We start from the raw sequence: 57,671 nt of genomic DNA on the forward strand, positions 1-57,671 counted from the left end.
GACACCGGCAAGCGTGCAGATGGCCAGCAAGGCCACACCGTAAATGATCATTGTTGTTTTCCTCACGTTGAATCGAAGTTGTTTTGTTGTTGTTCTTCGAAATGCGGGCAGTCAGTCGCTGGCGTTCACCTCCCGCCGCAACAGGGCATCCAGGGTGTCGGCGCGGGCGCCTTGGCAGGCGATCACCGTACCGGAGTTGAATACACGCCGCGCCAGGCCGCTGAGGACGGTGCCGGGGGGCAGTTCGATCAGCAGCCGTACACCGCGCTCGTAGGCGTTGCACAGCGTGCCGTACCAGTCGACGGTGCGGCACATGTTCAGCGCCAGGTCGCGGCGCAGGGCTTCTGGGTCATGCAGTTGGCGAGCGCTGGTACTGCTCAGGTAACCCAGTTGCGGGCGTTTGAGCGGCACCTCGGCGAATGCAGCCGCCAGTTCGGCGGCAGGCGCATCGAGCAGCGCACAGTGGGACGGCACGCTCATCGCCAGCCGCTTGCACGCGCCGGCACCCAGCGCCAGGGCCTGGCGGGCAAGCGCGGCCATGGCCGTATCGCTGCCGGCGATCACGAACTGGTTGTCGGCATTGATGTTGGCCAGGTACAGCGGCTGCGCCGAGTCTTGAAGCAGTCGTTCGACAGTGCCTTGATCAAGCCCGATGATCGCGGTCATGCCGTAGCCCTCGGGATAAGCCTGTTGCATCAGTTCGCCGCGCAACGCCACTAGCCGCAGGGCATCGGCGAAGGTCAAAGCCCCGGCTATGACTGCCGCTGGGTAAGCGCCGATCGACAGACCGGCAACGTAGTCCGGCGCCGGGCTGCGCTCCAGCAACCAGCGCGCATGGGCGACACCGGCCACCAGCAGACACAGTTGCACCGCACGGGTAGACGCCAGCGACTGCGCCGTGTCGAGCTGCAACACCGGCTGCTGCAGCACGTCGCTGGCCTCCTCCACGCAGGCACGCACCACGGCCGCATCCGGCAATTGCTGGAGCATGCCGGGCCGTTGCGCGCCTTGGCCGGGGAAGGCAAACAAGCTGCTCATGCCGACAGTTCCAATACTGACCACGGGTCGCTGACCAGGCATGCACCGTGGCGGCTTTTGAGCAGCACCCGCTTTGAAGCGCCGGCCCATTCAGCCAACGCGACGGCGCCGAAGGGTGTTTCCAGCTGCAGGTCGATACGGCACGGTGCAGCGCACAACACCTGATACAGCGCTTTCGCATCGACGCGAGTCAAGGCTGCGGGCGTGCGCAAAACCAGGTCCAGATCGCTGCCGTGGTGCAGCACAGCGATCCCCGTCGCCAACTGATAGCCCACCCCTCCGGTCGGCCCCCAAGACAGGCCGAGGCTGTCCATAAGCGGCGTAACAGCGTGCAGTGCCTGCAGCGCAGCCAGCTCTGCCCTGCCCTCGCCGCGCAGCTGTTCAGGGCTGCAACGGCGCTTGATCGAGGCGACGGGCATTTCAGCCGCCAGACGCTCGCCGCGCTGACTGCCACGCACGCCGACCGCCACGCGCCCCGCACCGGCTACGGCGCGGCGCACCACCACCGGCTGACCGGCCAGCAGCATCTGCCGCGCCCACGCGGGGGCGTCTGCAGGCAAATGGTCCGGGGCCATGCCCCACAGCAGGTCGTGTGCGTTCATGCTTTCACCATTGCTCGCGCAGCAGTTGCCGAACCTGGGCAGACATCGCCCGGTTGGGCGCGCCCAGTCGCCCGCGCAGATCAGTACTGCTGCCGATGTCGTCTACAGCGCTTTCCAGCACCGCGCGCACCTTGCCGATATCGGCGGCAGACGGCTGCTCGACCGCGTCCACCTTGACCCGCTCCCAGAGCAGGCCGAGCGAGGCATAGCTGGCGATGTCGTAGGCCATGGGCGGCACTTTCGCAGCCAGAGCCTCCAGCTCCTCGACACTGCGCAAGGTAATCCGCGCAGCTGCCGCCTTGCCCATGGCATGCACCATCACCCCTTGATCATCCAGCGCGATCAAGCGCTGCGCCTGATAGCCGTGGGCGAGAAACGCCCCGGACATGGCCTTGCCCACCAGCAGTCCAATCAGTGCATGCCCTGCCAGGCGCGCCCGGGCATAAGCATCTACCGCGCCAGCCAGCGCTTGATGGATCCCCAGCGACTCTTCACGGCGGCCGTAAGCCTGGCTGGGCACATCGACCACGGCGACCAACACCCGCGGCGTGCCGCCCTGGTCAGCCTTAATCGCCTCATCGACAGCTTTGGCCAGGCCCCAGCCTTCGAGCAGGCCGACCTCGCCATCGCGAGCCCTTGGGAAGGGGTTTTGCGCGTCGGGCACAACCGCGATGAAGCGTGCAGGACGGTTGCCCAACTCGCCGTCGATGACTTTTACCGAGGCGGGATAGCCTGGCAGCTCGCTGCCCTGGGCCAGCGCCCGAATCCACTCAAGACCACGGCTCATTGCAGTTCTCCTTGATACAGCGCCCGCGTCAGCGCAGCGTCGACTTGCGCACAGTCAGTGCCCAGCGTGGCCAACAGCGCGAGGAAGTCAGCGTGGCGACGGCTGCGCGGCAACGCCGGTTCGCCTGCAGCGAGTTGGGCTACCAGCGCCTCACGTACCTGGGCCAGATCATCCGCCACATAGGCGTCCGCCAGGCCGCAGGCGTGGCGTTGCTCGCCGCCGGTCAGGCTCCAGATGAACGGCCGGTCGCGCGAGTCGTATTCCTCGATGCCGGCTTCCTGCTCGATGACCTGCGGCCCATTCAGGCCCAGGCGTGCTTCGCGGGTGACGATCAACCGGCTGCATAGCCCAGCGGCAATCGACATGCCGCCAAAGCAACCGACTGAACCTGCGATCAGGCCGATCACCGGCTGGTACTGGCGCAGCTCGACTATCGCGGCCTGGATCTCGGCGATCGCGGCCAGGCCGAGGTTGGCTTCCTGCAAGCGCACGCCACCGGTTTCCAGCAGCAGCACAGCGGCGGTGGGTATGCCGTTACGGTTGTCTTCGACCGCCAGCTCCAGCGCCCCGGCGATCTTGGCGCCGCCGACTTCGCCCATGCTGCCGCCCTGGAATACGCCTTCGATGGCGGCCACCAGCAACGGCTGGCCATTGAGGCTGCCCTTGGCGATGATCACGCCATCGTCAGCCTGGGGCACGATGCCTTGCTGGGGTAGCCACGGCGACATCATCCGATCAAACGGCCCAAGCAATTCGCGAAAGCTGCCGGCATCGAGCAAGGCGCGGGCGCGCTCGCGGGCGCTGAGTTCAACAAAGCTGCAGGCCTGCAGTAAACGGCCGATGTCAGTCATGCTTGATCTCCTCGAAGCCTTGTTCCAGCCTCAGCCGTACTACGCCAGGCGTGGCGCCGAAGTCGTGGATGTCGATGTTCATGGCGGGCAGGCTGTGCTCGGCGAACAGGCGCTGAAAAAGCTGCTCCCAGCGCGGCGCACTGCCGTTTACCGAGGTCACTACGTTGATGTTCAGTACACCGCTGGTGCCAGGTTCGAGCAGCACTTCGAGGTCGCCTGAGCCGACACAGCCGACCAAGGCTCGGTTGGTTGCCGGCGCGCCGGCCGGAAATCTGAAAGACAAGGTTTCCATGCTCAAAGGCTCCCGAAGTTATCAAGCAGCAGGCAGGCCGCCAGCAGGTCAGCGGCGCCGCCCGGTGAGGCGTTCAGCGCCAGCAGGCGCGTATCCAGTTGGCGCAGCGCACGGCGCCCGGCCAGGGTTGCGCTGCCGCCAGCATCCAGTACGCCACGGGCACCTTGGTGCATGGTCTGCAGGCCTTCGAGGCCGGCGCGCCAGAGCACGCAGGTGTCGTGGAGCTGACTCATGATCGCCAGCAGCGCGTCCAGCCGCGCGTTCTGCTCGCCACTGCCGGCAGCGCGGCTTTTGGCCAACTGCGGCAAGCCGTGGGCGAGTACCGTCGGGAAGCCCAGCTGCGCTTCCTCGCGGGCACCACGCACGCCGAAGCGGCGCTGTACCTGCAGGCCATGACTGTCGTGCTGACGCGGCGCATAGCGGTCATCGATCAGGGCGATGCGCCCTGCCCGTGCGGCAATCGATGCGGCATCGTTGTTGATTGGATCAAGGGCACGGGCAGCGACCAGCAAGCCCAGTGCCCAGATGGCACCACGGTGAGTATTGATGCCGGCAGTAGTGACGCGCATGGCTGTCTCGCCTTCCCGGCCAATGCGGCCGAGGGCTTCGCGCAATGACTGGCCGACCTCTCCGTGGAGCATGGCGGCCTCGGCCATCTCCTTGAAGCATGGCCACAGCGACAGCGCCGAAGCGTGCATCAGGCCAAGGTGCAAATCACTGTGGGCGCCGCTGCCACGGCGGTCGACCAGGGCCGGTTTGGGCGACAGATCGGCTTCGTCGATCAGCGCTTCAACCGCCAGATCGGCCAACTGGTGCGACAACGGCAGTGGTGCGTGGATCTGAATGGATGCAGTCATCACCAGCTCCTGAAGCGTGCGGGCGGGTTGTACAGGCCGCCGGACCAGTCGACCAGCTCGGCGATGCTCTTGGCGGCGAGCAACGTACGGGAGGCCTGATTGCGATGGATACCAAGGTCTTCGGGCAAGGCGATCAGCCCTTCGCGGCGCATGCGTGCGGTGTCTTTAGGGTCGTGGCGCAAGCCGATGCTGGTCACGCCGGCAACCGCCGCGATCATCGCCTGGCGCTCTTCGAGCGTGCGCGCCTTGTACAGATAGGCAATGCCTTCTTCGGTGAGCAGGTGGGTCACGTCGTCGCCGTAAATCATCACCGGCGCCAGCGGCATACCGGCCTTCCTGGCTACCTCGACCGCATCGAGGGTATCGACGAAGGTGGGTTTGCCGCCCTCCTGGAAGGTCTCGACCATCTGCACCACCAGCTTGCGACCGCGTTCGAGCATAGTCACCGGGGTGGTCATGTCGAGCCAGGCCGGCGTTGCATGGCGCCGACCGCGGGGGTCGTGGCCCATGTTCGGCGCGCCGCCAAAGCCGGCCAGGCGGCCACGGGTGACGGTCGAGGAATGGCCGTCGCCGTCAACCTGCAGGGTGGCGCCGATAAACAGGTCGACTGCGTACTGCCCGGCCAGCTGGCACATCATGCGGTTGGAGCGCATCGAGCCATCGCGGCCGGTGAAGAACACGTCCGGGCGCTGGGAGATGTAGTCCTCCATGCCCAATTCAGTGCCAAAGCAATGCACGCTCTGCACCCAGCCGGTTTCGATCGCGGGGATCAATGTCGGGTGCGGGTTCAGTGTCCAGTTGCGGCAGATCTTGCCCTTCAGGCCAAGTGACTCGCCGTAGGTCGGCAGGATCAGCTCGATGGCCGCGGTGTTGAAACCGATGCCATGATTGAGCGACTGCACGTTGTGTTTTTCGTAGATGCCGCGGATCGCCATCATCGCCATCAGCACGTGCACCGGCTTGATGTGGCGTGGGTCGCGGGTGAACAGCGGTTCGATATAGAACGGCTTGTCCGCGACCACCACGAAGTCAACCCAGGACGCCGGGATATCCACCCGCGGCAGGTCGCGCACGTCGTCAACCAACTGATTGACCTGAACGATGACGATGCCATCGCTGAACGCCGTAGGCTCGACCAGCGCCGGAGTGTCTTCGGTGCTGGCGCCGGTGTAGATATTGCCCTCGCGGTCTGCCATGAAGCCGGCAACCAGGGCAACGTTGGGGATCAGGTCGACCAGCAGGCGCGAGTACAGCTCGATGTAGGTGTGAATGGCGCCGACTTCGAGCAGGCCGTCTTCCAGCAACTGGCCGATGCGCAGACTCTGCGGCCCAGCGAAGGAGAAGTCGAGCTTGCGGGCGATGCCGCGCTCGAACAGATCAAGGTGCTCGGCACGGCTGACACTGGGCATGATCATGTGCAGGTCATGCAGGCGAGCGGAGTCGGCCTTGGCCAGCGAGCGCGAGAGAAAATCTGCCTGCTTCTGGTTATTGCCTTCGAGTACCACCCGGTCACCAGGGGCGATCAGGCGCTCAAGGGCTTCGACGATCCGCTCGCTGGGCAACACCACGCCATCGGCAAGGTCTCGCACCTGCTCAAGGCGGCGCTGCTTTTCGCTGCGCCGCCGCGACCATTGCGGTGGGGGGGAGGTTCTTGTTGTCATTCTGCAACTCCACGGGTGCGCTTTCGTGGAGTCATTTAAGGCTGGCAGTTCAGGCCGATCAATCAATGCCCGGGGCTGATCATTACTCTCAGGTTAATGATCACTTAATTTAGAAAGCGCTAATAGCTGAGGGCTGATTTTCGTTACACGTTGATGCGGACAGTGCGCTTCAATCCAAGGGCGTTGCCCCATTCCTTTCAATCTTTTGCCGAGTGAACTCCGATGCAAACACCGCGATTTGTCCTCTCAGCCTTGACCGTCGCCTTCGCCATGCTAGTGGCTGGCACCGCACCCGCTGCCAGCCCAGTCAGCGAGCCGCCCGCCATGACCAAGCCTGCGCATCAGGCATTGACTGTGGATGTGTTCAACCCAGGCGAAGCGGCAATCTTTGCCGTGTCATCGGTACTGGTCGAAGGCAAGCAGGACGCAATCCTGATCGACGCCCAGTTCTCCGCGCAGGAGGCCGCCAAACTGGCAGCCCGGATCAAGGCCTCCGGCAAGCATTTGACGACCATCTACATCAGCCATGGCGACCCTGACTATTACTTCGGGCTAGACACTTTGGTGCGCGCATTCCCTCAGGCAAAAGTTGTCGCCACCGCGCAGACCGTTGCCCATATCAACGCCAGCAAAGACGCGAAACTGAAAATCTGGGCTCCCGAGCTTGGCGCCAATGCGCCGCGGCAGATCGTGGTGCCGCAGCCCCTCAGCGGCGATACCCTGATGCTGGAAGGTCAGCCATTGAAGATCATCGGCCTCGATGGCCCAACGCCAGAGCGCACCTTTGTCTGGATTCCTTCGATCAAGACGGTGGTTGGCGGCATTCCGGTGCAATGGGGTGAGCATGTGTGGATGGCTGATACGCAGAGCGCCGCCTCCCATGAGCACTGGCTGGCGACACTGGAGCAGATCAAGGCACTGGCACCGGCCACGGTGATACCAGGGCATTTCAACGGGACATTCCCTAAGGGCCTGCAAGCTGTTCAGTTCACCGCTGACTACATTCGCGCGTTTGACAAAGAGACTACCAAGGCTGACAACTCCGCTGAGCTGATTGCGGCGATGAAAAAGCGCTATCCGGATTTGGCCGGGGACAGCTCGTTGGAGCTGAGTGCCAAGGTGGCCAAGGGCGAGATGCAGTGGGAGTGATCCGACTCGGCAACCGAGCCGTCGACTTTGCCGTCAGCGGCTTCAGTGCTGATCATTTCAGGAAGCAGCCCTATCATTTTTGCCAGTTGTGAACCTGTCTTGCCCAACATCAATCAAAAAACCACAGCCCTCCTGCCAGCGTTCATTGCGCTGCATTCTCATGTGTTCGGCGCGGATCGCTCTCGATCTTGGCGTCTCAGTGCCCGCTGTCATCGACATAACTACCGCACGCGCCGGTGACAACGCGGGCTGAATGAGCGTTTTGCGCTCATTGGTGCGTTATGAAAGCTACTCTATTCCCGGACACTTCCGTTGATACCCTCATAGCAGATCGCTTACCAGACTGGCTGACCGCGGCTACCGCCGATCAACGTTCTGTTCTGCATCAGGCACTGATCGCGCAACAGCGTGCGCGCGAACAGCTGACGCGTCTTTTCGCCCAGATAGAACCCCTGGACAGCTTCGCCAGCACATCGCTGGACGCAGCGCTGCAAAGGCTCGTGCAGCGCCCAGTGGATGTCCACACGGCCAAGCTCCGCCGGGTGGTACACGTGCGTTACCCATCAGGTGTCAGCACAGTTCCCGATCGTGTGGTCGCCACAACCTCGGAGCAAAGCCTGCTGGCCTGCGCCCTGCACAACTTCGAGCGCCGGGAAACCTCCGAGTCGGCCTGGTTGCCAGAGTCCAGGCTGCAAGATGCAGACGGTACGCTGATCGCGCTGCGACCTCGTGCATTTGCCGGCCTGTGCCGTTCTCTGGATGTGGGCGCGCTTTATCAGCAACATCTCAAGCAGGTGCTGTTTGCAGACGACAGCCGCCGGCGCAGCGTCAACGCCATACTCGAAGAAGCATGGCGCACGAACCTGCTGGCGGCTGCGCAACTGGCGCGCCTCAAAGGCGAGGTTGAGGGGGTGCTGCTTGATGAGATGCTGAACGCTGTATCGGCTCCAGCCGAAAGCGCCGCAGGGACGTTCAGCGAGCTTCGACTGCTGGGGCGGGTGATCACCGGTGTGACGGTGTTCCAGCCGCGCTCGGATGCAACAACCACTGCGCCGCAGAGCCTGATGGTGTGGATCCCTGACGATCCGCATGGGGCCCTGAACGTCTATGGGTCATGGTCGCAAGTGTTCAACACCTTGGGTAGCCGTCTGCGCGATCCAGCCTATCGAACGTTCTTCCAACGGTTCATCAAAGAGCATGACCGGATGCACGTCAGCCAGCAATTGAAAGGTTTGCTGGGCCAAGGCGGTGCCCAGCAGCCGATGCAACTGGACGGGCGCCAGCAGCTTATTACCGGTTCGTTGGCCGAGCACCTGCGTCAGGTGCAGATCGATAAGGTACTGCAGGACGCTCAAGCCTTGGCAGTCCCCAACAGCGCTGTCGATAGCCAGGAACGCGACCGGAGCATGCATTTCTTCAAAGGACTCGGCGTGGACATGCTTGGGCTGGCCGCTTTCTTCGTACCAGAGCTTGGCTTGCCATTGCTTGCGCTGGCTGCGCACCAGGTAGCAAACAACGTATTCGAGGGTTACCAGGAGTGGGAACTGGGCGATCGTGAGGCAGCGCTTAGCCACCTGATGTCTGTAACCCAAAACGTTGCGATGATCGGATTAGGGGCGGCCGCCGGAGCCGCAACAGGCGGGATACTGGCTCGAGAAGCTGCCGTTGATGAGCTGGCACCCGTGCTCACGCCCACAGGTGAGCAGCGCCTGGCACGAGCTGACCTGCCGGGCTACTCGATGGCAGGCACCAGCCTGATGTCGGGCCAGCGAGGTGTTCTGCGGGGCAAGCCACACGTGTCGATCGCGCAGCAGGCTTACCGTTTGGGACAAAGTGAGGAGCGCCCAACCGTGGTGCACCCCGATCGTGCTCAAGCGGCAGCAATAGCCCTGGAGGAAAACGAGGCTGGTGGCGTGCACCACGCCTTGGAGCGACCACATGACTGGCAAGATGCGGGAATGCTGATGAGGAGGCTCGGTTCGAACCTCGGTTTGGCCAGGCATGACTTGGCCAGCTCGCTGCTGCGCAGTGTAGGCATGGATGAAGCGTGCCTACGGCGCCTGCATCTGGAAAACGCCCCTGCCCCTGCCCGGCTCTGTGACGCACTGCAACGGTACGTAGCCCACGAGTCGTTCCCACGCCTGCGCGGGCAAGCATTCGAGGCATACTGGCAGGAGACGCAGCCGGTTCCGAGCGGCCCAGCACAGCCCTTGCACCGCGCCTTTCCTGGCCTGACGATCCGCTCGGGCAGAGCGTTGGTCGCAGCCGCCAGCGACAGCGATCTCACCCAGTTGCTGGAGCAACAGAGGGTGCCACTGGCGCTGGCCGAAAAGGCTCGCTGGGAACTGCGCGACGCACGCCTGGATCGCGCTTGCGCAGGCTTCGAGCAGCCAGTTGCTGTGACGCCTGACACAGAGCAGCTGGCCCTGGGCTTGCTTCACGCCGCATGGCCCTGGCAATCGACGGTGCGAGTGGAGGTGCGCGACACACAGCTCAACGGTGATGTCGCGGCCAGCATTGGCGCTGAACAGCCCACGCAGACCCACTCTCTGATCCGCACCGTACGAGGCTACCTTGCTACCGACAAGGCAGGTTTCGCCAAGCCCGGTTCCCTGGCTGGCGACGATCTGTTCAAGGCCCTGCTGCATGTGCTGGACACGCAGCAACGGGTGGCGCTGGGCGAAGCCTCAGCATCGCCGGCGAAGCTGGCCAGCACCCTTGCAGATCTAGCCTTCGCAGACCGCAACGAGGCGGCACGGCTGCTGGGCATGGCGCCGATCGGCACGCCCCGACCTCCAATGCGTCTGGGTGATGGACGCATCGGCTATGTACTCAGCGGTCGCCCGGAAGGCTCACGACGCGCGCTGCTTCGCGGTTATCAGCAAATCTTCCCGACGTTGACCGACATGGAGATAGAGTTCTACCTGGAGCGCGTTCGCTTGCAGGGTGAGCAACCGTGGGACCACTTGCACAGCCTGCAGCAGCACCTGATCGGACTGGGCGAGAGCCTGGGCGCGTGGCGCCGGGAGGCCACTGTTGCGCCTCTGCCCGAGCGCCGCCGCCTGATCGCTCGACGCATTCGCCAGTGCTGGCGGCGTAAGCGGCCTGACGCGGACGGCGAGTACCGTCTGGTGATAGATAGCGAGCGTATCGATAGTCTGCCGGTGCTGCCGGCGCAGGTGACTTTTGACCATGTCACGCACTTGATTCTGCGCCGCGCGCATTTGACGCACATCACCGAGGGTTTTTTGCAACGGTTCGCCAACCTGCGCACCCTGGACCTCAGTGACAATCTGCTAGGCGGCATTCCAGATGGCCTGCAGGCACTGACCCAGCTCAGCGAGCTGCGCCTGACGCGCAATCAGATCGTGATCGACGATGCAGGCCTGGCCAGGCTGAGTGCATTGTCCAGACTGCGGGTGCTGGACCTGTCGCATAATCCGATCGGGCAGCTGCCGCCATTGGGAAGTCTGCTCAACCTCCAGCGCCTGCATTTGCGCCACTGCGGCCTGAGCGAATTGCCTGTAGAGGTGTACATGCACCCTGCGCTTGAAGACATCGATCTGCGCGACAATCACATACAGGACATGAGCCCGACCCTTGCTCGGACGCACCGCCGACTGGCCGGGTTGAGCCTGCATGACAACCCGTTACCCGAGCCGACCCAGACCGCCTTGCGCAGCACCCTGGGCGAGGCCGGTGCGGGAGCATTGCCTACGCGACGTCATGGGCCTGGCGGACAGGAGTCACTCGAGCGATGGCTGGCCGACTTCAGCGTTGAGGAACGTACCATCCGCTCCGAACAGTGGCTGGCCCTGACGCAACAACCGGGTTGCGATGATCTCATGCGGTTTCTCAACGACCTCGGCCGATCCAGTGATTATGACCTTCAGGGCATCGATTTGCGCAGGCGCATCTGGGCGCTGGTTGAGGTGTGCGTGGAGAATACACAAGTGCGGGAGGCGATTTTTCAGCAAGCAGCAGGCCCGCGGACCTGCGCAGACCAGATGCTGTTGATGCTCAGTTTGTTCGAGGTGCGCGCCTTGGTCGCCACCCGCACGGCCGGGCTGGGCAGCGCAGAGATGAGCCCGGCACTGGTGCAGCTGGGCCGCGAGCTGTACCGGCTTGACGAGGTAGATCGCGTCGCGGCGCAGCACATAAGGGAGCTAAGAACCAGCAACCCCTACGGGCTGATCGATGAAGTGGAAATACACCTGGCGTATCGCGCCGGTCTGGTGCGCCCGCTGGGGCTGCCGGCCCAGGCGCGCTACATGTATCACCGGATATTCTCCGACGTGAACGACGCTCGCCTGCGTGACGCCGCCCGGACCATCCTGCAGGCAGAGACCAACGCCCGTATCGCAGATTCGATGGCGCAGCATGGCTTTTGGATCGATTTTCTGCGTGAGACCTTTGCGGAACAATACGAGGCGCTGAACCAACCCTACCATGACCGCCTCGAAACGCTGCTGCTGCCCGAGGAAGGCGCCAACGAGCAGCAAGTCATTGAAGCGGTGGGCATGCTGGCTGATGAACGCAGCGCCGCCGAGCGCGAGCTGACGCTGACTTTGACGCTGGGATTGCTTACCGAGCACCCCTGGAGGGGCGTCTTGTAGAGTGTCTGGGTAGCCAGGAGTGAGCAGCAGTGAGAATACTCCAATCAGGCGACCGGAGTAGCGACATCGCCTTTTGGCTCGGGCACACCGCGGGGATCCAGGTCTCCTGCTCCAGCGAACGGGAGTGCGGACTTCATGGGCTGATTCCTGGAGCAAAAAGTCTGGCTGCCCATGGATCGGCGTGGTTTGGCCTGGAACGAAAAAAGACGCCGAAGCGTCTTTTTTCAAGGCCTTGCAGAAATGACCTTCCTTCTGCAGACCGATATTTGGAGCGGGAAACGAGACTCGAACTCGCGACCCCGACCTTGGCAAGGTCGTGCTCTACCAACTGAGCTATTCCCGCTTGGTGATGGCGCTATTCTAGCGATCTGCCAAACGCCGTCAAGCCCTTGATTCAAAAAAGTTTTATTTCGGCTCTGAACCTTCACGCAGATGCGGCCAGGCAGCGACCAGGTAATTGATCATGGAGATCAACGTCAGCGCTGCAGCTACCAGCAGCAGACCATAGCCCAGCACAACCCAGAAGCCAAAGACCGGCGGGTTGGCCAGCAAGATCACCAGGGACAGCATCTGCGCCGCAGTCTTCCACTTGCCCAGATTGGACACGGCAACATGTGCCCTCGCCCCCAACTCGGCCATCCACTCACGCAGCGCCGAAACAACGATCTCGCGCCCGATGATCACCGCCGCAGGCAAGGTCAGCCAGAAGTTCGCGTGTACCTGTACCAGCAGCACCAGAGCAACCGCGACCATCAGCTTGTCTGCGACCGGGTCGAGGAAGGCACCGAGCGCAGTGCTCTGCTGCAGACGACGGGCCAGATAGCCGTCCAGCCAGTCGGTGGCAGCGGCGATGGCAAACACCGTACTGGCAGCCATGTAGCTCCAGTGATAGGGCACATAGAACAGCAGAATGAAGATCGGGATGAGCAGGACGCGTAGAACGGTGAGCAGATTTGGAATATTCATCGGTACGACTGGCTGCGAGTTGAACTGGGCATTCTACTCGCTATGCAGGCTGGCATAAATCGACTCGGCAAGCTTTTTACTGATTCCGGGTGCTTTGGCGATCTCGTCGATACTGGCGCGATTGAGCTCCTGCAGTCCGCCGAAATGTTTCAGCAGCTCGCGGCGGCGCTTCGGGCCAACCCCGGCGACGTCTTCCAGGCTGGAGGTGCGTCGGGCCTTGCCGCGCCGGGCACGGTGGCCGGTGATAGCAAAACGGTGCGCTTCGTCGCGGATCTGCTGGATCAAGTGCAGCGCGGCAGAGTCGCCCTTGAGGGTGAACTCGTGGGCTACGTCGTTGAGGTAGAGGGTCTCGAAGCCGGCCTTGCGGGTCACGCCCTTGGCTACGCCGAGCAAGGTCAGGTCGCTGATGCCCAGTTCCTGCATGACGTCGCGGGCCATGTTCAACTGACCTTTGCCGCCGTCGACCAGCAACACATCGGGCAATTTGCCCTCGCCGGCCTGGATCCGGCCATAGCGGCGCATCAGTGCCTGGTGCATGGCGGCATAGTCGTCACCGCCGGTAATGCCTTCGATGTTAAAACGGCGATAGTCGGACTTGATCGGGCCTTCCGGGCCGAACACCACGCAACTGGCTACAGTGGCCTCACCGCTGGAATGGCTGATGTCGTAGCACTCAAGGCGCTGCGGTACTTCATCAAGGCCCAGCACGCTGGCCAGGGCTTCAAAGCGTGCGGCCATGTGTTGCCGGTTGGCCAGCCGGGCGTTCAACGCCTGCTCGGCATTGGTCACGGCCAGTTGTTGCCAACGGGCACGGGTGCCACGCACGCGATGGGTAATAGCTAACTCGCGCCCGCGCAAGGTCTGCACGGCTTCGCTGATAGCGGCGAAGTCTTCGTGGACGACGTTGACGATCAACTCGCCGGGCATCTCGCGTTCGGCATTGCCCAAGTAATACTGGGCGAGGAAGGCCGCCATGACCTCGCTGACCTCCTCTTCGATGCCCACCTGCGGGAAAAAGTTCTTGCTGCCGAGCACCCGCCCGCCGCGCACGCTGATCAGGTGCACACAGGCGCCGCCTGGGTTGATGAAGGCCGCCACCACGTCGACCTCACCGGAGCCACCCTCCATGTACTGCTGGTCCTGCACCCGGCGCAACAAGGCGATCTGATCGCGCAGCTGGGCTGCCTTCTCGAAATTCAAGGTCATCGCCGCCTGTTCCATCTCGGCATTGAGCTCATTGCCCAACTGCTGGCTGCGGCCTTCGAGGAACATCACCGAGTGACGCACGTCCTCGGCATATTCCTCTGGGCTGACCAAGTCCACGCAGGGGCCTTTGCAGCGCTTGATCTGATATTGCAGGCACGGCCGGGTCCGGTTCGCGTAATAGCTGTCTTCGCACTGGCGGACCATGAAACCCTTCTGCAACAGGCTCAGGCTTTCGCGGATGGCACCAGCACTTGGGTACGGGCCGAAATAACGACCCTTGGCCTTCTTCGCCCCGCGATGAATACCCAGGCGTGGGAACTGGCCGTCAGACAGGAATACATATGGGTAAGACTTATCGTCGCGCAACAGGATGTTGTACGGCGGCCGCCACTCCTTGATCAGGTTCTGCTCGAGCAGCAGTGCCTCGGTCTCATTGGCGGTGATGGTGGTTTCGACCTGGGCGATGCGCCCCACCAGGGCGGCAGTCTTGGGCGCCAGCCCGGTCTTGCGGAAATAGCTGGCCAGACGCTTCTTGAGGTTCTTGGCCTTGCCCACATAGAGCAGCCGCGCCTCGGCGTCGAACATACGGTACACACCCGGCCGACCACTGCAGGTCGCCAGGAATGCGCTGGCATCAAAAATTGGGGACATGGAAACTCAGAGGCTTGCGTCGACCATACCGTGGCGTACGGCCAGTAACGTCAATTCGACATCGCTGGTGACCGAAAGTTTTTCGAAGATTCGATAGCGGTAAGTATTGACGGTCTTGGGGGACAGACACAACTTATCGGAGATGATCTGCACTTTCTGGCAGCCGACGATCATCAAAGCGATCTGGATTTCTCGCTCGGACAGCGAGTCGAACGGCGAGCCCTGCGGCTGGAATGACTTCAGCGCCAGCTGCTGGGCGATCTGCGGGCTGATATAGCGCTGGCCGGCAAATGCCAGGCGAATGGCCTGGACCATTTCATCCAGCGCCGCGCCCTTGGTCAAATAGCCAGCGGCGCCGGCCTGCAGCAGACGCGTCGGGAACGGGTCTTCCTCACACACGGTGACTGCCACCACCTTGGTGTCCGGATGGCTACGCAGCAGCTTGCGGGTCGCTTCGAGGCCGCCGATGCCAGGCATCTTGACGTCCATGAGGACAACATCGGGTTTCAGCTCACGGGCCAGCTTGAGGGCTGTCTCACCGGAATCCGCCTCACCCACCACCTGCAAGCCGTCGATATCGGCAAGCATGCGGGTGATGCCGGTACGCACCAGATCGTGATCATCGACCACTAGGACCCTAATCAAGCAGACACCTCGTCAGTGGGGCGATTGGATCCCGCCACCATAACAAAAAATTACAAGGTCGACCTAGCCCTTCGCATCACGATTCCAGGCCTTTTGCTCGATCTGAACTGACTATCTGGTCAGGCTTTAGCTGGCGTCACCCAGCAAGCGCTCGGCGAGGTACCACAGCGCAGCCTGATCACTGGCGGACAGGCTGCGAAACGTACCCAGCAAGCGGGTCTCGTCTTCACTTAGATTGGTTATGGGCGGTGGCGTGCGGACACCACCGAGCACGTATCTGGCGTCAACGCCGCAAGCGACCACCGCGGCAAGGTAGTCAACACGCGGTGTGCGCTCGCCACTCTCGTATTTGCCCTGAGCATTGGGCTCGACGCCCCCGATCTCACCAAATCTGCGCTGGGTAAGTGCCAGACGTTCACGCTCTTCGCGCAGCCTAGGTCCGATTCCTTTCATGAGATGCCTCCTGTGCAGTAAAGGGCGATCGAGCACTTCCAGCACCCGAGGTGTAACCAAGTGCAACTATGCCTAGCACCGCCGCTCGACGCAAGTTGGCACCCGACGCAGTCAGCAAGATGAAAATAATACATAAACGACAGTTTACCGACGCCATTTTGTTGCCAATCAAGCAGCATCGGATTTTTGACGCCGAACTTACATCAAACTTTAAGTCGTTGTTTTAAAACGGTTTTTAAACTTTAACAAGCGACGATTAAAGTATTTTCACAAAGCCGCAGATCAACGCTTGCGGTTCTAACAGCAACCCCTTTAGGATGAAAAAAGACCAAAAAAAACAGCCTGTATTGCCACTTCCTCGCGGCTTGTTTCTGCGCGTCTGCCTAATTGAAAACTTCTTGAACTGAGCATCTCGGCCGGCCTTGCCGTGTCCTGGGAGAGGGATCTATGAACATCAGCATCTTTGGCCTTGGCTATGTGGGCGCAGTGTGCGCGGGCTGCTTGTCGGCGCGCGGTCATCATGTGTTGGGAGTGGACGTCTCCCAGGCGAAAATCGATCTGATCAACCAGGGCAAGTCGCCAATCGTTGAGCCAGGCCTCGAGCAACTGCTGCAAGATGGCGTCAACCAGGGCCGCCTGCGCGGCACCACCGACGTGCAGGCCGCGGTACTCGCCACCGACCTGTCGCTTCTGTGCGTCGGTACGCCGAGCAAGAAGAACGGCGACCTCGACCTGGTCTATATGGAAGCCGTGTGCCGTGAAATCGGCACGGTCCTGCGCGACAAGCAAAGCCGCCACACAGTCGTGGTGCGCAGCACCGTGCTGCCGGGCACCGTCAAGAATGTGGTCATTCCGATCCTTGAGCAGTACTCGGGCAAGAAGGCCGGCACCGATTTCGGCGTTGCCGTCAACCCTGAGTTCCTGCGCGAAAGTACCGCGATCAAGGACTACGACTTCCCGGCCATGACCGTGATCGGCGAGCTCGACACCCAGTCGGGCGACTTGCTGGCTTCGTTGTACCAGGGCCTGGATGCGCCGGTGATCCGCAAGTCGGTGGAAGTCGCCGAGCTGATCAAGTACACCTGCAACGTCTGGCACGCGACCAAGGTCAGCTTCGCCAACGAAATCGGCAACATCGCCAAAGCCTCCGGCGTCGATGGCCGCGAAGTGATGGACGTGGTCTGCCAGGACTACAAGCTCAACCTGTCGCGCTATTACCTGCGCCCAGGCTTTGCGTTCGGCGGCTCGTGCCTGCCCAAGGACGTGCGCGCCCTCACCTACCGCGCCGGCCAGCTGGATGTCGAGCACCCCCTGCTCGCCTCGCTGATGGCCAGCAACCGCAATCAGGTCGATATCGCCTTTGACCTGGTCGAGCGCACCGGCAAACGCAAAGTCGCCCTGCTCGGCCTGGCGTTCAAGGCCGGCAGCGATGACCTGCGCGAAAGCCCGCTGGTAACCCTGGCCGAGAAATTGATCGGCAAGGGCTACGACCTGCGCATCTTCGACGCCAACGTCGAGTACGCACGGGTGTTCGGTGCCAACCGCGACTACATCGAGTCGGTAATCCCGCATGTGTCTTCGTTGCTGCAGAACGACCTTGAGCAAGTGATCGGCGAAGCCGATGTGATCGTCCTGGGCAACAACGACGAGCGCTTTGCCAGTGCCCTGCAGAACAACGAGGGCAAACAGGTCATCGACCTGGTCGGGTTCATGGATGGCGTCAGCGACGAGCAACGCCAAGGCATCTGCTGGTAATCGATGCAGGTCGCACCCCCGGCAGTTCGCCGTGGGTGCGGCCGCAGACAGGAGCACACGCTACATGGAACGAACGCAACAGCGACCTTTCGAGGCCCCAGGTTACCTGCGCGCGGCCGCCAGCTTCTGCGCCTGGGCGTGCCTGGCCGGGCTGATCGCGCTGGCGTCGGAGATGATCGCCCCGGCTTATCTGGACCCGAGCCATCATCTGTTCATCTTTGTTATCGGCACGCTCGGGATGTGGCGCTATGGCAATGCCATCGTGCACTACCTGCGCGGCATGTATTTTCTGCATTGGCGGTTCCCACGCATGCGCCGCGAAGTCGAGCGCCTGGGTGATGCGGCACTGCCTTCGCACATGTTCATGGTGGTGACCAGCTTCCGTATCCCGACCTCGACCACCTTCAAGGTCTACCAGTCGGTGTTTCAGGAAGTGCAGCGGCTGAATGTGCCGTGCACGGTGATTGCTTCGATCGTGGAAAAGGGCGACGAGAATTTCATCAAGGACATCATGCGCAATGAAGTGCGCGACCGCGACGACATCAAGCTGGTGATCGTCCGCGCCCGCGGCACCGGCAAACGTGATGGCCTGGCCCACGCCTTCCGCGCACTGTCGCGGCAGATGCCGATGGAAGATGCGGTGGTCGGCGTGGTCGATGGCGACACCATGATGCTGCCCGGCTGTGTCGAGCGCGCTGTGAAGATGTTTGCCGTGCTGCCCGACGTCGGCGGCCTGACTACCAACGAGTTCTGCGAAGTCGAGGGTAGCCGCCTGATGCGCCAGTGGCACTCGATGCGCTTTGTCCAGCGGCACATCAACATGTGCTCGATGGCCCTGTCGCACCGGGTACTGACCCTGACCGGGCGGCTGTCGTTCTTCCGCGCCAGCGTGATGATCGACCCGGAGTTCATTCGCGACGTCGAAGCAGACTTTCTTCAGCACTGGCGCCTGGGCCGTTTCCAGTTCCTGACCGGCGACGACAAATCCAGCTGGCTGAGCCTGATGCGCGCCGGCTGGGACACCTTCTATGTACCCGACAGCCACACCCTGACCGTCGAGCACCCGCCCAGCGACAGCTTCTGGATCGCCACCCGGCAATTGATGTTCCGCTGGTACGGCAACTCGCTGCGGCAGAACTTCCGCGCCACCGCCCTGCTCGGCCGCGCGCGTCTGGGGTTGTTCACCCTGTACGTGCTGTGGGACCAACGGGTGTCGATGTGGACCTGCCTGATGGGCCTGACCGCCTCGGTGGTGGCTGGCCTGGTGTTCGGCATCCAGTACCTGCTGGTGTACCTGTTCTGGGTATTGATCTCGCGCACTCTGGTGACCGTGCTGTTCGTGTTCGCCAAGCACCCGGTCAGCCCGATGTATCCGTTTGTCCTTTATTACAACCAGATCGTTGGCTCGGTAATGAAGGTCTACGCGATGTTCCATATGGACCAGCAAAGCTGGACCCGGCAGAAAACCACCCTGGCTACCGGCAGTGTCGATTTTGACACCTCGCTAAACCGCTGGTCCTCGAAGGCGATGTTGTTCTCCTCCATCGCCATCTTCTTCGGGGTCATCACCGTACTTCTTGAACTCACGCAACGTTAAAGGAAAGGCGCCTGCACATGAGCATGACCAACAGTCCCGCGGCCCCGGGCAAGACATCGGCCAACATCGTTCATGAAGCGGTTGACGAGCGCCAGTACGTACGCACCCGCATCAACGCCCGCGTGCGCCTTGCCAGCGGTGGTCAGACCGTCATCGAAACCACCCTGCAAGACATCTCGCTGGGCGGTATCGGCCTGCTGCATGAAGGCCCGCTGACCATCGGCGCGCTGTATGACGCATCGATCCAGCTGCGCCTGAATCAGGTCGACCTGTCGATCGATGGCAAGGTCAAGATCGTCTCCCAGCGTGGCAACGAAGTCGGCGCGCAGTTCGTCGACCTCGACGCGCAGAAGCGCGACATCCTGCGCTACATCATCACCGCCTACATGTCCGGCGAGATCGCCGACATCAATGGCCTGTTCAACGTGATGCAGCGGGAAAACTACATCAAGGAACGCAAACACAAGTACGCTTCGCCGCGTTCTGCCGGTGCTCGCCTCAAGGCCATGACCGGCACCTTGCTGTACAGCGCTGCTGGCCTGGCTGCCCTGGCATTCGTTGGCTACAAGGGCTACATGCTGTTCTTCCGCATCCCGGCCCTGCAGGCCCAGGTTGCGACCAACGCGCAGATCATCAGCATGCCCGACAACGGCTATGTGAAGTTCCTGCTGCCGGCCGGCACCACCGAAGTCAAAGCGGGTCAGCCACTGGCCAGCATCTCTACTCAGTTGGCCACCAGCTTCACCAGCCCGGCTGACATGAAGGCGGTTGCCGACCTCTCGCCAGGCGACCTGCAAACCCTGCTCGGCCGCGCCACCATCGAGACCGTGATCAACAGCCCATGCGACTGCCAGGTGTACTTCCCAAACCAGCCACTGGATGGCTATGGCTATAAAGAAGCACCGCTGATGCATCTGCTGCCGAAAGACCAAGGCCTGTTCGTACGCGCCAACGTGCCGTTCGACAAGCTGGCCGACGTCAGCCGCATTCGCTCGGTGGACATGCAGGTGTTTGGCCTGGATGAACACTTCAGCGGCAAGGTGGTCGATGCACGGGTTGACGAGGTTAACCGCAACCTGTCCCTGACCATTGCCCCAGACAGCCCGTTGCCGGCCACGGCCTACCAGAAGGCAGTGTCGGTAGACCTGTTCCTGGGCCTGCCATTTACCGGCCAGAACTGAGTTCATCGAGAGAGCTGACGTCATGACCCTGAAGACGCCTTCGCGCCTGCTGCTGGCCAGCATCGCCCTCGCCTGTGCCAGCGCCGCCAGCGCTGGACAGAGCCTGGAGCAGATCCGCTACGCCTTGTACAAGGACCCGAGCGCCGACGTCACTGCCGACCTGCGCGAGCTGGCCGGCCGCGGTGACCTGGCCAGTGCCCTGCTGCTGGGCGACGTACTGGCCGGGCGGCCGGATGGCAAACCGCAAGAATCGGTGGCGCTGTATCACCAGGCCTTTGCCGATGGCCGCGGGTTGATCCCGGCGCTGGCTTCGCTGGCACGCTTGATCGAGCGCCAGCCAAGCCTGCGCCAGCCCCAACAGCCGTGGATGAAACAGGCACTGGAGCGCTACCCGAGCCGGCTCGACCCGCGCAACGCTAGCACTACGCTTGAGGTGTTTCTGGTCTACCCGGAGCTGGTCGACGTGCCGCAGGCCACCGAGCTGCTCGGCCTGTACGAACAGTCGTGCCTGCTCAACTGCCGGCCGCAGCTGTACAAGGCGGTGCTGGCTGAACGCAAGGGCGATCGCGCCGGCGCCGAGCGCTGGTACCGCGAGGCTGCGCGTTTCGATGTGCGTGCGGTCAACCGTTACTACGCGTTTCTCGGCGAACAACAGGATCCGGCCTTCCGCGCCTTCGCCACCGAGCTTGAGCCGCAGCGCAGCCAGCTGCCGGTAGAAGTCGTGCACGCGATTGCCTCGCTGCTGGACAACATCACCAGCGTGCAACGCGCCGAGCAGGACGCCGACCGCTACGAGCGCGAAGAGGCCAACCCGGCCGCTGCCAAGCTACCGCCAACGCCTGAGCAACTGGCCCGCGACAAGGCTCAGGCCGAGGCGCTGGCGGCGTCGATTGCGCAGGTTCAGCGCTGGCGCGATGACGCCGTCGAGCGCGGGTTTGTGCCGGCGATGGTGTCCAAGGCCAACTACATGATCTCCAACCCGACCGAGCACAACGCCGATGAAACCCAGGCGATGATCGATCTGGTGCAAAAGCGAGACCCGGTCCGCGGCAAAGCCCTGCAGGCGTCGTTCTATATGGTCAACAACTGGCTGACGCTGGACCCGGACAAGGCCCTGGCCCTGATCGAAGAGCTGCGCGCCAGCGGTTACCCAAGCGCCGGCCTGTTGCTGGCCGAGTACTACAGCAAGGGCGTGGCTGATCAGCCCGATCAGGAAAAGGCCATGGCGTTGTTCCAGGCCGAGGCCAACAAGGGTTCATCGGCTGCCTGGTACCGCATGGCCAGCCTGCACACCTTTGGCCGTGCCCTGTGCCATGACCGGGTCAAGGCCTACACCTACGCGCGGATTGCCCTGGACATGGGTGAGCGCAGCGCGCGCAGCCTGGTCCGACGTCTGGAAAGAACCTTGCCCAAGGATGATATCGAGCGTGCCCTGGCCGCACGCAACGACCTGTTGAAGGAGGCCACCCTGTGAAAGCGCATTCCCCCCTGTTCGGCGCCCTGCTTGCCCTGGCCCCAATGTCGGCAGCGTTCGCTGCTGAAGAAGTCACCGGCCCCGAGGCTGACAGCAACGAACCCGTGCGGGTTGCCGCTGCTGATGGCAGCGAGCCGGTGATCACGTCTGAAGTCTTCAACAAGGTGACCGTACAAACTGGCTACGGCCCTGAAGACTCGCAGGTCGACCGTGACCGCGAGATGTTCTACAGCTTGCGCTATGAGCCGTCGTTTGCCTGGTACTCACCTGAGAAACGCTGGGCGAAGTGGATGGTGTACGGTCGCCTGTGGGTCAACTATGACTCGAGCCAGTCGAGCAACCTGACCAACGAATCGACCACTGCCAACGCGCGCGAACAGCCAGAAGGCTGGTACGCCGAAATGCGTGAGCTGTACGTCAAACGCAACCTGATCGGCGATGACCCGCGTTTCTCGGCATCGTTGGGTCGCCAGCGGTTCTCTGACGATTACGGCATCTGGTGGGATGACAGCCTGGAGTCGCTGCGCTTCAACTACAAGGACACGTTCTCTGAAGCGTTCGTCGCAGTTGGCCAGAAGTTCAACAACTACAATACCGACGTCAACTCGCTCGCCGACAGCGAAACGCGCACGACCTATGTCATGGGTGAGTACGCCTATCGCTTGACCCAGAACAATCAGGTCGGTGTGCGCCTGATGCACGAGAACGATCGCAGTGATCGCGACATCGATGACCGTTTCGACTTCAAAGGCATGCGTTATGGGTTGTTCTTCAAGGGCGACAACCTCGTCAACCCGGTGATCAGTGACTATCATCTGGAGCTGGCTGCGCTTGATGGCGAGATGGTTGAGACACGGCAGGCGGGAACGACCAAGCGCAACGACAGCAGAGGTTGGGCCGCGCTAGGTGAAATCGGCCGTCGTTTCGATTTGTTGCCCTGGACTCCTCGCGTAGCGTTGCGCGCCGGTTTGACAGATAAACCGAGTGATGAAAAGGATGGCTTCCGCCTGAACGCCATTCAGTCTGATCGGATCACTCGCCAGGGTTCCTACAGCACGCGGCTGACCAGCTCGTTCGTCGCCCTCGACCTGCAGAACCTGAGCTACTACGGCTTCGCTTTGGAAACCAACCCAACGCCCCGTAGCTCACTGGACCTGCGGGTCACTCAGTTGAATCTGCGTGATGAAGACGGCGTCATGCCAATCCGCGTGGCCAGCGATGCAAGATCGCAACGAAACAACAAAATCGACAATCGCACCAACGGCAGTGGCCGTAACGTCGGGCAAATGCTCGACGTCAACTACTACTGGAAGATGTTCCCGGTCGCCCTCGATGGCAAGCACCTCGATATCAACGCCCTGGTCAGCGCCAGCTACCTCAATGCCGGTAGCGCGCTGGAAACCGGCGATGACTATCAGCTGAGCCTCGGCGTAGTTGTCAGCTACTAAGGACGGACCTTGCCATGATCTTCGCCTCCAATGTGTTCCTGTTCCTGTATCTGCCGCTGTTCCTGGCCGTGTACTTCCTGGCCAGGCCGCAGTGGCGCTCGACCGTGATCGTTGCCGCCAGCTACATCTTCTATGCGTGGTGGCGGCCGGACTTCCTGCTGCTGTTCGTCGCGATCACCTACTGGAACTACTGGTTCGGCCTGCGCATCAAGGATCGCCTGGATGCCGGCGACAAACGCTGGGCGCTGCGCCTGCTGTGGATCGGCGTGATCGGCAACCTGTCGACCCTGGGTTACTTCAAATATGCCAACTTCGGCGCTGAAGTGCTGGCGGTGCTGCTGGCGCCACTGGGTATCAACACCTGGACGCTGGAGAACATCTTCCTGCCGCTGGGCATCTCGTTCTATGTGTTCCACGCACTGAGCTACATCGTCGACATCTACCGCAAGGACGCCACGCCAACCAACCGCTTCATCGACTTTGCCGCCTTTGTGGCGCTGTTCCCGCACCTGGTGGCCGGGCCGATCTTGCGTTACAGCCAATTGGCGCCGCAGTTGCGCGAGCGTACCCACTCTTGGGAACTGTTCTCGCTCGGTGTATGTCGGTTCATGCTCGGCTTCATCATGAAAGTGTTGATTGCCGACCGCCTTGCGCCGATCAACATGCTCTTCGTCGGTGAGGGCACGCTGCAGTTCAGCGATGCCTGGTTTGGCTTGGTGGTGTCGACCCTGCAGCTGTACTTCGACTTCGCCGGTTACAGCCACATGGCGCTGGGCCTGGCGTTGATGATGGGCTTCCGCTTCCCGGAGAACTTCAACCAGCCGTACGTAGCGCAGAGCGTGACCGAGTTCTGGGCGCGCTGGCACATGACCCTGGCGCATTTTTTGCGCGACTACGTGTACATGCCTTTGGTGCGCAAGCGCGTCACCGGCGCCCTGCCCGCGTTGGTCTGGACCATGCTGCTGTCGGGCCTGTGGCACGGCGCGAGTTTCGCCTTCATCTTCTGGGGGCTGTTCTTCGGCTTCGCCATGGTCATCGAGCGCAAGTTCCACCTGGCGACCAAGATCAACACGCCGTACAAGCTCGGCCGCAACCTGCGCACCGCGCTGCTGATCGTGCTGAGCATGCCGCTGTTCTTCACCATGGACCTGCGCCACAGCCTGGACATCTACCAGGCGCTGTTTGGTTTCAACGGCTTCGGCTCGCTGGAGCTGTACGTGCTGGGTGCCTCGAAGATGGCCATGGCGTTTGTCTTGGTGGCGGTGGTGTGGCTGCTGCTGGCCGGGATCAACAACGTGCGTTTCTACGCCGGCAACAAGGACGGCTACTTCATGCGCCATGTAGGCGCACTGCATAGCGTGCTGCTGTGGGGCGGCTTCGTGCTGGCACTGAGCAGCCTGGCGGCGAATTCGTTCTCGCCTTTCCTGTATTTCCAGTTCTAGGAGACTGCCATGTACCCCGTGATGAATTCGGCCAGCAAGGCCAATGGCATTCTCTTCGTGCTGGTGCTGGCGGCGATGTTCGTCTATTCGCTGCCGCCGGTGTTCAGCTTTGCCCGCACCCAGACCGACACCTGGAACCTGTTTGTCGATGGCAAGCTGCTGCGCAAGTTCGAGCAGGTCTACGACAAGCGCTTCTTCCTGCGTGAGCCTTCGGTGGAGCTGTGGGCCGATGCCCAGTTCAAGCTGTTTGGTGAAGGCACCAAAGGCGTGGTCCTGGGCAAGCAGGGCTGGCTCTACACCAACCAGGAATACCGCGTCCCGAACGACCTGCAGGCCAACCTCAACACCCAGCTGGAGCAGATCGCCAAGATCAAGACGCAGCTGGCCGAGCACGGCAAGCAGCTGGTGATCCTGCCGCTGCCGATGAAGCTGGATGTGTATGCCGAGCATGCACAGCACCGCTTCGATCCACGCGTAGTCAGCCTGTACGACGATTTTGTCGGCGAACTGCAAGCGCGTCAGCTCGACGTGGTGCCGCTGCGCGGGGCGTTCCTCAGCAAACTGAACGGCCCGGAGTTGTTCCTCAAGTCCGATACCCACTGGAGCCCGGACGGTGCCCGCCTGGCCGCCTTCGAGCTGGCCCGGCAACGCCCGCAACTGGTCGGCGATCAGGCTTACGTGTCGCACAAGGCCGGCGAGAAAAGCGTCAAGGGCGACCTGATGAACTACATCCAGTTCGACCACAACCGCCTCGCGCCGCAGTTCGGCCCGAACCAGATCGACCTGTACGAGACGCTCAAGGCCGAGCAGAGCAGCGACGATTTGTTTGCCGAGCAGGAGCAGAGCCTGCTGCTGGTTGGCACCAGCTACAGCAAGATCGATGACTGGAACTTTGTCGGCTTCCTCAAGGAAGCGCTCAACCGTGACCTGATCTCGATTGCCGTCGAGGCCCGTGGTCCGTTCGAGTCGATGAGCCAGTTTCTCGCCAGCGATCAGTTGAGCAACCCACAGATCGACACCGTGGTCTGGGAATTCCCCCTGCGCACTTTGCTGGCACATCGCCCGGGCTCGCTCAGCCGTAGCGCCCAGCCGCAGCATTTTTGAAGAATCAAAGGAGTAACTGATGAAACTCACCCACCTGTTTACCGCAATCGCCCTCGCCTTCGGCAGCCACCTGGCGGTCGCCGCCGAAGGCAACGCCGACCTGTACGATGCCGTCGCCCCGGCCGATTCGGCGTTTGTCCGCGTGCTCAACCTGTCGCAGAGCAACATCGACGTCAGCCTCAGCGGCAAGGTCAATCCGCAGAAAGTCGCCGCCGGCCAGCTCAGCGGGTACCGCTTCATCCCCGCCGGCACGCACAAGATCGCCGTCGGCGGCAAGGCCATCGAACCCCAGCTCAAGGCCAATGCCGCCAGCACCGTGGTCTACGACGGCAAGCAGCTCAAGTTGATCGCTGACAAATACGTCAACGAGCCGAAAAAAGCCCAGATCGCCTTCTACAACCTCAGCGACAAGCAAGCTGCGCTGAAGACCGTCGACGGCAAGCACGTGATCGTCGACCCGCTGAGCAACGGCCAGACCGGCAGCCGCATGGTCAACGAAATCAAGATTGGTTTCGCCGCCTACGAGGCCGAGCAGAAGGTCGCCAGCTTCGATGAGCTGTTCCTGAAGAAGGGCCGCTCGTACAGCTACGTGCTGCTGCCCGACAATCGCAGCATGAGCATGGCCAACAGCATCGACCCGACCGAGTAATTTCGCTGCAAGGATGAAATGGCAATGAAGATCCTCAAACCCCTGGGCCTCGGCGCCGCCCTCGCCCTGCTCAGCCAGACCGGCCACGCCGCCACGCCTGCGCAAGGCGCCAAGCCCGGCTGCGAAAACCTGCAGTGCATGGTCTGCCCGGCCTTGAGCGATCCTCAGCAGTATGCCGAGGGGCGCATGAAGCTGATGCGCGAGATCGTCCCTGGTCAGGAGCGCTGGCTGTTCCGCTCGGCGGTCGATCTGACCAACGAGTTCGGCATTCCGGCGCCGATGCGCCCTGAATTTGCCCGCCTGATGAAAACCTTCAATCAGCAGGGCATTCAGGTCGCCATGGCGATCCAGCCGACCCGTGGCCTGATGCACCGCGACCGGTTGATTGGCGAGCATCCTTACGGCTTTGACTACGCCCGCGCCAGCGCCAACCTGGCGGCTTACCTTGGCCAGCTCAAGCAAGGTGGCGCGGTGGTCGCGCCGATGATGCAGCTGGTCCAGCAGCCGCCCAAGGGCGAGTACTTCTTCCGCCGCGACCACCACTGGACACCGGTCGGCGCCGAGGCGACCGCGCGCTTGATGGCAGACGAGATCCGCCGTCAGCCGTTCTACGCCGGCCTGACCAAGAAGCAGTACCGCACCGAGCCTGGCGTGATGGTGCCCAAAGACGGCACCCTCAACCTGGCCATGAGTGCGATCTGCGGCAACAACTACGGTTTCCAGTATGTACGCGGCTACCAGACCATCCCGGTCGAGGCCAGCGCCGAAGCGCTGTTCGACGAGGCGCCGGACCCGGAAGTGATTCTGGTCGGTGACAGTAACGCGGCAGCGCGGGAAGACGAGAGCAAGCAGTTCAACTTCGACGGCTACCTCAAGCAGTACCTCAGCGTCGACGTGCTCAACTACGCCCTGCCCGGCGTTGGCGAGGACGGCTCGCTGCTGGAGTACCTGCTCTCCGATGACTACAAGGCCGACGCGCCGCCGAAGCTGATCGTCTGGGAACTGCCGGCCAACTACCGGCTTGACTCGCCGTTGATGTATCGCCAGCTGATCCCGGCGGTCAAAGGCGGCTGCGAAGCGTCCCGCGAAGTGCTTGGCAACAAGCTGCAGCGCTCGCCGCTGAAGGTCGGCGAACGAATCGAGCTGTTGTCCAACGCTGGCAGTGACCGCCAGGCGCTGAGCGGGTCGAACGGCTTTCTGGATATCCGCCTGAGCGACAAGAACGTCAAGGACTTCTACGTCATCGTCTATTACGACAACGGTGCTCGCGACAAGGTCTGGTTCCGCCGTGAAGCTGCAGTCACCGGTGGCCAGTACTACCTTGAGCTGAGCAAAGATCCGGCCTACGCCGGCGCCAACCTGCTGTCGGTGTTCCTTGAGCCGACCAAGGCCAGCGCTGCGCCTACCGATGTGGAAACCCGTCTATGCCTGTAAACCTGCAACGCGCGACGGCCAGCACTGGCCGCGCGCACGCGCGTCAACTGAGCCTGCTGGCTCTGGCCCTGGCCCTGCTCGCGCCTCAGGTGCAGGCGGCTCAGTCGATCTGGCCTGCGCGCAATACTCCGCAGGCAGCGATGATCGCCGACTACCGTACCCTTGAGTGCAGCAAGGTGCCGCCGCCGCCCTACACCGGCAGCCTGCGCCTGCAAAGCAAATACGACCAGAGCGACGCGAGCAAGTCGACCTTGCGCAGCAGCCCGGATGCCGACAGCGAACGGATCGGCAAGCAGGTCAAGGAGTTCATCGGCGGCCTGATCTATGCCAGCAAGCGCTTTCAGCGGGCGAAAAAACCGCAGGAGGCCAACATGGCCCTGGCCTGCCAGGACCAGTGGCTGGAACAGTGGGCCAGCGCCGGCGCGCTGCTCACCGAGGACGCCAGCAGCACCGGCATGGCGGCACGCAAATGGGCGCTGGCATCGATGGCCGGCGCGGTATTGCTGACCCAGTCGGCCAGCGATGGCAAGTTGCAGCTGACGCCGGTGCAGAAAGACTGGTTCACTCGCCTGGGCGAGCGTGTCATCGCTGAGTACGACCCACGCCGCAGCGCCCGCGGGGTGTACTTCAACAACCACGACTACTGGGCAGCCTGGGCAGTCGCGGCCACCGGCATGCTGGTCGGTCGTGACGATTTCATCCAGTGGGCCGACGGCAACCTGCGCCGCGGACTGGCCCAGGCGGTACGCAACAGCGACGGTAGCTACGCCTATCTGCCGCTGGAAGTCGCACGGGCCAAATTGGCGGCCAGCTACAGCCAGTACGCGCTGGTGCCACTGGTGCTGCTGGCCGAATCGGCCCGCGTCAACGGCCTGCCGTGGACGGCCGAAGACCAGCATACGCTTGATCTGCTGGCCAACTTCGCCGCTCGCAGCGTGCTCGATCCGGATGACCTGCCAGAACTCAAGGGCAAGTCGCAGGCGGACGTAGCGCCGTACAAGCTGGCCTGGCTGATCCCGTACCTGCAACGCAACCCGGGCAATAGCCTGGCGCGCAAGCTGTACGACAGCGAAGACGGCGAGGTAGATAACTACAGTCAGCTCGGCGGCCCGATCCAGCCTGCTTATTCCCATTTGCGTTGAACAAGGACGTGCCCATGGCCCCCTTCGCCCGTTTTTCCCTGACCTGCCTCGCCGCCCTGCTGCTGGCCGGTACTGCCCAGGCTGGCACGCAGACCCTGCCCGTCAAGCAGACGGTCGACGTGCTGCCTGCCGAGCAATATCAGCAACATTTGCAGCAGCTGCGCCAGCAGGTCCGCCTGGCGGTAACCTTTGCCCAGGCCGAACGCGCACGCCCGGCGGGCCGCGCCAGTGTCAGCCTGCAACCGATGTTCTCGGCCCAGGCCGGCAGCTGGCCGTTCGAGCCGTTCGTCAATAATGGGCTGTTCCGGGCCATTGCTGGCTATCAGGCGCATCACCCGCAAGTGGTGACCCTGCGCGGCGGCAGCATCACCCTTGCTCAGTTGCACGATGCCTTGAACGACTCACGCATTCTCAAGCGCTACAAGGACGGGTACTTGCTCAGCTATCCGCTGATGATCGGCGCCGATGCCGGTCTGGTCCTCGAAGGCACCAGCCTGTATCTGTCGAGCTACTCCGGTACCGCGCTGATCAACCAGGGCTGGCTGGGGCTGAACAAGTCCAACCTGGAGAGCATGGCCGGTGACAAGGCGGGCAATACCGACCGCGCCTGGCGTCCGTTCGTGATCGCCTGGGCCGGCAGCCACACCCAGGTGGTTGGCTCGACCTTGAAGCGTCTGGGCTATAACGCCAACCTGTCGCGTGGCCTGACCACGGCGATCAGCACCCAGCAGCCGGCCAGCAGCCGCCCGGCGACGGTGGTGATCCGCGACAGCCAGTTCAGTGAGATGTCCAGTGCGGTCGAGCTGCAGCGCAGCCAGGCAACCATTGAGGGCAGCCGCTTCGAGCAGTCCCAGCAATATGCAATCGATGTCCGTGACAGCCAGGTCAGCGTGCGTGACAACCAGCTGCGCGGCATCGACAACAACAGCGGCGTACGTCTGCGTGGACAAACCCGCGCGCTGGTGGAAAACAACCTGATCCTCGGCGCGGGCAAGGCTGCCATCGAAGTCAGCGAGCAGCAAGGCGCGGTGTTGCTGGCCGGCAACCGCATCGGCGACAGCCGTGGCAATGGCATCCAGCTGCGCAGCCTGGCGCCAACCCCGGCAGCGCCACTGGTGATCGACAACAACTTGCTCGGCAGCAGTGTCGGCAGCGCCATCGACGCCAGCGAAGTCGGCGCACTGGCGCTGCTTGGCAACCACATCACCAATACCCCCGAGTACGCGGTGAGCCTGCGCAACGCCACGCCCATGGCCGGCCCGCTGCTGCTCAGCGGCAACCGTCTGGGCCAGGTCGGCAAGGCCATCCTGCGGGTAGAAGGCATGCGCCAGGTCGAGTTGGGTGGTAACAGCTTCGACGGTAAGCCACTGCTGCAGAACCTGTTGATCGGCGACCTGTTGCCGCTGCAGGGCACCCTGCTCGAGTCGACCGTGCGCCAGGGCAATACCGTGCGCGTCAGCCAGCGTTGAGGATCAGGCGACTGCGCGCTGCATGCGCACGAAGCAGTCGTCTTCGCCCATCTCGACGAAACCCTGGCGCAGGTACAACTGCCGCGCCGGGTTGATCTTGAACACCATCAGCCGCAGCAAGCCCAGCTTGCGCTGCGCGGCCATCGCAGCCAGCGCTTGCAGGGCCCAGGTGCCAACGCCGCGGTTGCGCTGCTCGGGCACCAGGTGCAGTTCGCGAATGAACAGCGCCTGGCGATCCTCACTCAAGCTGCAAAAGCCCAGCACAGTCTCGCCGTCCATGACAAGCCACTGTTCGCGCCAGCCCCAGGCCTGGTCGAAGGCTTCTTCGATCCAGCGCAGGCCGAATGCCTGATAGTACGGCAGCATGGCCTGGCGGGTGAGATCCCGCGCAAAGCTGCGGTAGCTGTCGCTGGCGCGGATCAATTCAAAGGCCATCGAACACCGCCGCGGCACGGGCCTGTCCATCGCCTGCAAGCTGTTCAAGGATCCATTTGCCGGCCATCATCGCTCGCTCCTGTAGCACTCAGTGCGCTCAGCTCGGAATCGTCAAACCGCGCTGTACCGCTGGCCGAGCGAGGAAGTTGTCCAGCACCCGCTGCACGTCCTTGAACTGCTCGAACTGCACCAGTTCGCGTGCGTTGTAGCGGTCGACCAGGTTGCGCACCCAGGGAAAGATGGCAATGTCGGCGATACTGTAGTCGTCGACCATCCAGTCCCGGCCGTGCAGATGCCGATCAAGCACCCCGAGCAGCCGCCGCGATTCATTGACGTAGCGATCACGTGGGCGCTTGTCTTCGAAATCCTTGCCGGCGAAGAAATGGAAAAAGCCTACCTGGCCGAACATCGGCCCGATGCCGCCCATCTGGAACATTAGCCACTGCAGGGTCTGGTAGCGCTGGGCCGGGCTGACGCTGAGCAATTGCCCGCTCTTCTCGGCCAGGTACTGCAGAATCGCGCCTGACTCGAACAGCGCCAGCGGCTGGCCGTCCGGCCCGTTGGGGTCGAGGATGGCCGGGATCTTGTTGTTGGCACTGAGCGAGATGAATTCGGGGCTCAGTTGCTCTTCATGTTCGAAGCTGACCTTGTGCGCTTCATAGGCCAGGCCAATCTCTTCGAGCATGATCGACACCTTGACCCCATTTGGCGTTGGCAGCGAATACAGCTGCAGGCGCTCGGGATGCGCGGCTGGCCATTTGCGGGTGATAGGGAATGCGCTCAGATCGGTCATGGTCGCTAGCCTTTGTGCGTAGGGATGACACTGTAGGGCACAAAGGCCAGCACTGACTATCTCCCGTTGCAGGAGATCGGCTGCATCAGGACGCGGCCGGCGACTGCGCCTGTTAACGCGGTCGCGAACAGCCAGGCCGGCGGCGTATGCCACTGGCTGGCAGTCTTGCAGCGCTGTATGAATCGAGGGGCCGCTGCGCGGCCCTATCGCGACACAAGGCCGCTCCTACAGGGGCCGCGTTGTGTCGGCGATCAAGGGGCTAATCCAAAACGCTCAATCACCCGAAACCAGAATCGAGGAACGCCCCGGCCCACCCCGCCGCCGCGTAACCGCAACCAGCAAGATAAACGCCGTAACCCCAGCAGTCATCAACGTCTCATACCGATAAGCATCACTGAGCAGCATATACCCCAGCACCATCACAATCGTCCCGATCACCAACCAGGTCAGCCACGGGAACAGCCACATTTTCAGTTCCAGCACAGTCCCTAGCCGATCCGCCCGCCCACGCATGCGCAATTGTGAAATCGCAATCACCAGATACACGAGCAAAGCAATCGCCCCGGTAGTGGACAGCAGGAAGCCAAACACCTTCCCCGGGAACACGTAGTTGACCAGACACCCGACAAAGCCCGCCAAGGTCGACAACAGCACCGCTACCGTCGGCACGCCATTACCCGACACACGCCGCACCATAGCAGGCGCCTCCCCCCGCGAAGCCAGCGAGTAGAGCATCCGTGAAGCCGTATACAACCCGGAGTTCATGCAACTGGTAACCGCCACCAGCACCACCAGGTCGACCACCAGTTTCGCCCCCGGCACATTCAGCACCTCGAGCGCCCGCTGGAACGACCCCACCGCCTTCAACGCAGGATCGTTCCACGCTACCAGCGACACCACCAGGAAGATCGACGCGAGATAGAAGATGCCGATGCGGTACACCACTAGGTTGGTTGCCCGGCGAATCTTGTCTTTCGGATTGGCCGTCTCATCCGCTGCAATGGTCACGATCTCGGCGCCAAAGAACGAGAAGATGGTGATCAGCACCCCACCCAGCACCGTGCCGAAGCCGTTCGGCATAAACCCGCCGTTCGCCCACAGCTGGCTCACACCGCGTGTCTCGGCCAATGGCCAGAAACCCAGCACCGCCATCGTGCAAACAACGATGAATGCCACAATGGCGATCACCTTGATCAAGGCGAACCAATACTCGAACTCACCAAAGTTCTTCACGCTGATCAGGTTGGTGCACGACAACACCAACATGATCAGAAATGCAAACAACCATGACGGCACGTCAGGGAAATACGCATGCAGGATGTCTGCCCCGGCAATCGCCTCGACCGGAATGATCAGCACCCAGAACCACCAGTACAGCCAGCCGATGGTAAAGCCAGCCCAAGGCCCGATCGCCTCACTGGCATAGGTCGAGAACGAGCCGCTGTTGGGGTTGGCGATGGCCATCTCACCGAGCATGCGCATCACCAGCAGCACCAGCAAGCCGGTCATGGCGTAGGAGATCAGAATCGCCGGCCCGGCCGTGGCGATTGCGTTGGATGAGCCGATGAACAACCCCGCGCCGATGATCCCGGCGATCGAAATCATCGACACCTGACGCGAGGTCAGACCATGTTGCAAGGACCGCTGTTTCTTGTTTTTTAGCGAAGCCATGGAAAACCCTCGAGTGGGTCGGCCGCCGCTCGGGCGGCTGAACTTGGAGCAGAATTCGTACAATGCAAACGTGCATCTAGTTGCTGTTCTGTACGTACCGAGGCAGGCCTTTTGGTTATCCCGATCTACCCGGCCGCGATCATTGATCCACGTCAGTATTGATCTTTGGTGGAGCCCCAACAAACGACCTTTTTGCAGCACATGATTCCGCAAGGGAATGAACTCATGCCGAGATGACCTGACCGATCGGCCAAAAAATAAAAACCATCAACCACCTTGAGCCAGCGGTTTACGCCACGGTGCAAGTCACCGCTGAAAATTCAGGAATCAGGGGAATGACCGCAATCGAATTATTCGTTTGTGCGTGGGCGATCAAAGCGCTTGGATAGTCAGCAAAATCGAACAAGGTACGCGTGCCCCCATGAATCAGGAAAGTATCAGCCAGTCCATTTCCATCGTTCACCCCATCACACTTTCCCATGGCCTCAATGCGCATGTCTGGGATACCGACGGTAACGGCTATATCGACTTCGTCGGCGGCATCGGCGTGCTCAACCTGGGCCACTGCAACCCGGCAGTAGTTGCAGCGATTCAACAGCAGGCCGGTCGCTTGACCCACTATGCGTTCAACGCTGCCGCCCACGGCCCGTACCTGCAACTGATGGAGCAACTGAGCAGCTTTGTGCCGCTCAGCTACCCCATGGCCGGAATGCTTACCAACAGCGGCGCGGAAGCTGCCGAGAACGCCCTGAAAGTCGCCCGCGGCGCCACCGGCAAGCGCGCGATCATTGCCTTCGACGGCGCCTTTCACGGCCGCACGCTGGCCACGCTCAACCTCAATGGCAAGGTCGCACCGTACAAGCAGCGGGTCGGTGATTTGCCGGGCCCGGTCTATCACCTGCCCTACCCCAGCAATGACACCGATGTCAGCTGTGAACAGGCGCTCAAGGCCCTGGACCGGCTGTTCAGCGTCGAACTGGCAGTGGAGGATGTGGCTGCTTTCATTCTTGAACCGGTGCAGGGCGAAGGTGGCTTCCTCGCGCTTGATCCGACGTTCGCCCAAGCCCTGCGGCGCTTTTGCGATGAGCACGGGATTCTGTTGATCATCGACGAGATTCAATCCGGCTTCGGCCGTACCGGGCAGCGTTTTGCCTTCCCGCGACTGGGGATCGAACCCGACCTGCTGCTGCTGGCAAAAAGTATGGCCGGCGGTATGCCGCTGGGCGCAGTAGTGGGCCGCCGGGAGTTGCTCGCAGCGTTGCCCAAGGGGGGCCTGGGTGGCACCTATTCAGGCAACCCGATTGCCTGCGCAGCGGCGTTGGCCAGCCTGGCACAGATGACCGACGCCAATCTGGCGACCTGGGGCGAACGCCATGAGCAAGCTATCGTCGGCCGCTATCAACGCTGGAAGGCATCAGGGCTGTACCCGTCACTGGGTCGTTTGACCGGGGTCGGCGCCATGCGTGGCATCGAACTGGTCAATGCCGACGGCACGCCAGCCCCGGCGCAGCTGGCCAAACTGCTGCAAGCGGCGCGCAGCAAGGGGTTGCTGCTGATGCCCAGCGGCAAGGCGCGCCATATCATTCGCCTGCTGGCACCACTGACCATCGAGGCAGAGGTGCTCGAAGCAGGCCTGGATATCTTCGAGCAGTGCCTGGCCGAGCTGGGCTGAGCTGGGCTGGGCTGAGGCTTACAGGCCGAGCTCTTGCGGGGTGAGCATGTCGGACTCGAAGGCGATCCAGCCGCCTTCGAGTTCGGCGTGACCATTGACGATCGGGCCGTAATAAACCAGGCCGTTCTCCAGCGTCACACAGATGTGCGTGGCAGGTTTTTCCGGGGCCGCCAGTGCAGCGACGAAATGCACCTTCTTCAAGGTCTCGGTCACAGCCTCGATGCCAACCCGCATGTTGACGTTCTCCGATGCTTCAGTGTCGCCCCCGCGGTCTTCGCTGCTGACGGTGATGGTGGCGATGTACGGAAACTTGTTCAAGCGACTTGCCTCATGGGTTGGGATCGGCGCGCGGGCACCGGGGGCGCATAGGTTACGGCAGCACGCGGCGCCGCGCGAGTGGCAGACGACCGGATGTGCGCGGGCGCCAGCGCGCATGGCCGAAAAAGCGCCGATCTGTTAGGGTGCCCGCCGATGCACGCCACACCACACGAGGACACCGCGTGAGCGCTGAACAACCGATGACCGCCGACCTGTTCGAGGTCGACAAACGCCTTTCCCTCAAGCCCGTCGTGGACTTCAACAGCTACCTGCGCAACGCCTTCGGCGACGGCGCCTGCAGCTGCTACCGCTGCGTCGAATGCGCAGGCGACGAGAGCAACTACAGCCACCGCCACACCTTCGAGCTGGAAGGCCGCACGCTCAACCGGCGCTTCGCCAACACGGCGGGCAGTGATGTGCTGCAGTACCTGAAGAAGGCCTGGCTGTCGTACACCAAGACCGACATGCAATTGCTCGGCGAGCTCGACCTGGATACCGTCAAAGGTTTCACCGACCCGGCCTTGCATCAACGCCTGCTGGCACTACTACCGGCCAGCGGCCTGGCGCGTGAAGTCGACGGCAAGTGGCAGTTGCAGGCTCAGGCCGACTGACACCGTTCCTCGCATAGCCGGCCATTGGGCTAGCAGGCGGCGTGCCGTCTGCTACCGTGGGAATACCCCTCCCGCGCATTCACCTCAGGTGACTGACCATGGCCCGCACGACCTCCATCGAGCTGTACCGCAATATCGGCATTGTCGCCCATGTCGACGCCGGCAAGACCACCACTACCGAACGCATCCTGTTCTACACCGGCGTCAACCACAAGATGGGCGAAGTGCATGACGGCGCAGCGACCATGGACTGGATGGCGCAGGAACAAGAGCGTGGCATCACCATCACTTCAGCGGCGACGACGGCCTTCTGGCAAGGCTCGACCAAGCAGTTCGCCGACAAGTTTCGTTTCAACATCATCGACACCCCCGGCCACGTTGACTTCACCATCGAAGTCGAGCGCTCGTTGCGTGTGCTCGATGGTGCGGTCGTGGTGTTCAGTGCGGCCGACGGGGTCGAGCCACAGTCCGAGACGGTCTGGCGCCAGGCCAACAAGTACCATGTGCCGCGCCTGGCCTACATCAACAAGATGGACCGCCAGGGTGCGGACTTCTTGCGCGTGGTCAAGCAGATCGACAAACGCCTGGGCCACCACCCCGTGCCGATTCAGCTGGCGATCGGCAGCGAAGAAAACTTCATCGGCCAGATCGATCTGCTGAAGATGAAAGCCATCTACTGGAATGACGCCGATAATGGCGCCAGCTACCGCGAAGAGGACATCCCCGCCGAGTTGCAGGCACTCGCCGACGAGTGGCGTGCGCACTTGGTCGAGGCGGCCGCCGAGGCCAACGACCAATTCATGGAGCTGTATCTGGACGGCCAGGAGCTGAGCAACGAGCAGATCAAGGCCGGCCTGCGTCAGCGCACCATCGCCAATGAAATCGTGCCGACCGTACTCGGCTCGTCATTCAAGAACAAGGGCGTGCCGTTGATGCTCGACGCGGTCATCGACTACCTGCCCGCCCCCAGCGAAATACCGGCCATCAAAGGCACCGACCCGGACCACGACGACCGGCCGCTGGAGCGCCACGCCGACGACAATGAGCCGTTTTCGGCGCTGGCGTTCAAGATCGCCACAGATCCGTTCGTAGGCACGCTGACCTTCGCGCGGGTCTACTCCGGCATCCTCAGTTCGGGCGATGCCGTGCTCAACTCGGTCAAAGGCAAAAAGGAACGGGTCGGCCGTATGGTGCAGATGCACGCCAACCAGCGGGCCGAGATCAAGAACGTCTGCGCCGGCGACATCGCCGCGCTGATCGGCATGAAGGACGTCACCACCGGCGATACCTTGTGCGACCTGAACAAGCCGATCATCCTTGAGCGCATGGACTTCCCCGATCCAGTGATTTCGGTGGCGGTCGAGCCGAAAACCAAGGCCGATCAGGAGAAAATGGGCATTGCCTTGAGCAAGCTGGCCCAGGAAGACCCGTCGTTTCGGGTCAAGACCGACGAAGAAACCGCACAGACGATCATTTCCGGCATGGGCGAGCTGCACCTGGACATCATTGTCGACCGCATGCGTCGCGAGTTCGGCGTCGAGGCCAACATCGGCAAACCGCAGGTCGCCTACCGCGAGAAGATCCGCAACACCTGCGAAATCGAAGGCAAGTTCGTCCGTCAATCCGGTGGCCGCGGCCAATACGGCCACTGCTGGATCCGCTTTGCGCCAGGCGAGGAAGGTAAAGAGGGCCTGGAGTTCATCAACGAGGTGGTCGGCGGGGTCATACCGCGCGAGTACATCCCGGCCATCCAGAAGGGCATCGAAGAGCAGATGCACAATGGTGTGTTGGCAGGCTATCCGCTGATCGGCCTCAAGGCGGCAGTATTCGACGGCTCCTACCATGATGTCGACTCCAACGAGATGGCCTTCAAGATCGCGGCGTCGATGGCCACCAAGCAACTATCACAGAAAGGCGGCGCGGTATTGCTGGAGCCGGTGATGAAGGTTGAAGTGGTCACCCCCGATGAATATCAGGGCGACATCATCGGCGACCTGAGCAGGCGCCGCGGCATGATCCAGGAAGGGGAAGAGACGCCGGCCGGCAAGGTGATCCGCGCCGAGGTGCCGTTGGGTGAGATGTTTGGCTACTCGACGCAGATGCGCTCGATGACTCAGGGCCGGGCCAGCTACACCATGGAGTTCACCAAGTACGGTGAGGCGCCGGCCAATATCGCCGAGGCGATCATCAAGAAGAACACCGGCAACTAGGCCAGCGCGTTGTTATGCCTGAGCCGCGCATCCACGCCGGCCCAGGCATGATCGATCAGTGCTGGGCCCCTGCCCGCTTGAGCAGCTTCTTGCAGCGCTCGGACAGGTGCACAACACGCAGATGCTTGCCGGCCTTGCTGTAACGCTCGCGCAGGGTTTGCAACGCCGCCACCGCCGAGTAGTCGACAAAGCTCAGGTGCTTGCAATCCAGCGTCACCCCATCAGGGTCCTGCGTGGGCTCGAACTGGTTGAGGAACGTCGCCGTGGAAGCAAAAAACAGCGTGCCGTGTACCTGATAGTGCTTGTTGCCATCACTATCGACATGGCTGTCGGCGTACAGCTCGCGGGCATGCTGCCAGGCGAAGTTGATCGCCGCGAGGATGATCCCGAACAGCACCGCCATGGCCAGGTCGGTGAATACCGTGACCACGGTCACGGCAATGATCGCCAGCACATCACTGACGGGTACCTTGTGCAACACCCGCAGTGAGGCCCAGGCGAAGGTCTGCTGGGCCACCACGAACATCACCCCGACCAGTGCCGCCAGCGGTATCCGCTCGATCAGTGGTGACAGGAACAACACGAACAGCAGGATCATGCCGCCAGCCACTACCCCCGACAGCCGCCCACGACCATTGGAGCTGAGGTTGATCATGGTCTGCCCGATCATCGCACAGCCACCCATGCCACCGCACATGCCCGAGACCATGTTGGCCGCGCCCAGGGCCACACATTCACGGTCTGGAAAGCCGCGGCTCTCGGTGATTTCGTCGGTGAGGTTAAGGGTCAGCAGGGTTTCCAGCAGGCCGACCATGGCCATCAGCAGCGCATAGGGGGCAATGATTTTCAGCGTGTCAAGCGTCCATGGCACCTGCGGCCAAGCCAACTGCGGCAGGCCGCCGGCGATATGTGCCATCTCACCCAGGGTTCGCGTCGGCAGATCAAGCAGATACACCAGCAGGCCGACGCCGAGGATGGCCACCAGCGCTGGCGGCACGCTGCGGGTCAGGCGCGGCAACACATAGACCACCAGCATGGTCAACGCTACCAGGCCAATCATCAGGTACAGCGGGGTGCCACTGAGCCACTGCTCGCCACTTTTGAAATGCTCGAGCTGGGCCATGGCGATGACGATGGCCAGGCCATTGACGAAGCCAAGCATCACCGGGTACGGCACCAGCCTTACGAGCTTGCCCAAGCGCAGCACGCCAAACAGGATCATCAGCAACCCGCCCAGCAGCACCGTTGCCAGCAGGTACTGCGCGCCGTGCTGTACCACCAGCGCGACGATCACCACCGCCATCGAGCCGGCCGCGCCGGAGATCATCCCCGGCCGGCCGCCGAACAGCGCTGTCAGGGTGCAGATGATGAAGGCGCCGTACAAACCCATCAGCGGGTTGAGATGGGCGACCAAGGCAAAGGCGATGCACTCGGGTACCAGGGCGAAGGAAGTAGTCAGGCCGGCGAGAATATCGGCGCGTAGTCGGGCGGGTTTCATGGGCTTCCTGAGATCAGTCAATCTGTGCAAGCGCTGGCATCTGGGCATGCAGCGAGCGGGGGCGCGATGTTACGGAATTTGTCCGGGGGCAACCACCTGTGCGTGGCGACTGAGCGCATTTGACTCAGGTTGTGATCCTCATCCGGCATAACCGTGACAAATTTGCCATCATGTCTGTTCTACCTGCGGAGAACTCCAACATGCTGCTACGCCCCCTGCTCGCTTCACTGCTGCTGGCTACCAGCCTTGGCGCCCAGGCCGCCACCGAAGTGCTGCCCTTGCAGCACCGCAGCAGTGCCGAACTGCTGCCCACCGCGCAGGCCTTTATTGGCAAGGAAGGCAGCGTCAGCGCCTTCGAGAACAAGCTGATCGTCAACGCCAGCCCCGAACGCATTGGCGACTTGCGCGCGCTGCTGCAGCAACTCGACAGCAAAGCCAAGCGCTTGCTGATCAGCGTCGACAACAATGACAGCAACTTTCAGGACAACCGTGGCAATGCTCGGGTGATTCGTTACGGCACCAGCAACCGGGAGGGCGGCCTGCAGCAGATCCAGGCCAGTGACGGCCAGCCGGCGCTGATCCAGGTTGGCCAGAGCGTGCCGATCACCAGCAGCAGCACCGACGGCTACGGCCGCGTGCAGAGCAACACTGAATATCGCAATGTGACCCAGGGTTTCTATGTCACACCGAGCGTCAGCGGCGACACGGTGCGGCTGGCAATCAGCAGCAATAATGATCGAATGAGCAGCGAACGTCCCGATGTAGTGAAAGTGCAGAGCACCGACACAACCGTGACCGGCAGGCTTGGCGAGTGGATTACTTTGGCCGGGTACAACCAGCAGAGCCAGGCTGAACGGAGTGCGTCAAGCCACAGTTACAGCACGCAACGCGGAGAAAACATGACTTTGCGTGTCAGAGTCGACCTTCTCGACTGAACCCAGGCAATTCGAGGCTTCGACCAAAGGCCTTGAAACTGACTGTGGAGTCGCATTAGACCAAAGATGTAGTAGACCCATAAAAGCACTACAAAACATTTGACAGGCACTTTTTGACAAGGGCATGATGGCCTCGCTCCCGCTAATCAGAGGCCCTGGCAAGGGTCTTCGAGGCGCGCTCCGGCTACCCCTGGAGGCGTCTCGTGTCTATACGGCCCACAAGGCGGTTCGACCGGATTGCGACTGCAACGAGAAGTTGTCCCGAGGGACGGAAGCGCATCACCGCAGTCACCAGGCAAATCCTGTCGCGCCACAGCAAGGCATCCACGAGCCGACCTGTCGCCGCACCTTGCCCGAGCTGCGCCCTCCTTCCCCTTCGAGCCTTGGCGTTCGCCGTCGTACCTCCTTCGAACAGGACAGCCGTCAGGCGCTCTGATCCGCGACTTTTGAGCATCAGCACCACAACTACCCCAAGAATGATGCGACGAGGTTTTAATCACATGGCACTGACACGCGAACAGCAAATTGCAGCCCTCGAGAAAGACTGGGCCGAGAACCCGCGCTGGAAAGGCGTGACCCGTACCTACTCCGCCGCCGATGTCGTTCGTCTGCGTGGCTCGCTGCAACCGGAGCACACCCTGGCCCAGGTTGGCGCAGAGAAACTCTGGAAGCTGGTCACCCAAGGTGCCCACCCGTCCTTCCGTCCGGACAAGGACTTCGTCAACTGCATGGGAGCGCTCACCGGCGGCCAGGCAGTGCAACAGGTCAAAGCCGGCATCCAGGCTATTTACCTGTCCGGCTGGCAGGTTGCCGCCGACAACAACTCGGCAGAGTCGATGTACCCCGATCAGTCGCTGTACCCGGTTGACTCGGTGCCGACCGTGGTCAAGCGCATCAACAACTCGTTCCGCCGTGCCGACCAGATCCAGTGGAAAGCGGGCAAGAACCCGGGCGACGAAGGCTATGTCGACTACTTCGCGCCGATCGTGGCTGACGCCGAAGCCGGTTTCGGCGGCGTGCTCAACGCCTACGAGCTGATGAAGAACATGATCGAAGCGGGCGCCGCAGGCGTGCACTTCGAAGACCAGCTGGCCTCGGTGAAAAAATGCGGACACATGGGCGGCAAGGTACTGGTACCGACCCAGGAAGCTGTACAGAAGCTGGTGGCTGCGCGCCTGGCTGCTGACGTTGCGGGTGTACCGACCATTATCCTGGCCCGTACCGACGCCAACGCCGCCGACCTGCTGACCAGCGATTGCGACCCGTACGACCAGCCGTTCGTGCTCGGCGAGCGCACCCGTGAAGGTTTCTATAAAGTACGCGCTGGCCTCGATCAGGCAATTTCGCGTGGCCTGGCCTACGCGCCGTATGCCGACCTGATCTGGTGCGAAACCGCCAAGCCAGACCTGGACGAAGCCCGCCGATTTGCCGAGGCGATCAAGAAGGAATACCCGGACCAGCTGCTGTCGTACAACTGCTCGCCGTCGTTCAACTGGAAGAAGAACCTCGACGACGCAACCATCGCCAAATTCCAGCGCGAGCTGTCGGCCATGGGTTACAAGCACCAGTTCATCACCCTGGCCGGCATCCACAACATGTGGCACGGCATGTTCAACCTGGCGCATGACTATGCGCGCAATGACATGACCGCCTACGTGAAGCTGCAAGAGCAGGAATTCGCCGATGCCAGCAAGGGCTATACCTTTGTTGCGCACCAGCAGGAAGTCGGCACTGGCTACTTTGACGACATGACCACCGTAATCCAGGGTGGCGCTTCGTCGGTGACAGCGCTGACCGGCTCGACCGAGGAAGAGCAGTTCCATTGAGGTAGCGGTTGGTTGATGGAATGAGCAGGCCCAGGCTCCCGGTGAGGGAGTCTGGGTTTTTTTATGGTTAGCGAGAAAGGGCCGACCAGCTCCCAGGCAGCGTATGAGCAAAAAACCGGATCAGGTCTATGCTCCCAGAAGCGAACAACCCGCCCCAGTACTCACCAGACCATTGATCCAGAGCGGGGCAAACCGTTTAAAAAGCTGCTAGAACGAGAGCCCTTCGCATTTGCAACCAAAAAGCACCGCCAGCAACTTTGCAAGCATCAGACCAAGTAAAATGAACCGCACCACCCCAAACGATATTAATTATCATTACGCAACTTGCATTCCGTTACATGATGCAGGAAACATAATTAACAAAACCAGCCGCAATGCCCGAAAATCAAGGCTTTCAGCCAGTTACAATCGGTTTTTGTAGTTAAACCGAAGAATTAATTTGCCATAGAAATTTTACTTGCTCTTGGTTTACCCATAAAATCAGCGCGATTGATTCAGCTGCGACATTTGGTCACTGCACCCGCGACACCGCGTCGCCGCGTTACTTATTTCAGACTGCAGAGCTGGGTCTCTGTATAAGGATTTCTAGCATGTCGGATTCAGCAGGACTCATCGCCCACAACTGGGGCTTTGCCATCTTCCTTCTGGGTGTCGTCGGCCTGTGCGCCTTCATGCTCGGCCTGTCCGCCCTGCTCGGCAGCAAAGCCTGGGGCCGCGCCAAGAACGAACCCTTTGAATCCGGCATGCTGCCTACCGGCGGGGCGCGCATGCGCCTGTCGGCAAAATTCTATCTGGTCGCGATGCTCTTCGTGATCTTCGATATCGAAGCCCTCTTTCTCTTTGCATGGTCTGTGTCCGTCCGCGAAAGCGGCTGGACCGGATTCGTCGAAGCACTCGTTTTCATAGCAATTCTGTTGGCAGGTCTTGTCTACCTATGGCGCGTCGGGGCCCTCGATTGGGCTCCCGAAGGTCGTCGCAAGCGGCAAGCGAAGCTGAAACAATGAGGCTTTGGCATGCAATACAATCTCACCAGAATCGATCCGGATGCACCCAACGAGCAATATCCGGTCGGTGAGCGGGAAACCGTTACCGATCAATTGCTCGAAGACCAGGTCCACAAGAACATCTACATGGGGAAACTCGAAGATGTGCTTCGTGGTGCGGTCAACTGGGGTCGCAAGAACTCCCTGTGGCCGTATAACTTCGGCCTGTCCTGCTGCTACGTGGAAATGACCACGGCGTTCACGGCACCCCACGACATCGCCCGCTTCGGCGCCGAAGTCATCCGGGCCTCGCCGCGTCAGGCCGACTTCATGGTCATCGCCGGTACCTGCTTCATCAAGATGGCGCCGATCATTCAACGCCTGTACGAGCAGATGCTCGAACCAAAATGGGTCATTTCCATGGGTTCGTGCGCCAACTCCGGTGGCATGTACGACATCTACTCGGTCGTTCAGGGGGTCGACAAGTTCCTCCCCGTGGATGTCTACGTACCCGGCTGCCCGCCACGCCCCGAGGCGTTCCTGCAAGGCTTGATGCTGCTGCAGGAATCGATCGGGCAAGAACGACGTCCGCTCTCCTGGGTAGTAGGCGATCAAGGCATTTACCGTGCCGAGATGCCTGCCCAGAAAGACCTGCGTCGTGAACAGCGTATTCAGGTCACCAACCTGCGCAGCCCCGACGAAGTCTGATCCAGCGACCTGCCGCCCGCTCCCCCTGGAGCCGGCGGCCTGGCTTCATTCTCTACGTTGACCGAAAGCGACCGAGACCATGACAGCGGACACCGCTATTTATATTCCGCCTTACAAGGCTGACGACCAAGATGTGGTCGTCGAACTGAACAACCGCTTTGGCGCCGACGCCTTCGTCGCCCAGGAGACCCGTACCGGCATGCCGGTGCTGTGGGTCAAGCGCGCCCAACTCAAGGAAGTGCTGGCGTTTCTGCGCAACGTGGCCAAGCCGTACAGCATGCTGTTCGACCTGCACGGTGTCGACGAGCGCCTGCGCACTCATCGCCGCGGCCTGCCGGCAGCTGACTTCAGCGTGTTCTACCACCTGCTTTCGGTAGAACGTAACAGCGACGTGATGATCAAGGTCTCACTCAGCGAAGGCGACCTCAACCTGCCTTCGGTGACCGGTATCTGGCCAAATGCCAACTGGTACGAGCGTGAAGTCTGGGACATGTTCGGCATCGACTTTGCCGGCCACCCGCACCTGACCCGTATCCTGATGCCGCCGACCTGGGAAGGTCACCCGCTGCGCAAGGACTTCCCGGCGCGCGCCACCGAATTCGATCCGTTCAGCCTGACCCTGGCCAAGCAGCAGCTTGAAGAAGAGTCGGCGCGTTTCAACCCGGAAGCCTGGGGCATGAAGCGTCAGGGCGCCAACGAGGACTACATGTTCCTCAACCTGGGCCCGAACCACCCGTCTGCGCACGGTGCCTTCCGTATCGTCATGCAGCTGGATGGTGAAGAGATCGTCGACTGCGTGCCGGACATCGGTTACCACCACCGTGGCGCCGAGAAGATGGCCGAGCGTCAGTCCTGGCACAGCTTCATCCCCTACACCGACCGTATCGACTACCTCGGTGGGGTGATGAACAACCTGCCGTACGTGCTCGCGGTCGAGAAGCTGGCGGGGATCCAGGTGCCGCAGAAGGTCGACGTGATCCGCATCATGCTCGCCGAGTTCTTCCGCATCACCAGCCACCTGCTGTTCCTGGGAACCTACATCCAGGACGTCGGCGCCATGACCCCGGTGTTCTTCACCTTTACCGACCGCCAGCGCGCCTACACCGTGATCGAAGCGATTACCGGTTTCCGCCTGCACCCGGCCTGGTACCGCATCGGTGGCGTCGCCCACGACCTGCCACGCGGCTGGGAGAAACTGGTCAAGGACTTCGTCGACTGGCTGCCCAAGCGCCTCGACGAGTACAACAAGGCCGCCTTGCAGAACAGCATCCTCAAGGGCCGGACCATCGGCGTTGCCGCCTACAACACCAAAGAAGCCCTGGAATGGGGCGTCACCGGTGCCGGCCTGCGTTCCACTGGCCTGGACTTCGACCTGCGTAAAGCGCGGCCATACTCCGGCTACGAGAACTTTGAGTTCGAAGTGCCGCTGGCCAACAACGGCGATGCCTACGACCGCTGCATGGTCCGCGTCGAGGAGATGCGCCAGAGTATCCGCATCATCGACCAGTGCATGCGCAACATGCCGGAAGGCCCGTACAAGGCGGATCACCCGCTGACCACGCCGCCGCCGAAAGAGCGCACCCTGCAGCACATCGAGACCTTGATCACGCACTTCCTGCAAGTCTCGTGGGGCCCGGTCATGCCGGCCAACGAGTCGTTCCAGATGATCGAAGCGACCAAGGGCATCAACAGTTACTACCTGACGAGCGACGGCGGCACCATGAGCTATCGCACCCGGATTCGTACGCCGAGCTACCCGCACCTGCAGCAGATCCCTTCGGTGATCAAAGGCAGCATGGTCGCGGACATGATCGCGTACCTGGGCAGTATCGACTTCGTTATGGCTGACGTGGACCGCTAAGCATGAATAACACGCTTATCCAAACCGACCGTTTCGCCCTGAGCGAAACCGAGCGCTCGGCCATCGAGCACGAAAAGCACCACTACGAGGACCCGCGTGCGGCGTCTATCGAAGCCCTGAAGATTGTCCAGAAGCAACGCGGCTGGGTCCCGGACGGCGCCATTTATGCGATTGGCGAGCTGCTCGGGATTCCTGCCAGCGACGTCGAGGGTGTGGCCACCTTCTACAGCCAGATCTTCCGTCAGCCGGTCGGCCGGCACATCATCCGTGTCTGCGACAGCATGGTCTGCTACATCGGCGGCCACGAGTCGGTGGTCAGCCAGATCCAAAGCGAGCTGGGCATCGGCCTCGGCCAGACCACTGCAGACGGGCGTTTCACCCTGCTGCCGGTGTGCTGCCTGGGCAACTGCGACAAGGCCCCGGCGCTGATGATCGACGATGACACCTTTGGCGACGTGCAGCCTGCTGGCGTGACCAAACTGCTGGAGGGTTACGTATGACCATCACTTCCTTCGGCCCGGCCAACCGCATTGCGCGCGCCGCCGAGACTCACCCGCTGACCTGGCGCCTGCGTGACGACGGCGAGCCGATCTGGCTCGACGAGTACCAGGCCAAGGACGGCTACGCCGCTGCCCGCAAGGCACTGGCGCAGATGTCCCAGGACGACATCGTTCAGACCGTCAAGGACGCCGGCCTCAAGGGTCGTGGTGGCGCCGGCTTCCCCACTGGGGTGAAGTGGGGCCTGATGCCCAAAGACGAATCCATGAACATCCGCTACCTGCTGTGCAACGCGGATGAAATGGAGCCCAACACCTGGAAAGACCGCATGCTGATGGAGCAACAGCCCCATCTGCTGGTGGAGGGCATGCTGATCAGCGCCCGCGCCCTCAAGGCCTACCGCGGTTACATCTTCCTGCGTGGCGAATACACCACCGCCGCGAAAAACCTCAACCGTGCGATCGACGAAGCCAAGGCCGCTGGCCTGCTGGGCAAGAACATTCTCGGCAGCGGTTTTGACTTCGAGCTGTTCGTTCACACCGGTGCCGGGCGTTACATCTGCGGTGAAGAAACCGCGCTGATCAACTCGCTCGAAGGCCGCCGCGCCAACCCGCGCTCCAAGCCGCCCTTCCCTGCCGCCGTTGGCGTATGGGGCAAGCCGACCTGCGTGAACAACGTCGAGACCCTGTGCAACGTTCCGGCCATCGTTGGCAATGGCGTCGACTGGTACAAGTCGCTGGCCCGCGAAGGCAGCGAAGACCACGGCACCAAGCTGATGGGCTTCTCCGGCAAGGTGAAAAACCCAGGCCTGTGGGAACTGCCCTTCGGCGTGACCGCCCGTGAGCTGTTCGAAGACTACGCCGGCGGCATGCGCGATGGCTTCAAGCTCAAGTGCTGGCAACCAGGCGGCGCCGGTACCGGCTTCCTGTTGCCTGAGCACCTCGACGCGCAGATGTACGCCGGCGGCATCGCCAAGGTTGGCACCCGGATGGGTACCGGCCTGGCCATGGCAGTCGACGACAGCGTCAGCATGGTGTCGCTGCTGCGCAACATGGAAGAGTTCTTTGCCCGTGAGTCGTGCGGCTGGTGCACACCGTGCCGTGATGGTTTGCCGTGGAGCGTGAAGATGCTGCGTGCGCTGGAGAACGGCCAGGGCAAGGCAGAAGACATCGAGACGCTGCTCGGCCTGGTCAACTTCCTCGGCCCTGGTCGTACCTTCTGTGCCCACGCACCGGGTGCCGTCGAGCCGCTGGGCAGCGCCATCAAATACTTCCGCTCCGAGTTCGAGGCCGGTGTCGCTGCTACCAGTGAGCACACCCTGCGCCCGGATTTGGCCAAGCCGATCCAGGTCGAACCGACTGTGGCCGGCGCGTAACACATTTGCATGCGGGTGGTCCGTGCCACCCGCCAGCCTCGCAGGCGCGCACGGTATTGACCGATGCGAGCCGCAGGCACACAGATTTCCATTAGCCACGCCCGCTCACGCGGGCCAACGAAGAACTTTGAACCATGGCCACTATCCACGTAGACGGCAAAGCGCTCGAAGTCAACGGTGCAGACAACCTCTTACAGGCCTGTCTGTCGCTCGGCCTCGACATCCCTTATTTCTGCTGGCACCCGGCGCTTGGTAGCGTCGGTGCCTGCCGCCAGTGTGCGGTCAAGCAGTACACCGACGAAAACGACACCCGTGGTCGTATCGTCATGTCCTGCATGACTCCTGCCAGCGATGGCACCTGGATTTCCATCGAAGACGACGAGTCGAAGGCGTTTCGCGCCAGCGTCGTCGAATGGCTGATGACCAACCACCCGCACGACTGCCCGGTCTGCGAAGAAGGCGGTCACTGCCACCTGCAAGACATGACGGTAATGACCGGCCACAACGAGCGCCGTTACCGCTTCACCAAGCGTACCCACCAGAACCAGGACCTCGGCCCGTTCGTCGCACACGAGATGAACCGCTGCATCGCCTGCTACCGCTGCGTGCGCTTCTACAAGGACTACGCCGGCGGCACCGACCTAGGTGTTTACGGCGCCCACGACAACGTCTACTTCGGTCGCGTTGAAGATGGCGTGCTCGAGAGCGAGTTCTCCGGCAACCTCACCGAGGTCTGCCCGACCGGTGTGTTCACCGACAAGACCCACTCCGAGCGTTACAACCGTAAGTGGGACATGCAGTTTGCCCCAAGCATCTGCCATGGCTGCTCAAGCGGTTGCAACATCAGCCCGGGTGAGCGCTACGGCGAACTACGTCGTATCGAAAACCGCTTCAACGGTTCGGTCAACCAGTACTTCCTGTGCGACCGTGGCCGCTTCGGTTACGGCTACGTCAACCGCAAGGACCGTCCGCGCCAGCCGCTGCTGGCCGATGGCAACAAACTGAGCGTCGATGCTGCGCTGGACAAGGCTGCCGACCTGCTGCGCGGCCGCACCATCGTTGGTATCGGTTCGCCGCGGGCCAGCCTTGAAAGCAACTACGGCCTGCGCGAGCTGGTCGGTGCCGAGTACTTCTACTCCGGCATGGAAGCTGCCGAGCTCAAGCGCGTGCGCCTGGTGCTGGACGTGCTCAACAACAGCCCGCTGCCGGTGCCGACCCTGCGCGACATCGAAGACCACGATGCGGTGTTCGTACTCGGTGAAGACCTGACCCAAACCGCAGCGCGCGTCGCCCTGTCGGTTCGCCAGGCCACCAAAGGCAAGGCCGAGGCCATGGCCGACGCGATGCGCGTACAGCCGTGGCTCGACGCCGCAGTGAAAAACATCGGTCAGCACGCGCTGTACCCGCTGTTTATCGCCAGCCTGACTGAAACCAAGCTCGATGACGTCGCTGAAGAGTGCGTGCACGCCGCCCCCGCCGACCTGGCGCGCCTGGGCTTCGCCGTTGCCCATGCAATCGATCCAAGTGCTCCAGCGGTAATCGGTCTGGACGACGAGGCCAAGGCCCTGGCCCAGCGTATCGCCGATGCATTGGTCGCTGCCCAGCGTCCGCTGGTGGTGTCGGGTGTTTCCCTGGCCGAACCTGCATTGATCGAAGCCGCCGCCAACATCGCCAAAGCGCTCAAGCTGCGCGAGAAGAATGGTTCGCTGAGCCTGGTGGTGCCTGAGGCCAACAGCCTCGGCCTGGCCATGCTCGGTGGTGATTCGGTGGACGCTGCGCTGGATGCGGTCATCAGCGGCAAGGCTGACGCTATTGTCGTGGTCGAAAACGATCTGTACGCCCGTGTTCCGGCGGCCAAGGTCGACGCTGCTCTGGCTGCGGCCAAGGTGGTCATCGTTGCCGACCACTCCAAGACTGCCACCAGCGAGCGCGCTCACCTGGTCCTGCCGGCGGCATCGTTTGCCGAAGGCGACGGTACTCTGGTCAGCCAGGAAGGCCGCGCCCAGCGCTTCTTCCAGGTGTTCGATCCGACCTACATGGACAGCAGCATCCAGATCCACGAAGGCTGGCGCTGGATGCACGCCCTGCGCGCGACCCTGCTCAACAAGCCGGTCGACTGGACTCAGTTGGACCACGTCACCAGCGCCTGCGCTGCCGCCACGCCGCAACTGGCCGCGATCGTCAACGCCGCGCCTAGTGCTGCGTTCCGCATCAAGGGCCTGAAGCTTGCCCGTGAGCCGCTGCGCTACTCCGGCCGTACGGCCATGCGCGCCAACATCAGCGTGCACGAGCCGCGTACTCCGCAAGACAAGGACACCGCGTTCGCCTTCTCCATGGAAGGCTACTCGGGTTCGGTCGAACCGCGCCAACAAGTGCCGTTCGCCTGGTCGCCGGGCTGGAACTCGCCGCAAGCCTGGAACAAGTTTCAGGATGAGGTCGGTGGCCATCTGCGTGCAGGTGACCCAGGCGTGCGCCTGATCGAGTCGCAGGGTGACCGTCTGAACTGGTTCAGCGCGATCCCGGCAGCCTTCAGCCCGGCCCGTGGTACCTGGACAGCGGTGCCGTTGTTCCACCTGTTCGGCAGCGAAGAAACCTCCTCGCGCGCTGCACCGGTGCAAGAGCGCATCCAGCCGGCCTATGTGGCCTTGGCCAAGTCCGAAGCAGACCGCCTCGGCGTCAACGAAGGCACGCTGCTCAGCCTGACCGTCGCTGGCGTCTCGCTGCGCCTGCCGCTGCGTATCAATGAACAGCTGGGCGCAGGCCTGGTCGCGTTGCCGAAAGGCCTGGCCGGGATACCACCGGCCATCTTCGGTGCATCCGTCGAAGGCCTGCAGGAGGCAGCACAATGACCTGGTTCACCCCCGAAGTGATCGACGCGATCATCGCCGTGGTCAAGGCCGTTGTGGTCTTGCTCGCGGTAGTGGTCTGCGGCGCGCTGCTCAGCTTTGTCGAGCGGCGCCTGCTGGGCTGGTGGCAGGACCGTTACGGTCCGAACCGGGTTGGCCCGTTCGGCATGTTCCAGATCGCAGCCGACATGCTGAAGATGTTCTTCAAGGAAGACTGGAACCCGCCGTTCGTTGATCGGGTGATCTTCACCCTGGCACCAGTAGTGGCCATGAGCGCACTGCTGATTGCCTTCTCGATCATCCCGATCACCCCAAGCTGGGGTGTTGCCGACCTGAACATCGGCCTGCTGTTCTTCTTCGCCATGGCCGGTTTGTCGGTCTATGCGGTGTTGTTCGCAGGCTGGTCGTCGAACAACAAGTACGCCCTGCTCGGTGCCCTGCGGGCCTCGGCGCAGACCGTGTCGTACGAAGTGTTCCTGGGCCTGGCGCTGATGGGCGTGGTCGTGCAGGTTGGCTCGTTCAACATGCGCGACATCGTCGAATATCAAGCGCAGAACCTGTGGTTCATCATTCCGCAGTTCTTTGGCTTCTGCACCTTCTTCATCGCTGGCGTGGCCGTGACTCACCGTCACCCCTTCGACCAGCCAGAAGCCGAGCAGGAACTGGCCGACGGTTACCACATTGAATATGCCGGCATGAAGTGGGGCATGTTCTTCGTCGGTGAGTACATCGGCATCATCCTCATCTCGGCGCTGCTGGTAACGCTGTTCTTCGGTGGCTGGCATGGCCCGTTCGGCATCCTGCCGCAGGTGCCGTTCCTCTGGTTCGCCCTGAAGACCGCGTTCTTCATCATGCTGTTCATCCTGCTCCGTGCGTCGATCCCGCGTCCGCGCTACGACCAAGTGATGGATTTCAGCTGGAAGTTCTGCCTGCCGCTGACCCTGATCAATTTGCTGGTGACCGCTGCGATCGTGCTTTACAACACGCCAGCCGTCGCGGCCCAGTGAGGATTTGACCCATGTTCAAGTATATCGGCGACATCGTTAAGGGCACCGGCACGCAGCTGCGCAGCCTGGCCATGGTGTTCTCCCACGGGTTCCGCAAGCGCGACACCCTGCAATACCCAGAAGAAGCTGTGTACCTGCCGCCGCGCTATCGCGGCCGCATCGTCCTCACCCGCGACCCCGATGGTGAGGAGCGTTGCGTAGCCTGCAACCTCTGCGCGGTGGCCTGCCCGGTCGGCTGCATTTCGTTGCAGAAGGCCGAGACCGAGGACGGTCGCTGGTACCCGGAGTTCTTCCGCATCAACTTCTCGCGCTGCATCTTCTGCGGCCTGTGCGAAGAAGCCTGCCCGACCACCGCAATCCAGCTGACTCCGGATTTCGAAATGGCCGAGTTCAAGCGTCAGGACCTGGTGTACGAGAAAGAAGATCTGCTGATCTCCGGCCCCGGCAAATACCCTGACTACAACTTCTACCGTGTTGCGGGCATGGCAATCGCTGGCAAGCCGAAAGGCGCTGCACAGAACGAAGCCGAGCCGATCAACGTGAAGAGCTTGCTCCCATAAGGACAGAAAGATGGAATTCGCTTTCTACTTTGCATCCGGGATTGCCGTGGTTTCCACCCTGCGGGTGGTTACCGGCACCAACCCCGTACACGCCCTGCTCTACCTGATCATTTCGCTGATTTCCGTGGCGATGATCTTCTTCTCGCTGGGTGCACCGTTTGCCGGTGCCCTGGAAGTGATCGCCTACGCCGGCGCCATCATGGTGCTGTTCGTGTTCGTGGTGATGATGCTCAACCTGGGCCCGGCTTCGGTCGCCCAGGAGCGCGGCTGGCTGACCCCAGGGATCTGGGCCGGGCCGGTGCTGCTGGGCGCCTTGCTGCTGGCTGAATTGCTCTATGTGCTGTTCGTTGCGCCAAGCGGCGCGGGCATCAGCGGCACCACCGTGGACGCCAAGACCGTCGGCATCAGCCTGTTCGGTCCGTATCTGCTGGTGGTCGAACTGGCTTCGATGCTGCTGCTTGCTGCGGCCGTCACCGCCTTCCATTTGGGCCGCAACGAGGCGAAGGAGTAAATCATGGGTGCTATCCCGATGGAACACGGCCTGGCAGTCGCCGGCATTCTGTTCTGCCTTGGTCTGGTTGGCCTGATGGTCCGCCGCAACATTCTCTTCGTGCTCATGAGCCTGGAAGTCATGATGAACGCTTGTGCGCTGGCGTTTATCGTCGCCGGCGCGCGTTGGGTACAACCCGACGGCCAGGTCATGTTCATTCTGGTGATCAGCCTGGCAGCCGCCGAGGCCAGCATTGGCCTGGCGATCCTGCTGCAGCTGTATCGCCGCTTCCACACTCTCGACATCGATGCTGCCAGTGAGATGCGCGGATGAACCTTCTCTTCCTGACTTTCGTCTTCCCGTTGCTGGGCTTCCTGCTGCTGTCGTTCTCGCGCGGGCGGTTCTCGGAGAACCTCTCGGCGCTGATCGGCGTTGGCTCGATCGGCCTTTCGGCTGCTGTCTCGGCCTATGTCATCTGGCAATTCAACGTTGCCCCGCCTGAGGGCGGCGCCTACAGCCAACTGCTCTGGCAGTGGATGTCGGTGGATGGCTTTGCGCCGAGCTTCACCCTCTACCTGGACGGCCTGTCGGTGACCATGCTTGGCGTGGTCACCGGTGTCGGCTTCCTGATCCACCTGTTCGCCTCCTGGTACATGCGTGGCGAAGCCGGCTACTCGCGCTTCTTCTCGTACACCAACCTGTTCATCGCCAGCATGCTGTTCCTGATCCTGGGCGATAACCTGCTGTTCATCTACTTCGGCTGGGAAGGCGTGGGCCTGTGCTCGTACCTGTTGATCGGTTTCTACTACAGCAACCGCAACAACGGTAACGCCGCCCTCAAGGCCTTTGTCGTGACCCGTATCGGCGACGTGTTCATGGCCATCGGCATGTTCATTCTGTTCGCCCAGCTGGGTACCTTGAATGTGCAGGAACTGCTGGTGCTGGCACCGCAGAAGTTCCAGGCTGGTGATACCTGGATGGTACTGGCAACGCTGATGTTGCTCGGCGGTGCGGTTGGTAAATCGGCGCAGCTGCCGTTGCAGACCTGGTTGGCTGACGCCATGGCTGGCCCGACGCCGGTTTCGGCACTGATCCACGCCGCGACCATGGTCACGGCTGGCGTCTACCTGATCGCGCGTACCCACGGCTTGTTCGCCCTGGCGCCGGATATCCTCCACCTGGTCGGTATCGTTGGCGGTGTGACCCTGGTACTGGCCGGCTTTGCCGCGCTGGTGCAGACCGACATCAAGCGCATCCTCGCCTACTCGACCATGAGCCAGATCGGCTACATGTTCCTGGCCCTGGGCGTTGGTGCCTGGGAAGGCGCGATCTTCCACCTGATGACCCACGCCTTCTTCAAGGCGCTGCTGTTCCTTGCCTCCGGTGCGGTGATCGTTGCCTGCCACCACGAGCAGAACATCTTCAAGATGGGCGGTCTGTGGAAGAAACTGCCACTGGCCTACGCCAGCTTCGTGGTCGGTGGTGCGGCGCTGGCTGCCCTGCCGATCCTGACCGCAGGCTTCTACTCCAAGGACGAGATCCTCTGGGAAGCGTTCGCCAGCGGCAACAGCGGCCTGCTCTACGCTGGCCTGCTCGGCGCGTTCATGACCTCGCTGTACACCTTCCGCCTGATCTTCATTGCCTTCCATGGCGAAGCCAAGACCGAAGCTCATGCTGGCCATGGAATTTCCCACTGGCTGCCACTGGGCACGCTGATCGTGCTGTCGACCTTTGTCGGTGCCTGGATCCATCCACCACTGGCGGGTGTGCTGCCGCAGAGCGTCGGCCATGCCGGTGGCGAAGCCAAGCACAGCCTGGAAATCGCCTCGGGCGCCATTGCCATCGCCGGTATCCTGCTGGCGGCCATGCTGTTCCTGGGCAAGCGTCGCCTGGTCACGGCCATCGCCAACAGCGGCATCGGTCGCCTGCTCACGGCCTGGTGGTTCGCCGCCTGGGGCTTTGACTGGATCTACGACAAGCTGTTCGTCAAACCTTACCTGCTGATCTGCCACTTGCTGCGCAAGGACCCGGTAGATCGCGGCATCGGCCTGATTCCTCGGCTGGCACGTGGCGGTCATGTCGCCATGAGCAAGACCGAGACCGGCCAGCTGCGCTGGTACACCGCTTCGATCGCCGTAGGTGCAGTACTCGTACTCGGCGCCGTGCTGGTGGCTGCGGTATGACTTTCACACTTGCGAACCTTGCGACTTTGCCAAAGGAAACGAACCCGTCATGATTTTGCCTTGGCTGATCCTGATTCCCTTCATCGGCGGCTTCCTGTGCTGGCTGGGTGAGCGCTTCGGCTCTACCCTGCCGCGCTGGATTGCACTGCTGACCATGTCCCTGTTGCTCGGTATCGGCCTCTGGCTGTGGGCCAACGGTGACTACACCCTGGCCCCTGCTCCGGGCGCCGAACCTGCCTGGGCCTTCGAATACAAAGTCGAATGGATCAAGCGCTTCGGCATCAGCATCCACCTGGCGCTGGATGGCCTGTCGCTGCTGATGATCCTGCTCACCGGCCTGCTCGGTGTGCTTTCGGTGCTGTGCTCGTGGAAAGAGATCCAGCGCCACGTCGGCTTCTTCCACCTCAACCTGATGTGGATTCTGGGCGGCGTGGTCGGTGTGTTCCTGGCACTGGACCTGTTCCTGTTCTTCTTCTTCTGGGAAATGATGCTGGTGCCGATGTACTTCCTCATCGCGCTCTGGGGTCACAGCTCGGCGGATGGCAAGAAGACCCGGATCTACGCGGCGACCAAGTTCTTCATCTTCACCCAGGCCAGTGGTCTGATCATGCTGGTGGCGATTCTCGCCCTGGTACTGGTCAACTACGGCAACACTGGCGTCATCACCTTCAACTACAGCGACCTGCTCAAGGCCGACCTGCCGGCCGGTACCGAGTACCTGCTGATGCTGGGCTTCTTCATTGCCTTCGCGGTGAAGCTGCCGGTAGTGCCGTTCCACTCGTGGTTGCCTGATGCTCACGCCCAGGCGCCGACTGCCGGTTCCGTCGACCTCGCCGGTATCCTGCTGAAAACCGCTGCCTATGGCCTGCTGCGCTTTGCTCTGCCGCTGTTCCCGAACGCGTCGGCCGAGTTTGCCCCGATCGCCATGACCCTGGGCTTGATCGGTATCTTCTACGGGGCCTTCCTGGCCTTCGCGCAGACCGACATCAAGCGCTTGATCGCCTTCTCCAGCGTCTCGCACATGGGCTTCGTGCTGATCGGCATCTACTCCGGCAGCCAGCAAGCCCTGCAAGGCGCGGTGATCCAGATGCTGGCACACGGTGTTTCGGCTGCCGCGCTGTTCATCCTCAGCGGCCAGTTGTACGAGCGCCTGCATACCCGTGACATGCGTGAAATGGGCGGTCTGTGGCACCGTATCGCCTACTTGCCGGCCATCAGCCTGTTCTTTGCAGCTGCTTCGCTGGGCTTGCCGGGCACCGGCAACTTCGTCGGCGAGTTCCTGATCCTGATCGGCAGCTTCGCCCACGTGCCGTGGTTCACCGTGATTGCCACCACTGGCCTGGTGTTCGGTTCGGTCTACTCGCTAATCATGATCCACCGCGCCTACTTCGGCCCAAGCAAGTCCGAGACTGTGCTTGCTGGCATGGACGGCCGCGAGCTGATCATGGTGCTGGGCCTGGCCGTGTTGCTGATCGTGCTCGGCGTCTACCCGCAGCCGTTCCTCGACACCTCTGCCGCCACCATGAGTGGCGTGCAGCAGTGGCTCGGTTCCGCATTCACTCAACTCGCTTCGGCACGGTAAGAGCGCTATGGAATTCACCACTCAACACTTCATTGCATTGGCGCCGATGCTGATCACCACCCTCACCACGGTTGTGGTGATGCTGGCGATCGCCTGGAAGCGCAACCACTCGCAGACCTTCCTGCTGTCGACCATCGGTCTCAACGCTGCACTGCTGTCGATCCTGCCAGCACTGAAAGTCGCGCCGCTGGCGATCACCCCGTTGATCACCATCGACAAGTTCGCCTGCCTGTACATGGCGATCATGCTGGTCGCTACCCTGGCCTGCGTAACCCTGGCCCATGCTTATCTGGGCGAAGGTTCCAAAGGCTACCCGGGTAACCGCGAAGAGCTCTACCTGCTGCTGCTCATGTCGGCACTGGGCGGCCTGGTACTGGTCAGCGCCAACCACCTGGCGGGGCTGTTCATCGGTCTGGAGCTGCTTTCGGTGCCGGTCTACGGGCTGGTGGCGTACGCGTTCTTCAACAAGCGATCGCTGGAAGCCGGTATCAAGTACATGGTGCTGTCGGCTGCAGGTTCGGCGTTCCTGCTGTTCGGTATGGCGCTGCTGTATGCCGATGCAGGCACCCTAAGCTTCGACGGTATCGCCAAGGCGCTGGCCAGCACCAACATGCCAAGCCTGCTGGCTCAGATGGGCCTGGGCATGATGCTGGTCGGTCTGGCCTTCAAGCTGTCGCTGGTACCGTTCCACCTGTGGACCCCGGACGTCTACGAAGGCGCCCCGGCGCCGGTCGCAGCGTTCCTGGCCACCGCCAGCAAGGTTGCCGTGTTCGCGGTGCTGATGCGTCTGTACATGATCTCGCCTGCTGCCAGCAGCGGTGTACTGAGCACCGTGCTGGCGGTAATCGCCGTAGCTTCGATCCTGATCGGTAACCTGTTGGCGCTGACCCAGAGCAACCTCAAGCGTCTGCTCGGTTACTCGTCCATCGCCCACTTCGGCTACCTGTTGATCGCCTTGATCGCCAGCAAAGGCCTGGCCATGGAAGCCATGGGTGTTTACCTGGTCACCTATGTGATCACCAGCCTTGGCGCGTTTGGCGTGATCACGCTGATGTCGTCGCCATACGCCGGCCGTGACGCCGACGCCCTGTACGAGTACCGCGGCCTGTTCTGGCGTCGTCCGTACCTGACTGCGGTGAT

At 62.0% G+C, this 57,671-nt stretch carries 50 protein-coding genes, 1 tRNA gene and 1 pseudogene (2 of these 52 running past the window's edge); 32 read left to right on the forward strand and 20 right to left on the reverse strand.

The genetic code is table 11. The features are described from left to right. The 8 genes in view from madL to mdcA are tightly spaced (at most 60 nt apart) and all read right to left on the reverse strand, a layout consistent with a single transcriptional unit that may run on beyond the window. Positions 1 to 51, reverse strand: partial view of a malonate transporter subunit MadL gene (gene madL, locus ACIOAU_RS07295; RefSeq protein ID WP_150569602.1) — the beginning only. 366 nt of this gene lie to the left of the window's left edge; 51 of the gene's 417 nt are visible here — the first part of the coding sequence; it begins with the start codon at positions 49 to 51; its stop codon lies off the left edge, out of view. Between the two features lie 60 nt (positions 52 to 111). Further along, positions 112 to 1,038 (reverse strand): malonate decarboxylase subunit epsilon, encoded by a 927-nt coding sequence (gene mdcH / locus ACIOAU_RS07300; protein WP_150569603.1) that lies wholly within the window; start codon positions 1,036 to 1,038, stop codon positions 112 to 114. Continuing rightward, complete coding sequence (locus ACIOAU_RS07305; protein ID WP_401180996.1) at positions 1,035 to 1,640, reverse strand: malonate decarboxylase holo-ACP synthase; 606 nt, start codon at positions 1,638 to 1,640, stop codon at positions 1,035 to 1,037. Before ACIOAU_RS07305 ends, mdcH begins: the two co-directional genes overlap by 4 nt. Positions 1,641 to 1,644: 4 nt before the next feature. Then, a complete protein-coding gene (mdcE, locus tag ACIOAU_RS07310; protein ID WP_401180999.1) occupies positions 1,645 to 2,427 on the reverse strand; it encodes a biotin-independent malonate decarboxylase subunit gamma in 783 nt (260 codons plus the stop codon). Next, positions 2,424 to 3,278 (reverse strand): biotin-independent malonate decarboxylase subunit beta, encoded by an 855-nt coding sequence (locus ACIOAU_RS07315; protein WP_401181001.1) that lies wholly within the window; start codon positions 3,276 to 3,278, stop codon positions 2,424 to 2,426. Before ACIOAU_RS07315 ends, mdcE begins: the two co-directional genes overlap by 4 nt. After that, positions 3,271 to 3,570, reverse strand: coding sequence for a malonate decarboxylase subunit delta (locus ACIOAU_RS07320; protein WP_401181004.1), 300 nt, complete (start codon positions 3,568 to 3,570; stop codon positions 3,271 to 3,273). Before ACIOAU_RS07320 ends, ACIOAU_RS07315 begins: the two co-directional genes overlap by 8 nt. Before the next feature lie 2 nt (positions 3,571 to 3,572). Next, a complete protein-coding gene (locus ACIOAU_RS07325) occupies positions 3,573 to 4,427 on the reverse strand; it encodes a triphosphoribosyl-dephospho-CoA synthase (RefSeq protein ID WP_401181007.1) in 855 nt (284 codons plus the stop codon). Further along, positions 4,427 to 6,088 (reverse strand): malonate decarboxylase subunit alpha, encoded by a 1,662-nt coding sequence (gene mdcA, locus ACIOAU_RS07330; protein WP_401181010.1) that lies wholly within the window; start codon positions 6,086 to 6,088, stop codon positions 4,427 to 4,429. Before mdcA ends, ACIOAU_RS07325 begins: the two co-directional genes overlap by 1 nt. Positions 6,089 to 6,310: 222 nt before the next feature. Here mdcA and ACIOAU_RS07335 point away from each other — a divergent pair, with 222 nt between their 5' ends. Beyond that, positions 6,311 to 7,237, forward strand: coding sequence for an MBL fold metallo-hydrolase (locus ACIOAU_RS07335; RefSeq protein WP_401181013.1), 927 nt, complete (start codon positions 6,311 to 6,313; stop codon positions 7,235 to 7,237). 335 nt (positions 7,238 to 7,572) lie between these two features. Here ACIOAU_RS07335 and ACIOAU_RS07340 read toward each other — a convergent pair whose 3' ends face one another. Beyond that, positions 7,573 to 7,761: a hypothetical protein gene (locus tag ACIOAU_RS07340; RefSeq protein ID WP_401181134.1), complete on the reverse strand. Its 189-nt coding sequence runs from the start codon at positions 7,759 to 7,761 to the stop codon at positions 7,573 to 7,575. Between ACIOAU_RS07340 and ACIOAU_RS07345 the strand changes: the two are divergent. Continuing rightward, positions 7,726 to 8,370, forward strand: a pseudogene (locus tag ACIOAU_RS07345) (dermonecrotic toxin domain-containing protein); the annotation flags it as partial. The gene ACIOAU_RS07340 and the pseudogene ACIOAU_RS07345 overlap by 36 nt on opposite strands. Here the strand turns inward: ACIOAU_RS07345 and ACIOAU_RS07350 are convergent. After that, a complete protein-coding gene (locus ACIOAU_RS07350; RefSeq protein ID WP_401181137.1) occupies positions 8,350 to 8,592 on the reverse strand; it encodes a hypothetical protein in 243 nt (80 codons plus the stop codon). The pseudogene ACIOAU_RS07345 and the gene ACIOAU_RS07350 sit on opposite strands and share 21 nt — an antisense overlap. Positions 8,593 to 8,643: 51 nt before the next feature. On the opposite strand from ACIOAU_RS07350, the gene ACIOAU_RS07355 reads away from it, so the two are divergent. Then, positions 8,644 to 11,853, forward strand: a complete 3,210-nt coding sequence (locus tag ACIOAU_RS07355) for an NEL-type E3 ubiquitin ligase domain-containing protein (RefSeq protein ID WP_401181131.1) — start codon at positions 8,644 to 8,646, stop codon at positions 11,851 to 11,853. A 267-nt stretch (positions 11,854 to 12,120) separates the two neighbouring features. On the opposite strand, the gene ACIOAU_RS07360 is transcribed toward ACIOAU_RS07355, so the two are convergent. The 5 genes from ACIOAU_RS07360 to ACIOAU_RS07380 form a co-directional block, all read right to left on the reverse strand. Further along, a tRNA-Gly gene (locus ACIOAU_RS07360) sits at positions 12,121 to 12,196 on the reverse strand. Positions 12,197 to 12,258: 62 nt separating this feature from the next. Further along, positions 12,259 to 12,819, reverse strand: a complete 561-nt coding sequence (gene pgsA, locus ACIOAU_RS07365; RefSeq protein WP_101318441.1) for a CDP-diacylglycerol--glycerol-3-phosphate 3-phosphatidyltransferase — start codon at positions 12,817 to 12,819, stop codon at positions 12,259 to 12,261. A 33-nt stretch (positions 12,820 to 12,852) separates the two neighbouring features. Next, the gene (uvrC, locus tag ACIOAU_RS07370; protein ID WP_101318439.1) at positions 12,853 to 14,676 is read right to left on the reverse strand and encodes an excinuclease ABC subunit UvrC; all 1,824 of its coding nucleotides are present in this window, start codon (positions 14,674 to 14,676) and stop codon (positions 12,853 to 12,855) included. A gap of 6 nt (positions 14,677 to 14,682) precedes the next feature. Next, complete coding sequence (uvrY, locus tag ACIOAU_RS07375; protein WP_101318436.1) at positions 14,683 to 15,321, reverse strand: UvrY/SirA/GacA family response regulator transcription factor; 639 nt, start codon at positions 15,319 to 15,321, stop codon at positions 14,683 to 14,685. A gap of 126 nt (positions 15,322 to 15,447) precedes the next feature. Beyond that, complete coding sequence (locus ACIOAU_RS07380) at positions 15,448 to 15,774, reverse strand: helix-turn-helix domain-containing protein (RefSeq protein ID WP_101318434.1); 327 nt, start codon at positions 15,772 to 15,774, stop codon at positions 15,448 to 15,450. A 447-nt stretch (positions 15,775 to 16,221) separates the two neighbouring features. On the opposite strand from ACIOAU_RS07380, the gene ACIOAU_RS07385 reads away from it, so the two are divergent. The 11 genes from ACIOAU_RS07385 to ACIOAU_RS07435 all read left to right on the forward strand — a co-directional run bounded on the left by ACIOAU_RS07385 (position 16,222) and on the right by ACIOAU_RS07435 (position 30,469). Next, positions 16,222 to 17,529, forward strand: coding sequence for a nucleotide sugar dehydrogenase (locus ACIOAU_RS07385; RefSeq protein WP_150571292.1), 1,308 nt, complete (start codon positions 16,222 to 16,224; stop codon positions 17,527 to 17,529). A gap of 64 nt (positions 17,530 to 17,593) precedes the next feature. Next, the gene (locus tag ACIOAU_RS07390) at positions 17,594 to 19,126 is read left to right on the forward strand and encodes a glycosyltransferase (RefSeq protein WP_178080758.1); all 1,533 of its coding nucleotides are present in this window, start codon (positions 17,594 to 17,596) and stop codon (positions 19,124 to 19,126) included. Between the two features lie 17 nt (positions 19,127 to 19,143). Then, positions 19,144 to 20,307, forward strand: coding sequence for a PilZ domain-containing protein (locus ACIOAU_RS07395; RefSeq protein WP_150571293.1), 1,164 nt, complete (start codon positions 19,144 to 19,146; stop codon positions 20,305 to 20,307). 22 nt (positions 20,308 to 20,329) lie between these two features. Next, complete coding sequence (locus ACIOAU_RS07400) at positions 20,330 to 21,781, forward strand: sel1 repeat family protein (RefSeq protein ID WP_150572849.1); 1,452 nt, start codon at positions 20,330 to 20,332, stop codon at positions 21,779 to 21,781. Beyond that, on the forward strand, positions 21,778 to 23,229 hold the full coding sequence (locus tag ACIOAU_RS07405; protein ID WP_401181019.1) for an alginate export family protein: 1,452 nt from the start codon (positions 21,778 to 21,780) through the stop codon (positions 23,227 to 23,229). The genes ACIOAU_RS07400 and ACIOAU_RS07405 overlap by 4 nt, the downstream gene beginning before the upstream one ends. A gap of 14 nt (positions 23,230 to 23,243) precedes the next feature. Further along, entirely contained in the window at positions 23,244 to 24,671 is a 1,428-nt protein-coding gene (locus tag ACIOAU_RS07410; RefSeq protein ID WP_101318422.1) for an MBOAT family protein, read from the forward strand. Positions 24,672 to 24,680: 9 nt separating this feature from the next. After that, complete coding sequence (locus tag ACIOAU_RS07415; protein WP_103436842.1) at positions 24,681 to 25,775, forward strand: alginate O-acetyltransferase; 1,095 nt, start codon at positions 24,681 to 24,683, stop codon at positions 25,773 to 25,775. A 19-nt stretch (positions 25,776 to 25,794) separates the two neighbouring features. Next, positions 25,795 to 26,424 carry an alginate O-acetyltransferase AlgF gene (locus ACIOAU_RS07420; RefSeq protein WP_101318418.1) on the forward strand — a complete coding sequence of 210 codons (630 nt, stop codon included), beginning with the start codon at positions 25,795 to 25,797 and terminating at the stop codon, positions 26,422 to 26,424. 24 nt (positions 26,425 to 26,448) lie between these two features. After that, positions 26,449 to 27,858: an alginate biosynthesis protein AlgX gene (locus tag ACIOAU_RS07425; RefSeq protein WP_101318416.1), complete on the forward strand. Its 1,410-nt coding sequence runs from the start codon at positions 26,449 to 26,451 to the stop codon at positions 27,856 to 27,858. Continuing rightward, positions 27,849 to 29,000 (forward strand): polysaccharide lyase, encoded by a 1,152-nt coding sequence (locus ACIOAU_RS07430; protein ID WP_401181024.1) that lies wholly within the window; start codon positions 27,849 to 27,851, stop codon positions 28,998 to 29,000. Before ACIOAU_RS07425 ends, ACIOAU_RS07430 begins: the two co-directional genes overlap by 10 nt. 14 nt (positions 29,001 to 29,014) lie before the next feature. Continuing rightward, a complete protein-coding gene (locus ACIOAU_RS07435; protein WP_401181027.1) occupies positions 29,015 to 30,469 on the forward strand; it encodes a right-handed parallel beta-helix repeat-containing protein in 1,455 nt (484 codons plus the stop codon). A 3-nt stretch (positions 30,470 to 30,472) separates the two neighbouring features. Here the strand turns inward: ACIOAU_RS07435 and ACIOAU_RS07440 are convergent, their stop codons facing one another. The 3 genes from ACIOAU_RS07440 to ACIOAU_RS07450 form a co-directional block, all read right to left on the reverse strand. Beyond that, complete coding sequence (locus ACIOAU_RS07440) at positions 30,473 to 30,904, reverse strand: GNAT family N-acetyltransferase (RefSeq protein WP_401181030.1); 432 nt, start codon at positions 30,902 to 30,904, stop codon at positions 30,473 to 30,475. 97 nt (positions 30,905 to 31,001) lie between these two features. After that, positions 31,002 to 31,697 (reverse strand): glutathione S-transferase N-terminal domain-containing protein, encoded by a 696-nt coding sequence (locus ACIOAU_RS07445; protein ID WP_188035702.1) that lies wholly within the window; start codon positions 31,695 to 31,697, stop codon positions 31,002 to 31,004. 273 nt (positions 31,698 to 31,970) lie between these two features. Then, on the reverse strand, positions 31,971 to 33,368 hold the full coding sequence (locus tag ACIOAU_RS07450; protein ID WP_150572857.1) for an amino acid permease: 1,398 nt from the start codon (positions 33,366 to 33,368) through the stop codon (positions 31,971 to 31,973). 421 nt (positions 33,369 to 33,789) lie between these two features. Here ACIOAU_RS07450 and ACIOAU_RS07455 point away from each other — a divergent pair, with 421 nt between their 5' ends. Next, positions 33,790 to 35,040 carry an aspartate aminotransferase family protein gene (locus ACIOAU_RS07455; RefSeq protein ID WP_101318404.1) on the forward strand — a complete coding sequence of 417 codons (1,251 nt, stop codon included), beginning with the start codon at positions 33,790 to 33,792 and terminating at the stop codon, positions 35,038 to 35,040. 18 nt (positions 35,041 to 35,058) lie between these two features. Here ACIOAU_RS07455 and ACIOAU_RS07460 read toward each other — a convergent pair whose 3' ends face one another. Next, positions 35,059 to 35,358 carry a hypothetical protein gene (locus tag ACIOAU_RS07460; RefSeq protein WP_101318402.1) on the reverse strand — a complete coding sequence of 100 codons (300 nt, stop codon included), beginning with the start codon at positions 35,356 to 35,358 and terminating at the stop codon, positions 35,059 to 35,061. A gap of 182 nt (positions 35,359 to 35,540) precedes the next feature. Here ACIOAU_RS07460 and ACIOAU_RS07465 point away from each other — a divergent pair, with 182 nt between their 5' ends. Continuing rightward, entirely contained in the window at positions 35,541 to 35,969 is a 429-nt protein-coding gene (locus ACIOAU_RS07465; RefSeq protein ID WP_401181035.1) for a hypothetical protein, read from the forward strand. Between the two features lie 98 nt (positions 35,970 to 36,067). Then, the gene (gene fusA, locus ACIOAU_RS07470) at positions 36,068 to 38,179 is read left to right on the forward strand and encodes an elongation factor G (protein ID WP_401181037.1); all 2,112 of its coding nucleotides are present in this window, start codon (positions 36,068 to 36,070) and stop codon (positions 38,177 to 38,179) included. Between the two features lie 55 nt (positions 38,180 to 38,234). Here fusA and ACIOAU_RS07475 read toward each other — a convergent pair whose 3' ends face one another. Then, positions 38,235 to 39,677: a SulP family inorganic anion transporter gene (locus ACIOAU_RS07475; RefSeq protein WP_401181040.1), complete on the reverse strand. Its 1,443-nt coding sequence runs from the start codon at positions 39,675 to 39,677 to the stop codon at positions 38,235 to 38,237. A gap of 200 nt (positions 39,678 to 39,877) precedes the next feature. On the opposite strand from ACIOAU_RS07475, the gene ACIOAU_RS07480 reads away from it, so the two are divergent. From ACIOAU_RS07480 to nuoN, 15 genes are all read left to right on the forward strand, one after another. After that, the gene (locus ACIOAU_RS07480; protein WP_101322980.1) at positions 39,878 to 40,612 is read left to right on the forward strand and encodes a secretin N-terminal domain-containing protein; all 735 of its coding nucleotides are present in this window, start codon (positions 39,878 to 39,880) and stop codon (positions 40,610 to 40,612) included. Positions 40,613 to 41,112: 500 nt separating this feature from the next. Further along, positions 41,113 to 42,438: an isocitrate lyase gene (gene aceA / locus ACIOAU_RS07485; RefSeq protein WP_101318394.1), complete on the forward strand. Its 1,326-nt coding sequence runs from the start codon at positions 41,113 to 41,115 to the stop codon at positions 42,436 to 42,438. A 590-nt stretch (positions 42,439 to 43,028) separates the two neighbouring features. Beyond that, positions 43,029 to 43,442, forward strand: coding sequence for an NADH-quinone oxidoreductase subunit A (locus ACIOAU_RS07490; protein WP_101318392.1), 414 nt, complete (start codon positions 43,029 to 43,031; stop codon positions 43,440 to 43,442). A gap of 9 nt (positions 43,443 to 43,451) precedes the next feature. After that, on the forward strand, positions 43,452 to 44,129 hold the full coding sequence (locus ACIOAU_RS07495) for an NADH-quinone oxidoreductase subunit B (protein WP_101318390.1): 678 nt from the start codon (positions 43,452 to 43,454) through the stop codon (positions 44,127 to 44,129). A gap of 79 nt (positions 44,130 to 44,208) precedes the next feature. After that, positions 44,209 to 45,990, forward strand: a complete 1,782-nt coding sequence (nuoC, locus tag ACIOAU_RS07500) for an NADH-quinone oxidoreductase subunit C/D (RefSeq protein WP_101318388.1) — start codon at positions 44,209 to 44,211, stop codon at positions 45,988 to 45,990. Between the two features lie 2 nt (positions 45,991 to 45,992). Continuing rightward, positions 45,993 to 46,490, forward strand: a complete 498-nt coding sequence (gene nuoE / locus ACIOAU_RS07505; protein WP_101318386.1) for an NADH-quinone oxidoreductase subunit NuoE — start codon at positions 45,993 to 45,995, stop codon at positions 46,488 to 46,490. After that, on the forward strand, positions 46,487 to 47,863 hold the full coding sequence (gene nuoF, locus ACIOAU_RS07510) for an NADH-quinone oxidoreductase subunit NuoF (RefSeq protein ID WP_101318384.1): 1,377 nt from the start codon (positions 46,487 to 46,489) through the stop codon (positions 47,861 to 47,863). Before nuoE ends, nuoF begins: the two co-directional genes overlap by 4 nt. Positions 47,864 to 47,997: 134 nt before the next feature. Further along, positions 47,998 to 50,712, forward strand: a complete 2,715-nt coding sequence (nuoG, locus tag ACIOAU_RS07515) for an NADH-quinone oxidoreductase subunit NuoG (RefSeq protein WP_101318382.1) — start codon at positions 47,998 to 48,000, stop codon at positions 50,710 to 50,712. Beyond that, a complete protein-coding gene (nuoH, locus tag ACIOAU_RS07520) occupies positions 50,709 to 51,716 on the forward strand; it encodes an NADH-quinone oxidoreductase subunit NuoH (RefSeq protein ID WP_101318381.1) in 1,008 nt (335 codons plus the stop codon). Before nuoG ends, nuoH begins: the two co-directional genes overlap by 4 nt. A gap of 11 nt (positions 51,717 to 51,727) precedes the next feature. Beyond that, on the forward strand, positions 51,728 to 52,276 hold the full coding sequence (nuoI, locus tag ACIOAU_RS07525) for an NADH-quinone oxidoreductase subunit NuoI (RefSeq protein WP_101318379.1): 549 nt from the start codon (positions 51,728 to 51,730) through the stop codon (positions 52,274 to 52,276). A gap of 10 nt (positions 52,277 to 52,286) precedes the next feature. Continuing rightward, complete coding sequence (gene nuoJ / locus ACIOAU_RS07530) at positions 52,287 to 52,787, forward strand: NADH-quinone oxidoreductase subunit J (RefSeq protein WP_101318377.1); 501 nt, start codon at positions 52,287 to 52,289, stop codon at positions 52,785 to 52,787. A 3-nt stretch (positions 52,788 to 52,790) separates the two neighbouring features. Beyond that, a complete protein-coding gene (gene nuoK, locus ACIOAU_RS07535) occupies positions 52,791 to 53,099 on the forward strand; it encodes an NADH-quinone oxidoreductase subunit NuoK (protein WP_103436825.1) in 309 nt (102 codons plus the stop codon). Then, complete coding sequence (gene nuoL, locus ACIOAU_RS07540) at positions 53,096 to 54,949, forward strand: NADH-quinone oxidoreductase subunit L (protein ID WP_101318373.1); 1,854 nt, start codon at positions 53,096 to 53,098, stop codon at positions 54,947 to 54,949. Before nuoK ends, nuoL begins: the two co-directional genes overlap by 4 nt. Positions 54,950 to 54,998: 49 nt before the next feature. After that, on the forward strand, positions 54,999 to 56,531 hold the full coding sequence (gene nuoM / locus ACIOAU_RS07545) for an NADH-quinone oxidoreductase subunit M (RefSeq protein ID WP_101318371.1): 1,533 nt from the start codon (positions 54,999 to 55,001) through the stop codon (positions 56,529 to 56,531). Positions 56,532 to 56,538: 7 nt separating this feature from the next. Continuing rightward, a protein-coding gene (nuoN, locus tag ACIOAU_RS07550; protein WP_101318369.1) for an NADH-quinone oxidoreductase subunit NuoN crosses the window boundary here: on the forward strand, positions 56,539 to 57,671 show its 5' portion. Its footprint extends 337 nt past the window's final position; the window shows 1,133 of its 1,470 coding nt (coding positions 1-1,133); it begins with the start codon at positions 56,539 to 56,541; its stop codon lies beyond the right edge, outside the window.

The organism is Pseudomonas sp. NPDC088322 (assembly GCF_044740745.1).
Lineage (GTDB): Bacteria > Pseudomonadota > Gammaproteobacteria > Pseudomonadales > Pseudomonadaceae > Aquipseudomonas > Aquipseudomonas shirazensis.

Coding starts and splice junctions, on each gene's coding strand:
- mdcH (WP_150569603.1), bottom strand. CDS start 1,038: ATGAGCAGCTTGTTTGCCTTCCCCGGCCAAGGCGCGCAACGGCCCGGC.
- mdcA (WP_401181010.1), bottom strand. CDS start 6,088: ATGACAACAAGAACCTCCCCCCCACCGCAATGGTCGCGGCGGCGCAGC.
- nuoC (WP_101318388.1), top strand. CDS start 44,209: ATGACAGCGGACACCGCTATTTATATTCCGCCTTACAAGGCTGACGAC.
- nuoE (WP_101318386.1), top strand. CDS start 45,993: ATGAATAACACGCTTATCCAAACCGACCGTTTCGCCCTGAGCGAAACC.
- nuoH (WP_101318381.1), top strand. CDS start 50,709: ATGACCTGGTTCACCCCCGAAGTGATCGACGCGATCATCGCCGTGGTC.
- ACIOAU_RS07325 (WP_401181007.1), bottom strand. CDS start 4,427: ATGACTGCATCCATTCAGATCCACGCACCACTGCCGTTGTCGCACCAG.
- ACIOAU_RS07390 (WP_178080758.1), top strand. CDS start 17,594: ATGGAACGAACGCAACAGCGACCTTTCGAGGCCCCAGGTTACCTGCGC.
- ACIOAU_RS07385 (WP_150571292.1), top strand. CDS start 16,222: ATGAACATCAGCATCTTTGGCCTTGGCTATGTGGGCGCAGTGTGCGCG.
- ACIOAU_RS07335 (WP_401181013.1), top strand. CDS start 6,311: ATGCAAACACCGCGATTTGTCCTCTCAGCCTTGACCGTCGCCTTCGCC.
- nuoG (WP_101318382.1), top strand. CDS start 47,998: ATGGCCACTATCCACGTAGACGGCAAAGCGCTCGAAGTCAACGGTGCA.
- nuoL (WP_101318373.1), top strand. CDS start 53,096: ATGAACCTTCTCTTCCTGACTTTCGTCTTCCCGTTGCTGGGCTTCCTG.
- mdcE (WP_401180999.1), bottom strand. CDS start 2,427: ATGAGCCGTGGTCTTGAGTGGATTCGGGCGCTGGCCCAGGGCAGCGAG.
- ACIOAU_RS07455 (WP_101318404.1), top strand. CDS start 33,790: ATGAATCAGGAAAGTATCAGCCAGTCCATTTCCATCGTTCACCCCATC.
- ACIOAU_RS07425 (WP_101318416.1), top strand. CDS start 26,449: ATGAAGATCCTCAAACCCCTGGGCCTCGGCGCCGCCCTCGCCCTGCTC.
- ACIOAU_RS07380 (WP_101318434.1), bottom strand. CDS start 15,774: ATGAAAGGAATCGGACCTAGGCTGCGCGAAGAGCGTGAACGTCTGGCA.
- nuoF (WP_101318384.1), top strand. CDS start 46,487: ATGACCATCACTTCCTTCGGCCCGGCCAACCGCATTGCGCGCGCCGCC.
- ACIOAU_RS07445 (WP_188035702.1), bottom strand. CDS start 31,697: ATGACCGATCTGAGCGCATTCCCTATCACCCGCAAATGGCCAGCCGCG.
- uvrC (WP_101318439.1), bottom strand. CDS start 14,676: ATGTCCCCAATTTTTGATGCCAGCGCATTCCTGGCGACCTGCAGTGGT.
- ACIOAU_RS07440 (WP_401181030.1), bottom strand. CDS start 30,904: ATGGCCTTTGAATTGATCCGCGCCAGCGACAGCTACCGCAGCTTTGCG.
- ACIOAU_RS07395 (WP_150571293.1), top strand. CDS start 19,144: ATGAGCATGACCAACAGTCCCGCGGCCCCGGGCAAGACATCGGCCAAC.
- ACIOAU_RS07420 (WP_101318418.1), top strand. CDS start 25,795: ATGAAACTCACCCACCTGTTTACCGCAATCGCCCTCGCCTTCGGCAGC.
- aceA (WP_101318394.1), top strand. CDS start 41,113: ATGGCACTGACACGCGAACAGCAAATTGCAGCCCTCGAGAAAGACTGG.
- ACIOAU_RS07320 (WP_401181004.1), bottom strand. CDS start 3,570: ATGGAAACCTTGTCTTTCAGATTTCCGGCCGGCGCGCCGGCAACCAAC.
- pgsA (WP_101318441.1), bottom strand. CDS start 12,819: ATGAATATTCCAAATCTGCTCACCGTTCTACGCGTCCTGCTCATCCCG.
- nuoK (WP_103436825.1), top strand. CDS start 52,791: ATGGGTGCTATCCCGATGGAACACGGCCTGGCAGTCGCCGGCATTCTG.
- ACIOAU_RS07475 (WP_401181040.1), bottom strand. CDS start 39,677: ATGAAACCCGCCCGACTACGCGCCGATATTCTCGCCGGCCTGACTACT.
- nuoI (WP_101318379.1), top strand. CDS start 51,728: ATGTTCAAGTATATCGGCGACATCGTTAAGGGCACCGGCACGCAGCTG.
- ACIOAU_RS07355 (WP_401181131.1), top strand. CDS start 8,644: ATGCATTTCTTCAAAGGACTCGGCGTGGACATGCTTGGGCTGGCCGCT.
- ACIOAU_RS07410 (WP_101318422.1), top strand. CDS start 23,244: ATGATCTTCGCCTCCAATGTGTTCCTGTTCCTGTATCTGCCGCTGTTC.
- ACIOAU_RS07480 (WP_101322980.1), top strand. CDS start 39,878: ATGCTGCTACGCCCCCTGCTCGCTTCACTGCTGCTGGCTACCAGCCTT.
- fusA (WP_401181037.1), top strand. CDS start 36,068: ATGGCCCGCACGACCTCCATCGAGCTGTACCGCAATATCGGCATTGTC.
- ACIOAU_RS07400 (WP_150572849.1), top strand. CDS start 20,330: ATGACCCTGAAGACGCCTTCGCGCCTGCTGCTGGCCAGCATCGCCCTC.
- ACIOAU_RS07495 (WP_101318390.1), top strand. CDS start 43,452: ATGCAATACAATCTCACCAGAATCGATCCGGATGCACCCAACGAGCAA.
- ACIOAU_RS07415 (WP_103436842.1), top strand. CDS start 24,681: ATGTACCCCGTGATGAATTCGGCCAGCAAGGCCAATGGCATTCTCTTC.
- nuoJ (WP_101318377.1), top strand. CDS start 52,287: ATGGAATTCGCTTTCTACTTTGCATCCGGGATTGCCGTGGTTTCCACC.
- ACIOAU_RS07450 (WP_150572857.1), bottom strand. CDS start 33,368: ATGGCTTCGCTAAAAAACAAGAAACAGCGGTCCTTGCAACATGGTCTG.
- ACIOAU_RS07430 (WP_401181024.1), top strand. CDS start 27,849: ATGCCTGTAAACCTGCAACGCGCGACGGCCAGCACTGGCCGCGCGCAC.
- nuoM (WP_101318371.1), top strand. CDS start 54,999: ATGATTTTGCCTTGGCTGATCCTGATTCCCTTCATCGGCGGCTTCCTG.
- ACIOAU_RS07305 (WP_401180996.1), bottom strand. CDS start 1,640: ATGAACGCACACGACCTGCTGTGGGGCATGGCCCCGGACCATTTGCCT.
- ACIOAU_RS07490 (WP_101318392.1), top strand. CDS start 43,029: ATGTCGGATTCAGCAGGACTCATCGCCCACAACTGGGGCTTTGCCATC.
- ACIOAU_RS07435 (WP_401181027.1), top strand. CDS start 29,015: ATGGCCCCCTTCGCCCGTTTTTCCCTGACCTGCCTCGCCGCCCTGCTG.
- ACIOAU_RS07315 (WP_401181001.1), bottom strand. CDS start 3,278: ATGACTGACATCGGCCGTTTACTGCAGGCCTGCAGCTTTGTTGAACTC.